Raw genomic sequence first — 57,671 nt, forward strand, 5'->3', positions numbered from 1 at the left:
GGAAGCATACGGCAGGTGTTGGAAAAGATTCATTACCGTATATTCTGCCAATTCCGGATAATGAATGTCTTCAATCCATATTTCAGCGATGTCCTGATAAAAGGAGTCAACCGGCTGGAGCAGTCCCGCCATGATTTTACATTCGCGAATATTTTCTTTCCAAAGAGCCTGTGCCAAATCATGATTCGGTTCGTATTCCGCCGCAATTTCCTTGATACGGGGATATTCGATTCCGAAATTCAATTTATAGTCCATCCCTTTGTCTCGCATACTTTGCGAAATCATGCCGTTCATATAAAGCCGGAGCTTTGATTTTATTTCTTTAAGAGTTTCATGCATAAGTAAATCCGATTTACATAATAAAGATACTTGCTTCGGCGGCTACAGATTTGAGTAGTCCCGACTATACCGCAACATCTGCTCGGCATAGCCCTCTGCATAACTAATCTTTACGTCTATGATATTTCCCTCGCCGTCGGTTTCCGGCGTATATACCGGATTGACAAAGCCCTTATAAGGAGCAAGATGTAAAGCGCGATAGCGTTCCAACACTTCGGTATGGAGTTTCGCGTCTACTTTTACGGCATAGGTTTCAACCAAGCGGCGAGCTGCCTCATAATCTCCTTCGCTCTTAATCCGTTGGATTTCTGCCAACAGTTGTCCGAACAGTCCGCGGAGTTTTACATAATCATTGATACGTACGTAAGTTTTCCCGTCGCGTTTCACCCACTCCACTACCCGGTCGGCAAGTCCGTGCTCCAAGCTCCAGCGTGCTATCAACTGCCGATTACGCATGTGGGCTTCCTCCACCGTACATCCCGGCTCGATACGTACCAGTTGAGTCATCAGACCATTCATCATATACGCATAATATTCCGCTTTATAGGCTTCCGAGTCAGGGGTCAGTCCGAGTTCCACCATTTTTTCATCAGGCAGGTAATAAAGTCCGAACAAATCGGCACGAGCTTCTTCGATTGTTGCCCCGTATGCCTTCAGCGCATCGGGGTCGACACCGGGTAATAATTTTCCGGAGCCGTGTCCCAAACATTCATGAAGGTCGGTATGCAAATCATCGGTCAGGTCGGCATACTTATTCAATAATGCTCTTTCCACATCACTGTACACGAATTCTTCGCGGAAGCCATTGCCTCGTGCCGCCTGATTATAGGCAGCAGTCAGATTACCAATGGTTACAGACTTTGAGCCGTGTACGCTTCGAATCCAGTTCGAGTTCGGCAGATTAATGCCGATAGCGGTACTCGGATACAAATCGCCCGCCAGTATGGCAGCAGTTATCACCTTTGCCGAAACACCTTTCACCGTTTCTTTTTTAAAGCGAGAATCTACTGGCGAATGGTCTTCAAACCACTGGGCGTTGTTACTGATGGTTTCAGTACGCCGGGTAGCCTCCATGTCTTTGAAGTTCACGATTGACTCCCAACTGGCTTTCATGCCCAACGGGTCGCCATAACTTTCGATAAAGCCATTCACGAAGTCTACCATCGAGTCTGTATCCTTCAGCCACGCGATGGAATAAGCATCAAAAATTTTCAGGTCTCCGGTGTGATAGAAATCGATCAACAGGCGGATGACTTGCCGCTGTGCATCGTTTTCCGCTACATCTTCCGCCTTTTCCAGCCATCCTACTATCTTACGCAGAGCGGCATCATACATGCCCCCTATTTTCCAGACTTGCTCTTTCACCGTTCCGTTTTCTTTCACCAGCCGGCTGTTCATGCCGTACATTACGGGTTGCTCATCGTCAGGAGCTTTCAGAGCCGCATAAAAGTCTTCCGCCTCTTTTTGGGTTACTCCCTCATAATAGTTTGCAGCCGAGGTTAAAACCAAATCTTCTCCGTCGGCTTGATTTACCCGCTTTGGCATCACGGAAGGATTGAAAATAACGGGGAAAAGTTTATCACACATCGTTTGCACCGTTTCTCCTTCGCCCAGCGGCAGGTACGCCGCGGGCAAAGAGAGAATCACATCCGACAGGTAGTCGGCTGTAAATCCGGGTACAAACTTATCGCACGCATAATGATGGTGAATGCCGTTCGAAAACCATACTCGCTTCAGGTAAACCTCCAGTTCATGGAAAGCCGATGCTGTACGGTCTCCCTGATAATGCAAGTAAACAGCTTCAAACAAGCGACGAATTTGCAGGTTATATTTACCGTTTTGATCGAACAGAATATCTCTACCTTCCAAAGCCGCTTGCGACAAATAATATATCAACTGTTTACGCTGCAACGACAATGTTTCGAAACCGGGAACCCGGTAACGCAACAGTTGCAAATCGGCAAACTGCTCTACAATATAGTCGAACGACGAATCTTCTGTCAACTGTTCCATCAGTGTAAAACTTACTTTTTGGGTGTATGATTAATTCGATACTCGCGAGGTGTTCCCCCCACATGTTTAAAGAAAGCCGCATAAAACGACTGGCGATTGGCAAAACCTACCATCGCACTGATTTCCTCTATGGTTTTATCGGCGTATCGTTTATCTACCAACAAATGTTTGGCGTCGCGTATGCGATATTCATTTACCAGACACGTGTAGTTCATGCCAAAACGCGAATTGATAACTCCGGACAGGTAGCGGGTGTTGGTCTTCAGGTCTTTTGCCAAATCCCGCGCACAGTAATTGGGGTCTTTGTACTTCTTTCGCGCTACGATGATACTTAAAATATCGTCATACAACTTGTCTGCCAGTTCCGCACGTATCATCTCGCGATAGGCAGCCTTTACAATTTTCCGTTCTCGCAAGTTATAAGGCAATTTCTTCTCAGATGCCTGTACTTGCGTTTGCTTGTCTTCAGTCTCTCTCATCTCTTGTTCATTAAAAATTAAGTTTTACAAATTTGGGCAGAAGTTTTTTAATTCACAATAGAAACGGGTATATTTTTTCATTTCAATTACAATCTTCTTACTATTTTTTTACGCCTGACAACTTTCTTTTCTTCCCGGCAAATTGTCTATCTTTGCACACCACTTATATTTTTATATCGATTCATGATGCTAAAAACATTAAAAACTTACTTTGGATATACACAATTCCGCCCTTTGCAGCAAGAAATCATCTCTTGCATCCTCAATAAAAAAGATACGCTCGTACTGATGCCCACGGGAGGAGGAAAATCCATCTGTTACCAACTTCCCGCCCTGATGATGGAAGGAACTGCCATTGTGGTTTCACCGCTTATCTCGCTGATGAAAGACCAAGTGGAGTCTCTTCAGGCAAACGGAATAGCGGCAAGAGCACTGAACAGCAGCAACAATGAAACGGAAAATGCGAATTTGAGGCTTGAGTGTGCGCAGGGGAAAATAAAACTGCTGTATATATCGCCCGAACGTCTGCTGTCGGAGGTAGGTTTTCTTTTACGGGACATCAAAATTTCACTCTTTGCCATCGACGAGGCACATTGCATCTCACAGTGGGGGCATGATTTCCGTCCGGAATACACGCAGCTGAAGGTGCTCCGCCAACAGTTTCCACAAGTCCCCATCGTAGCACTTACGGCTACTGCCGATAAAATTACTCGTCAGGATATTCTTCGGCAGCTCGCCATGCGCGACCCGCAGATTTTTATTTCTTCGTTCGACCGCCCCAACCTAAGCCTCGAAGTGAAACGCGGATACCAGCAAAAAGAGAAGATACGCGCCATCGTAAAGTTCATCGAACGTCATCCCGGCGAAAGCGGCATCATCTACTGCATGAGCCGGAACGGAACGGAGAAGGTGGCGGAGCTGCTTGAAGAGAAAGGATTCAAAGTGGCAGTTTATCACGCGGGGTTAGACAACTTGGAGCGCGAAAAAGCACAAGACGACTTCATCAATGACCGCGTACAGATAGTTTGTGCCACCATCGCTTTCGGAATGGGAATAGACAAATCGAACGTACGGTGGGTTATCCATTACAACTTGCCCAAAAGCATTGAAAGTTTTTATCAAGAGATAGGAAGAGCCGGACGCGACGGATTGCCCAGCGACACGTTGTTGTTTTACTCGTTCGGCGACATCGTTCTGCTTTCTAAATTTGCTGCCGAAAGCAAACAGCAGGATATTAATTTGGAAAAGCTGAACCGTATGCAGCAGTATGCCGAATCGGATATTTGCCGACGGCGTATCTTGTTGAACTATTTCGGCGAGACGGCAGACCACGACTGCGGGAATTGCGACGTTTGCCGCAACCCTCCCGAACGTTTCGACGGCACTATCATCGTACAGAAAGCCTTGAGTGCCATCGCCCGCACCGACCAGCAGGTAGGAACGCGCACGCTGACGGATATTCTGAAAGGAGCCGTTACGCAGGAAATCATTGACAAGGGATACGACAAACTGAAGACTTACGGAGCAGGACGTGACATCCCGGCCCGCGACTGGCAGGATTACCTTTTGCAGATGTTGAACTTGGGATATTTTGAGGTGGCTTACAACGAAAACAACCATCTGAAAATTACGGAAGCCGGCAGGAAAGTCTTGTTCGGACACGCCACGGCACAATTGGTTGTAATCAAGCGAGAGGAACGTACCGTCAAGCCATCGCGCAAGAGTACGCGGAAAGATGTTTCGTTGCAACCGGTCATCCCCACCCTTATTCCTGCAATCTTCGAAGATGAAGATGAACAACTGTTTGAGACGCTGCGCCAACTGCGCAAACAGCTTGCCGACCAACAGGCTATTCCTTCCTACATCGTACTATCCGACAAGACATTACACTTACTCGCTTCACGTCAGCCCCGCACGCTCGATGCTTTCGGCGAGATAAGCGGAATAGGTGAATACAAAAAGAAGAAATACGGTAAAGATTTTATTGAAGCAATAGAAGCGTATAAAGCGGAAAACAAGCGGTAATCCGTCTTAAAACAGTTCTTAAAATTTCTATGGGTAAAGTGTTCGATTCTTACCCATAGAAAGTGATTACCTTCCGAATAGAAAGTGGTCGTCTTCCGAATAGAATTTCCCTTCGCTATGGGATAAAAAAAACGGCAGCCCGCCACACTGAAAAATCGCTGTCACAGCTCGGAATAAAAAGTTTCCCAAGCCTCGTTAAACGCTGGCATAGAAGGGAATAACAAATCTGCTCCTTCGTCTAACAAAGTCTTATCGGGCAGAGGCCCCGTATTGACTGCCACGGTAAAAATACCTGCCGCCACTCCGGCACGCACGCCCAGCGGAGCATTCTCTACAACAATCGCTTCATTAGGTTGAATCCCTGCTTTCCGAAGCGCCATCAGGTAAGGTTCGGGATTGGGTTTGCCATATTTCACATCGAACGCCGTTACCATCAGTTCGGGCTTGAATATATCAGGGAAATGATGGTTCAACTTATCCAGCAGCGATTTCTGTCCCGACCCGGTCACTACCATCGGAATAAGTCCCTCTTGTTTGATTTTAAGCAACACTTCGTAAGCCCCCGGCATCCGTTCAGGCTTCGCCAGCCGAGAAAAAATATCGCTTTTGGTTTGATAGATTTCCTTAATCTCAGCCTCGGTAGCTTCATGTCCGCGCTCACGCAGACTGACGATATTAATGGTCGAAGCTCCGGTACGCCCTTCGTGCAGATAAGCCTCTTCAGGACTTAGCGTCATACCGTAAAGTTGCATAGCCTCATGCCAAGCAGCAGCATGATTCTTCATCGAATCAAACAGAACACCGTCCATATCGAAAAGAACGGCTTTTAATGAAATAGAAGGATACTTATGAGTTTGAAGATATTGGGTAATAGCTTGTTCGTACACTGTTTGTAGTTTAAAATGGAAAATGATATATTTAAAACAAAAAGAAAATGGAGAATTAAAGGCTTAATTCTCCATTTCCAACGCTTTCGGCTTATTTCAACCGTGCCTGAATAGCTTCTGATTCTTTTTCATAACCCGGCTTGTTCAAAAGAGCAAACATGTTTTTCTTATATGCCTCTACGCCCGGCTGGTTAAACGGATTGACACCCAGCAGGTAACCGCTGATACCGCAAGCCTTTTCGAAGAAATAAATCAACTGTCCCAAATAATATTCGTTAAGTACAGGGACACTTACACGCAGGTTAGGAACTCCACCGTCAACGTGTGCCAGCTGCGTACCCAGTTCTGCCATCTTGTTTACTTCGTCTACACGCTTGCCTGCAAGGAAGTTCAAACCGTCGAGGTTTTCTTCATCTGTCGGTACACGGAGTTCGTGGTTCGGAGTTTCGACAGACACCACGGTTTCGAAAATCGTACGTTCACCTTGCTGAATCCATTGTCCCATAGAGTGAAGGTCGGTAGAAAAATCTACTGAGCTGGGATAAATACCTTTGTTATCCTTTCCTTCCGACTCACCGTAAAGTTGTTTCCACCACTCCATGAAGTAATGAAGTTTAGGCTGGAAGTTTACAAGGATTTCAATTTTCTTGCCTTCCTTGTAAAGTTCGTTACGGGTAGCTGCATAAAGAGCAGCAGGATTTTCCATCATATTTTCGTTCGCACATACTTTTTCCATTTCGCAGGCTCCGGCTACCAACTGTTCGATGTCGATACCGGCAACGGCTATCGGAAGCAAACCTACCGGAGTAAGTACAGAGAAACGACCTCCTACGTTATCAGGGATGATGAATGACTTATACCCCTCTTTGTCAGCCGTTACACGGGCTGCCCCTTTCTTGGCATCGGTTACAGCTACAATGACCTTACGCGCCATTTCTTTGCCGCGCTGGTCTTCGCATTGCTTTTTCAGCAGGCGGAACGCAAGAGCAGTTTCGGTAGTTGTACCCGACTTTGAAATATTGATAACACCAAATTTTTTATTTTTCAAGAATTCAGTAAGTTCAGCCAAATAATCCTCGCCAATGTTATGTCCGGCAAAAACGATAATCGGTTGTCCGGCTTTCTTTTCTTCCAGCCACAGGAAACTGTTCGACATGGCTTCGATAACGGCGCGTGCACCTAAATAGCTACCTCCGATACCGGCTACCACCACAACTTCGCAATTCTGGCGGAGTGTTTCAGCAGTCGCTTTCAGGTCGGCCAAATGTTCTTTAGTTATCGAAGAAGGCAAATGTAACCAGCCCAGAAAATCATTTCCCAGTCCCGTGCCTTTCTCTAAAGTTTCCATACATTCTTTCACTTTCGGCTCATAAGCAGCCAAACTTTCTTTCGTGATAAACCCTAAAGTTTTTTCGACGTTAAGTGTAATGTTTCCCATAACTATCTGTATTTTATCTGAATGAATCAGTTAATAATTTAATCTCGATCATCGGAGCAATGCGTTCGTAAAGGATATTATAAACCGCATCCACTATCGGCATATTGACATGCAGATGCTTGTTCAACTCTTTAATGCACTTTGTTCCGTAATATCCTTCGGCTATCATCTCCATTTCAATCTGAGCGCTCTTTACGGAATATCCCTTACCTATCATCGTTCCGAATACACGGTTTCGGCTGAAATTGGAATAAGCCGTTACAAGCAAATCGCCCAAATAGGCTGAATCATTCGTACAACGATTCACCGGATGAACCGTATCAAGGAAACGGTTCATTTCCTGTAAGGCGTTAGAAACCAATACCGCTTGGAAATTATCGCCATACTTCAGCCCACTGCAAATACCGGCTGCTATCGCATATACATTCTTTAATACGGAAGCATATTCGATGCCTGCCACATCGGTATTGACCGATGTTTTAACGTAGTGTCCTGAAAGCTGACGTGCAAAGAGCCGCGCTTTCTCTATGTCCTTACACCCCACGGTGAGATAAGAAAGCCGCTCCAATGCGATTTCTTCGGCATGGCATGGTCCAGCCAAAACTGCAATATTTTCTTCGGGAACGTCGTATACCTTATGGAAATAATCGGAAATTATCATATTTTCATCGGGGACGATTCCCTTAATGGCGGTAACGATGAACTTATCCTTTAACTTGGTTTTTAGCTTCTTCAGGTGGCTTTTCAGATATGGCGAGGGAGTGACGAATATCAGCGTGTCTGATTCGCGCACTACCTTGTTTATGTCTGAAGAAAAGCTGATACGCTTCACGTCGAAACGTACGCTCGTCAGATAAGCCGGATTATGCCCCAGCCGCTTGAAGTCTTCTATCCTATCGTCACGGCGCATATACCAGTTTATCGTGTCTGCTTGGGCTAATATAATCTTAGCGATAGCAGTAGCCCAGCTTCCTCCACCCATGATTGCTATTTTACCGGGTAATTTCATATCAATTTAATTGAAAATCAAAAATGGGGAATTGTGAATCGAATCGTTATCAAATCCCCATTTCCAATTTATTTCGTCCAGTTAGCAACTTCTTCAACAGACGGATTAGTCAGTCCTAATTTATATTTCTTATTTATACCACAAATATCTTGGTGCAACTTCTGAGGATTAACCTCTTTCATGTCTGCCACCATGTTATATCCTGCTTTCTGGATTACGGGAACCCATTCTTCGGGGATACCCAATTCCATAAACTTGGCAGGAGCATCCTTCGGGACTACTTTTTCAGGACGCATTTGCGGGAAGAATAATACTTCCTGAATGGTGCTCTGACCGGTCATCAGCATTGTAAGACGGTCCATACCGATACCCATACCCGAAGTAGGAGGCATACCGTATTCCAATGCACGGACAAAGTCTTTGTCAATAACCATTGCTTCATCGTCTCCTTTCTCGCTCAGACGCATCTGTTCTTCAAAGCGTTCCAACTGGTCTATCGGGTCGTTCAGTTCCGAATAAGCGTTACACAACTCTTTTCCGTTCACCATCAGTTCGAAGCGTTCGGTCAGTTCGGGGTTTGTGCGATGACGTTTCGTAAGCGGAGACATCTCCTTCGGATAGTCGGTGATAAACGTAGGCTGGATGTAGTGACCTTCACAGAACTCGCCGAAGATTTCGTCAATCAGCTTGCCCTTGCCCATCGTGTCGTCTATCTCCATATTCAGTTTCCGGCACACTTCGCGAATCTGGTCTTCATCCATGCCCGTAAGGTCATAGCCCGTAAATTCTTTGATGGAATCAAGCATCGTTACGCGCTTATACGGAGCCTTGAAGTTTATCAGGTTTTCGCCTACCTGCACTTCGGTAGTACCGTTTACGTCCAGACAGATTTTTTCAATCATCTGTTCGGTAAACTTCATCATCCAGTTATAATCCTTGTAAGCTACATAGATTTCCATGCAGGTAAACTCCGGATTGTGCGTACGGTCCATACCTTCGTTACGGAAGTTTTTACCGATTTCGTAAACGCCCTCGAAACCGCCTACTATCAGACGTTTCAAGTAAAGTTCGCTGGCGATACGCATATAAAGCGGAATATCCAGTGCGTTATGGTGAGTGATGAACGGACGTGCCGCCGCTCCTCCGGGGATAGCCTGAAGAATAGGAGTTTCTACTTCTACATATCCTTTTGCGTCGAAATACTCGCGCATGGACTTATATACTCTTGAGCGTTTCAGGAAGATGTCTTTCACGCCGTCGTTTACCACGAGGTCGACGTAACGCTGACGATAACGCAGTTCGGGGTCTTCAAACTTGTCGTACGCCACGCCGTCTTTGTACTTCACGATAGGAAGCGGACGGATGGATTTCGAGAGGACTGTCAATTTCTGTGCATGAATAGAAATTTCCCCCATCTGCGTACGGAACACAAATCCTTCGATGCCTATAAAGTCGCCCAAATCGAGCAATCGTTTAAACACTACATTATATAAATCTTTATTTTCACCCGGACAGATATCATCGCGGGTAATATAGACTTGGATACGACCTTTAGAGTCTTGAAGTTCGATGAAAGAAGCCTTTCCCATTACGCGGCGCGACATGATTCGTCCTGCCACTGATACCTTACGCGGTTCTGCCTCGTCATCTTTAAATTCGGCTTTTATATCTGTCGAAAAAGCGTTTGTTACATACTCGGCTGCGGGATAAGGTTCAATGCCCATCGCTCTCAACTCGTTCAGACTGTTTCGTCTGATAATCTCCTGTTCACTTAACTCTAATACGTTCATCTGTTAATGCATTAACTCAAATTCGCTACAAAAATAAAAAACATTTTGCAAAACTCGCCTATAATCAAGCGAGTTTTTATACATACCGACACAAAACGGGGGAAAAGCCTCTGATGTTTCTCCCCTCTTGCCGCCCCTCAGACACCTGTTTGCAGAAGGCTCATACCACCGCCTTACAGCGGTAAAAAAACGCTACCCGAAGCGTAAGCAAGTTCTATGGGTAGAACAGGTCAACGCTACCGCATAAGATTAGTAACATTTCCCATAGCGTTTCAAGCGGGACAAAAGATAATAATTTTTTAATTTATCCCATTCAGAATTTATTTTATCCTGAATATTTCTTACCTTTGACCTCTACCAAATTATGAAAAACATGAAAATTGTCATTTTACAAACCGATATTCACTGGACGAATCCTGCGGCTAACATCCGACACGCAGATGAGATTATATCGCGTTACGCCGACGGAGATTTATTCGTCCTCCCTGAAATGTTTTCTACCGGATTCTGCACGCAGCCGAAAGGAGTGGCAGAAACAGACGGGGGCGAGGCCCTGCAATGGATGAAGCGCAAAGCTGCGGAACGCGGGTGTGCGATAGCCGGAAGCATCGCAGTGGAAGAAGACGGAAAGTATTACAACCGTTTTTACTTCGTACACCCCGACGGCAAAGTGCAGCATTACGATAAGAAACATTTATTTACTTACGGCGGCGAGCACAAACAATACACGCACGGAACGAAACGGGTTATTGTTTCTTACCGGGGCATACGTTTTTTGCTTCAAGTGTGTTACGATTTGCGTTTCCCTGTATGGTCGCGCAACCGGAAAGATTACGATGCCATCCTTTACGTTGCCAGTTGGCCGACTCCGCGCATCGGAGCATGGAAAACGTTGTTACGCGCACGGGCTATTGAGAACCAATGTTACGTAATAGCCGTGAACCGTGTGGGCGAAGACCCTGCCTGCCAATACTGCGGCGGAAGCGCCATCATCAATCCTTACGGCGAAACATTGGCAGCCTGCGAAGACGATACGGCGTGTGAGGCCGAGGCTGTTATCGACATGAACGAGTTGGAGGGCTTCCGCAAAAAATTCCCCGTACTGGACGATGCCGACGGATTCAGCCTTTTATAAAACCGGCTTTTTGAACGAAAAAAAATAAAAACAAATACCTAAATATGGAAAACAACAAACTCTTACTATTGGGCGACCAAGCGATAGCACTTGGCGCCATCCATGCAGGAATATCCGGTGTATATGCTTATCCCGGTACTCCTTCGACCGAAATCACCGAATACATCCAAGAATCGCCGCTGGCTAAAGAGCGAGGCGTACACAGCCGCTGGTGTACCAACGAAAAGACTGCAATGGAAGCGGCGTTGGGCGTATCGTACGTGGGCAAGCGCGCATTGGTATGCATGAAGCATGTAGGCATGAATGTATGTGCCGATGCTTTTGTAAATTCTGCCATCACGGGCGTCAACGGCGGGATTGTAGTGGTAGCTGCCGATGACCCGTCGATGCACTCTTCACAAAACGAACAAGATTCACGCTTTTACGGCAAGTTTGCCATGATTCCCATACTCGAACCGTCTTCCCAACAAGAGGCTTACGACATGATGGGATATGCTTTCGAACTGTCTGAAAGCAAAAAGCTCCCCGTATTGATGCGTATCGTAACCCGTCTGGCACATTCGCGCGCGGCTGTCGCTGTAAGAAATGCGGCAAACGAAACCGCTTGTACGGGCAGAGCTTCCGTCCCCACCGACTGGATATTGCTCCCTGCCAACGCTCGCCAGCGTTACAAAGAAGTTATTAAAGTTCAACCCGAACTTATAAAGCTCGCCGAAGAAACTTCATACAATGCCTTGTCGGTAACAGCCGGAGGCACAGCAGAAAAAGGTATCATAGCTTGCGGCATCGGATATAATTATGTAATGGAGAATTATCCCGACGGTTGTCCTTATCCGCTTCTGAAGATAGCTCAATATCCCTTGCCCGCCGAAAAAATAACCCGGCTGGCTCATACCTGCAAGGAAATCTTGGTAGTAGAAGACGGTCAGCCTTTCGTAGAAGAACAGCTTAAAGGAGTATTGCCATCGACATACATCGTGAAAGGAAGATTGAGCGGTGAACTGCCCCGCACGGGAGAATTAAATCCCGACAATGTGAAAGCAGCTTTGGGCATAGCCGGCGCACAGGTATATGCTGCGGCACAAAACGTAGTTCCTCGTCCACCCGCACTTTGTAATGGATGCGGGCACCGCGACGTGTACGACGCACTGAACCGTGTAGCTGCCGGATATCCCGATGCCAAAATATTCGGCGACATCGGATGTTATACGCTGGGCGCACTTCCTCCGTTCCGTGCGTTAGACAGCTGTGTCGACATGGGAGCTTCCATCACAATGGCAAAGGGAGCAGCCGATGCCGGACTGTTTCCTGCCATAGCCGTTATCGGCGATTCTACCTTTACCCATTCGGGAATGACAGGCTTGCTGGATGCCGTAAACGACCAATCCAATATCACCGTAATCATCTCCGATAACCTGACTACTGCCATGACTGGCGGTCAGGATTCTGCCGGAACCAACAAATTCGAGGCCATTTGTCTGGGGTTAGGCGTAGAGCCTGAACACGTGCGCGTAGTGGTTCCTCTTCCGAAAAACATGGAAGAAATCACCCGCATCATCCGCGAAGAAATAGAATATAAAGGAGTATCTGTCATTATCCCGCGCCGCGAATGTATGCAGACTCTCAACCGTAAGTTAAAACAAAAAAGAGCAGAAAAGAAATGAAAACAGACATCATACTTTCAGGAGTGGGCGGACAAGGCATCTTGTCAATAGCCACCATTATCGGCGAAGCGGCCACCCGCATGGGATTGACCTTGAAACAAGCCGAAGTTCACGGAATGAGCCAGAGAGGAGGAGACGTTCAGTCGAATCTCCGCTTATCGGATACGTCCATCGCTTCTGACCTTATACCGCTCGGCACTGCCGATATGATTCTTTCGTTAGAGCCGATGGAAGCGCTACGCTATTTGCCGTATCTGGGAAAAGACGGGTGGATTATCACGTCTTCTACTCCGTTTAAAAATATACCGAATTATCCCGACGAAGAAAAGCTAATGGCTGAACTGAACGCCCAGCCTCACGTGGTGGCACTGGATGTGGAAGGATTGGCAAAAGAGCACCAGATGCCCAAATCGGCAAACGTGATTCTGCTTGGCGCAGCAGCTTCTTTTCTTCAGATACTTGACGTACAGACGCTGCGTGAAAGCGTGGGACGTATCTTTGCATCGAAAGGCGAAGCCGTAGTAGAGACCAATTACCGTGCCTTCGACATCGGGTATGAGTATGTGAAACGTCTTAACCAGCCTGCCTTATGAGTCGTGTATTCAGCGAGGAACAAGTATCCTCGGTAGCCAAAGAAATGAAAGTTGCCGACTTACAAAACGCCACCATCGGCGACGTATTGCTGGTAGCTTCCCGCTTGGAAGAGTTGACAGGCATCCCGTTTATCCGCATGGATCAAGGCTCGCCCGGATTACCCGCCAACCGCATAGGCATTGAAGCAGAAAAGGCTGCGCTCGACCGCGGAGTGGGTGCGCAATATCCTGCCGCAGCGGGAGTAGCAGAGCTGAAAGAGGCTGCTTCACGTTTTGTCAAGGCATTTATTGATATCGACATTTCTCCCCGCGCCTGCCTGCCTACCACCGGCTCAGTAGCCGCTTCGTTCGGAGCATTTATCGCCTGTACCCAACGCATTCCGGGTAAAGATAAAGTATTGTTTATCGATCCGGGATTCCCGATACAGAAATCCCAGCTTCGCATCCTCGGTATCGGATGGGAATGGTTCGACATCCACGATTTCCGCGGGCAGGCTTTACGCCCGAAGTTGGAAAGTTTCCTCGAAAAAGGCGACATCGCTGCCATTGTGTACTCTAACCCCAACAATCCGGCATGGATTTGCTTGGAAGAAGAAGAACTGCAAATCATCGGCGCACTGGCTACCCGGTACGATGCTGTGGTATTGGAAGACCAAGCCTACTTCTGCATGGATTTCCGCCACGCATTCGGTCGTCCGTACACAGCTCCTTTTGTGCCCACCGTCGCAAGATACACGGATAACTATATCCTGATGCTGTCTGCCTCAAAAATATTCAGCTATGCCGGACAGCGTATCGCGTTGGCTTGCGTTTCTGACAAGCTGTTCGACAAGCAATACCCTGCCCTCGCCCAAAGATACGAAGACTCCGGCGTGTTCGGTCCTACGTTTATTGCTTCCATCATGTATATGATTACGTCGGGCTGTACGGCTACTACGCAATATGCCATGGCTGAAATGCTGAACCGCTCGGTATCGGGAGAAATCAATTTCGTAGAAGATGTGCGCGAATACGAACGCCGTGCACGCCGCATGAAACAAATCTTTACGGACAACGGCTTTACCATCGTTTACGACCGCGACGTTACTCAGCGCGTGGGCGACGGATTCTTTTTCACCCTCGGCTATCCCGGCATGACGGGCGGTGAATTGCTTTGCGAACTGATGTATTACGGCGTAAGCAGCATTTCGCTGTCTACTACCGGCAGTGACCAGCAAGGAGTGCGTGCCTGCACATCGCGTATGCGCGAAGAGCTTTACCCGATACTGGAAGAAAGAATGAAAGCTTTCCGCGAAGACCACCCGATATAAATTAATAATGTATATAAAGGAGTGATAACAGAGTATGGTTACGCCGCTCGTTATTCACAGCCTATGTTAACGATTATCTGACATGATTTGGAACACTAACAAAGAATGTATGCCGCGCGAACAAATGCGCGAACTACAAGGCAAACGCTTGCAGAAGCTCGTTGTTTACGTTTATCATAACGTACCTTTCTATCGCAAGAAAATGCAGGAAATGGACCTTGCGCCCGATGACATACGCTGCATCGACGACATTGTGAAACTTCCGTTCACCACCAAGCAGGATTTACGGGACAATTATCCGTACGGGTTGATGGCGGCTCCGCTTTCAGAGGTGGTGCGTGTACATGCCTCATCGGGCACGACAGGAAACCCAACCATTGTAGGTTATACCCGCCGCGACCTTTCCATCTGGTCGGAGGTGATGGCACGGTGTCTGTCTGCTTATGGCGTTACGCGCGATGATACCTTTTCCGTTAGTTATGGATACGGACTGTTTACAGGAGGACTGGGGGCGCATTACGGTGTTGAGAACCTCGGTGCTACCGTTATACCGGCTTCTACGGGAAATACCGAGAAACACGTGCGCCTCATCCGCGACCTCCACATTACGGGTATCGCCTGTACGCCTTCGTACGCGCTTTATCTGGCTGAGGTGGCTGAACGCATGGGTATCCAAAAAGGAGAACTCGGACTACGTGTGGGGGCGTTCGGGGCAGAACCGTGGACGGAAAACATGCGCCGCGAAATTCAGGAACGCCTCGGACTGAAAGGATATAATATCTACGGATTAAGCGAAATCATAGGGCCGGGCGTGTCTTACGAATGTCAGGAGCAAAACGGCTCGCACATTAACGAAGACCATTTCTATCCCGAAATCATCGACCCTGAAACGCTTCAGCCGCTGCCCGCCGGCACAAGGGGAGAACTGGTGTTTACCACGCTCACCAAAGAAGGAATGCCTTTGCTCCGATACCGTACGAAAGACCTTACTTCGCTCATGCCGGGCACGTGTCCGTGCGGACGAACCAACGTACGGATGACTCCTATCATGGGACGCAGCGACGATATGCTCATCATCCGGGGTATCAATGTATTCCCGTCGCAGGTAGAAAGTGTTATCCTCGGCATGAAAGAATTTGAACCGCGTTACTTGCTGGTGGTCGACCGCAAGAAAAACCTCGACACACTGGAAGTGCAGGTAGAGGTGCGCCGCGACTTCTTTACCGACGACATCGGTGCCATGTTGGGACTGAAAAAAATGCTTTCCGACAAACTCAAGAGCGTACTGTCCATCAGTGCCGATGTGAAGTTGATGGAACCTAACAGCATAGCCCGCAGCGAAGGAAAATCGACACGGGTAATAGACAAACGTGTATTGGTATAACCTAAAAAGCAATTATCAAGCTATGACAATAAAACAATTATCGGTTTTTTTAGAGAATAAAACCGGACGAATCAACGACGTAGTGCGCACGTTGGGACAAAACGGAATCAACATGCACGCTTTCAGTATGGCAGAAACGGCAGATTTCGGTATCCTGCGTCTGATAGTTTCTGATGTAGACAAGGCCGTAGAGGTATTGCGCCAGCAAGACTTTGCCGTGATGTCTACCGATGTGGTTTGTTTGAGTTGTGAAAACGTACCCGGCTCATTGGCTGTGATTTTAGAGTATCTGGCGCAAGAGCAAATTTTCATCGACTACATGTATGCTTTTGCCCAAAACGACCGTGCGCACGTGGTCATCAAGCCCAACGACATGGCGCGCTGTCTCGATGTACTGAAGCAGCACGGGTGTGAAGTGCTTTTGGATAAAGACCTGTAAGCCAACTTATTTTTGTTATCTATTCCGCCTTGCTTCTGCCGAAATGTACTCGTGTTTTTCGCTGAAGCAAGGCGGATTTTTTATGTTTCTCCAAATCTTTTCGTAGCTTTGTAATGTTATCAAAAGAAAAAACTATGGCTACGATACTTTACATAAAAAACATGGTTTGTAACCGTTGCATCATGGTGGTAGAAAATATTCTGAAAGCAGAACATCTTACACCGGAACGGGTTGAACTGGGAATGGCTTCCATCAGCGAAACACTGACGGAGGAACAGAAAGAAAGCGTGCGCCGACAGTTGGAGGCTGTGGGCTTCGAACTGATGGATGATAAGCGCAGTCTTTTGATAGAACACATCAAGCAACTTATCATCGAGCTTATCCACCGACAGAACGGAGAATTGCGAACCAACCTGTCGGATTACCTCACGGAACATTGTGGACAGGATTACAGTGCGTTAAGCAAACTGTTTTCGGAAATCAACGGCATTACCATCGAAAAGTATTTCATTGCCCAAAAGATAGAGCGGGTAAAGGAGTTGCTCGCCTACGACGAACTTTCACTGAACGAAATAGCTGATTTGCTGAACTATTCGAGTACGGCACACCTCAGCGCACAGTTTAAAAGCGTAACCGGAATGCCGCCCAGCCAGTTTAAGAAGCAAGCCAGCCACAAGCGCTTGGCGTTAGACAAAATCGGGCAATAATATCCCCCAAAAACGCAAGCGGATGCGTTGATAAAAACATCCGCTTGCGTTCAACAAAACATGCGGATAAGTTACCTTACGCTATGGGAAGAAATTTTGCAGGCTTCAAACGATACAAAACTTGTAAATCCTATCCTTAATTATATAAATGGTTTTGCGGAAAAGCCGTTACTTTTGCATTCGCTAATAAGAACAGAATCAAATTTAAAAGTATATGGATAAACCCAAAACCATCAAACGGAATTTTCCTGTATTGGAAATGAGCTGTGCCGCGTGTGCAGCCCGTGTAGACAAGACATTAAACCGTCAGCCGGGCGTACAGACTGCAAGCGTAAACTACGCTTCGGCTATGGCAACCGTAGAGTATGACCCTGAAATATGTTCACCCGAATCGTTACGTACAGCCGTACAGACAGCCGGATACGACCTTGTTATCACTGCTGATAAAGAGGAAAGCAAGCAAGAGGCAGAAGATGCTCACGAACTGAAGTACCACGCTTTGAAGCATCGTACCATCTGGGCGGTTCTTCTCTCGCTCCCCATCGCCATAATCGGACTTTTCTTCATGGATATGCCTTACGCCAAGTACATTATGTGGCTATTATCTACTCCCGTTGTATTCTGGCTGGGCAGAGGATTCTACATCAATGCTTGGAAGCAACTGAAACATGGAAGTGCAAACATGGATACGCTGGTGGCAAACAGTACCGGAATTGCTTATATCTTCAGTCTGTTTAACCTTTTCTTCCCTCAGTTCTGGTTAAGCCGAGGCATCCAGCCTCATGTTTACTTTGAAGCGTCGAGCATGATTATCGCTTTTATTCTATTGGGCAGACTGCTGGAAGAACGGGCAAAAGGAAACACTTCTACCGCCATTCGGAAACTGATGGGGCTGCAACCCAAAACGGTGACGCTGCTTACTCCGCAAGGTGAATTGCGCGAAACTGCCATCGAAACGGTAAAGATTGGTGACACGCTGGTTGTAAAACCGGGAGAAAAAATAGCCGTAGACGGAACGGTTACGGAGGGAAGTTCATACGTCGATGAAAGCATGTTGAGCGGCGAACCTGTTCCGGTGGAAAAGTCTGTATCTGCAAAGGTCTTTGCCGGCACCATTAACCAAAAAGGAAGTTTCCGATTCAAGGCAGAAAAGGTGGGCAGCGAAACCATGCTGTCTCAGATTATCCGCATGGTGCAAGACGCGCAAGGCAGCAAAGCTCCCGTACAGAAACTGGTAGACCGTATCGCTGCGGTTTTCGTTCCTGCCATTATGGGTATCGCGTTGTTGGCGTTTGTCTTGTGGCTGATATTCGACCCCGTAAACGGATTTACCCGCGGACTGCTGGCGGCGGTAACGGTACTGATTATCGCTTGTCCGTGTGCGCTGGGACTCGCCACACCCACAGCCATCATGGTGGGTATCGGAAAAGGAGCCGAGACCGGCATATTGATTAAAGATGCCGAGAGCTTGGAAACAGCAAAGGGTATTGACACCATTGTACTCGATAAGACGGGAACGGTTACAGAAGGGAAGCCCGTGGTTACGGATTTTATCTGGACGGCAGAGACGCCGTTGCTGAAAAACATTTTTTACAGCTTGGAGGTCAGTTCCGAACACCCGTTAGCGGAAGCCGTGGCAAACCATCTGAAAGGCGAAGCTCTCCCGATAAATAACTTTGAGAGCCTGACCGGTGCAGGTATCAGCGGGATAGTTAACGGAAAGCGTTACTACGCCGGAAACCTGCGACTCATGAAGCAACAGCATATCCGTATCAGTGAATCGCTCGCCGCAACTGCCAAACGGCTGACGGAGGAAATGAAAACCGTGATATGGTTTGCCGACGAACAGGAAGCATTAGCCCTTGCCGCCATTACCGACCGCATCAAGGAAACATCCAAAGAAGCTGTAGAGAAGCTTCGCCGAATGGGTATAGACATCTACATGTTAACGGGAGACAACGAAGCGACAGCTGCATCCGTAGCCAAAGAAGCGGGCATACCGCACTATCGCGCCGAGGTTCTGCCTGCACAGAAAGCCGGATTCATAAAAGAGTTGCAACAACAGGGGAAACGGGTGGCAATGGTAGGCGACGGAATTAATGACAGTGCCGCCCTCGCCCAAGCCGATTTAAGTATCGCAATGGGTAAAGGAAGCGACATTGCCATCGACGTTGCCAAAATGACAATTATCTCGTCCGACCTCCGCAAGATAGCCGATGCCGTCCGCCTGTCTACACTCACTGTCCGCACCATCCGCGAAAACCTTTTTTGGGCGTTTATCTATAATCTCATTGGCGTACCGATAGCTGCCGGTGCACTCTACCCCATTTGCGGTTTCGTTCTGAGTCCTATCATAGCGGGAGCAGCAATGGCGATGAGCAGCGTAAGCGTAGTGACCAACAGTCTCCGCCTGAAAACGAAACGCTGACAAGCGCATACGCAAACTGCTGTCATTGTCCGTACAAAGCTTCGGAACAGTGACAGCAGTTGGTGTATGCGGCAAGTTACTCTGACAGATTAACAAGCCACCATCTCTTGCAATATACGCACGGCAGATTCTACATCGTAAACTTCTTTCATCACCATGCTTCGTTTGCCGTTTTGCTCCCGCAGGTTACAGTTGCGCGGGTATTTCGCCATGTAGTTTATTATCTTACCGAATGCCTTGCTTTGGTAATACGGACTGTCAAGGTTGCTTACGAAGTAGAGCGTCATGCGTCCGGCTTTCAAAACCACTTTCTCAATGCCCAACCGCTTGGCAATGCGGCGCAACGGAACGATACGGATCAGCTCTTCGCCTTCGGACGGTATCTTGCCAAAACGGTCGACCAGACGTGCCTTAAATGATTCCACATCCTTATCCAGTTCCAGCTTATCCAACTCGCGATACAGCAACATGCGTTCGCTACTGCTCGGTATGTATTCGTTCGGGAAAAGCAATTCGAGGTCGCTCTCTACGGTACATTCGTCAACAAACTCTTCGCCGCTGAATTTCTCTTCGCCCGCTTTCACCTCGTCGGCATACAGTTCGGCAAATTCGTCGGTCTTTAATTCTTTAACCGCTTCCGCAAGAATTTTCTGATATGTTTCATAACCCAAGTCGGCGATAAAGCCACTCTGTTCGGCTCCCAGCATATTCCCTGCCCCACGGATATCCAAATCCTGCATGGCTATATGGATTCCGCTGCCGAGGTCACTGAAATTCTCTATCGCCTGAAGCCTGCGTTTGGCTTCGGGGGTAAGGGATGACAACGGAGGTGCCAACAGATAACAGAATGCTTTCTTATTGCTGCGCCCTACACGCCCACGCATCTGGTGGAGGTCGCTAAGCCCGAAGTTCTGAGCTTGATTGATGATGATGGTATTGGCGTTAGGAATGTCGATTCCGCTCTCAATGATAGTGGTAGCCAGAAGCACATCGTAATCATAGTTCACGAAGTCGAAAATAATTTTCTCCAATTCATCAGGCTGCATCTGCCCATGCCCGATACAAACACGGCAGTCGGGGATGTTACGCTGAATCATCATCTTCAGTTCCATCAGGTTTTGGATTCGGTTATTGACGAAGAACACTTGCCCGTTACGGCTCATCTCGAAATTGATGGCATCGGCTATGATTTCCTCGTTAAACGTATGTACTTCGGTTTGGATAGGGTAACGGTTGGGCGGCGGAGTCTGTATCACCGAAAGGTCGCGCGCTCCCATCAGCGAGAACTGAAGCGTACGCGGAATGGGAGTTGCCGTCATGGTCAGCGTATCGACGTTCACTTTTATCTGCCGTAGCTTTTCCTTTACGCTGACACCGAACTTCTGTTCCTCGTCGATAATCAACAGTCCCAAATCTTTAAACTTAACACTCTTGCCGATGATTTTATGCGTACCTATCAGGATGTTTATCTTGCCATCCGCCAATTCTTTCAATATCCGGGAAGTATCTTTGGCTGTCCGGGCACGGCTCAAGTAGTCTACTTTGCAGGGCATGTCTTCCAAACGCTTCTTAAAGGTTTGGTAATGCTGGTATGCCAATACGGTAGTAGGCACCAACACCGCCACTTGCTTGTTGTCGGTCACGGCTTTGAACGCCGCCCGAATCGCCACTTCTGTCTTTCCGAACCCCACATCGCCACACACCAAACGGTCCATCGGGCGATCGCTTTCCATATCCGCTTTTACCTCCTGCGTTGCTTTTAGTTGGTCGGGCGTGTCTTCATAAATGAAGCTCGCTTCCAGCTCATGCTGTAAAAAGCTGTCGGGACTGTACTTGAATCCTTTCTCCTGCTTACGCTGCGAGTAAAGTTTTATCAAGTCGCGGGCTATGTCTTTTATCTTGGTTTTGGTGCGTTCTTTCATCTTCTCCCACGCACCTGTACCCAACTTGCTAAGGCGAGGCTGTTCTCCCTCTTTCCCTTTGTATTTGGATATTTTATGCAGCGAATGGATAGAGACAAACACCACGTCGTCATTCTGATAAACCAGCTTGATAACCTCTTGCGTGGTATTTCCGTTAGGGATGCGCACCAGTCCGGCAAACTTACCGATACCGTGGTCAATGTGTACCACGTAATCGCCCGGCTCAAACTGGTTCAGTTCTTTCAGCGAGAGGGCAACCTTCCCGCTGCGTGCTTTGTCGCTCCGAAGGTTATATTTATGAAAGCGGTCGAATATCTGATGGTCGGTAAAAAAGCAACATTTCAGCGTATGGTCGATAAATCCTTCATGCAACGTGCGGTCTACCGCCACAAAACGAATCTTATCTCCGCGTTCCGTAAATATATCATGCAGACGATCGGTTTGTTTCACGCTGTCGGAACAGATATATAACGTATATCCCCGTTGCAGATAATCGGTAAACGAACTCGCCACGAGGTCAAAATTCTTATGGAAAATGGGCTGGATGGAAGTTTCAAACTTCAGGGTTGCCTGCGGAGTTCCCAGCGCTTTATGACCGAAATCAATGCGGCGGAAATCCAGCGAGCGTACCGTAAATTCAGAACCGTCAATCAGTTTCTTTTCCAGATTCATCAGTTCTGTCTGCTCCCCTTCGTAAGCGATAAGCGCCTGCGGAGAAACAGCCTCATCGTGAACGGTTTGAATCCGCTCACGCACCCACACCAAATCTTTCGCCCAAATCACCGTGTCGCGGGGAATGAAATCCAAGAAACACACGTTGCTGTCCGACGTTCCCGACAGTTCGGGCACAATGCTTACCGAGTCTTTCTTTTCTTTCGAAAGCTGTGTTTCCACCTCAAACGTACGGATGCTGTCGATTTCTTCGCCGAAGAAGTCGATACGGTACGGATATTCCGAAGCAAAAGAAAACACATCGAGGATGCTTCCGCGCATGGCAAACTGCCCCGGCTCATACACGTAATCTACATGTTCAAACCCGTATTTCACCAGCGCTTCGGTTATTTTTTCGGTTTCAATCTCCTGCCCTACGCGCAGCGTGAGCGTATTCTCGTTCAGCGACTTGCGGGAAACCACTTTCTCAGCCAGCGCATCGGGAAATGTTACCACCGCAACCGCCTCGTTTCGCTCCAGACGGTTTAACACCTCGGTTCGCAATATCTCGTTCGCCGCATCCTTCTGCCCGTACTTGATGGCACGACGATACGACGACGGGTAAAACAATGTCTGCTCATCGCCATTCGCCTGAACGATATCGTGATAGAAATATCCAGCCTCTTCTTCATCGTTCAGGATAAAGACGTATACTCCCGGACGCACCTTGACAAAAGCGGAAGCATACAGAGAAGCACACGATGCGTGCATTCCGTCTAAATAAACTGTTTTTATATCTTTATTGTCCAACAAAGAAACCAGTCCCGCTAAATTGGGATGTTTCGCATAAATCTGCTGAAGTTCTATTATAGTCATTAGTTAATCGGATAGTTGGCGCAAAAATAAAGAATCTCACGGGAAAAATCGAATAAAATTTGATGATTCATACGCATCCGCTTGCGTTGGATGACACTACCCATAGAAATGGCTAACTCATGCGGTAGAAATCCTTAACGCTAACGGTAGTTTTTTGGAGCACTTCCGCAAATTTATTTATCGCTGTATATCAGCACTATAAGGATGCTCTGAAAATTATCAGTCCGATACCCATAAAGTAAGTGATTTTAAAGCATACGCTATGCTTAGAAACTGTTTTGAATTTCTACAAAAAATTATTCTTGGCTTGATGTATCCGTTTTCGTGTGTGCGTTGGTCGATAAATTCAAAACAGTTTCTTACTTTTTCAAATTATCATTATATTTGTACTCTCTATTATTATTTATAAATGTACAACGACATTATCAAATTACTAAAAGAGCGACGACTGAAAGAAGCCTTTGAATTACTGAACTTATCGGCTTCCGATGCCGGAAACTGGCTGGTCAAGTCGGAGGTGGAGAACCTCAAAACCACGTATGGATACATGCTTCAGTATGCCGCCAAAGGTATGCAAGACCCCGAACGGGACAAGATGTACAGCCAACTTGTATGTAAGGCGTACGAACTGGCAGACCGGGTGGAGTATATCCGCACTTATACCTCCGGACAAGGACACCGGGGGGAACTGTTCCGCACGTTCAAGCGTACTCCGCCCCCCTCTTACGGAGAACTGTGTCTGACGCTGGAAACCATTGCGGAAGATATGGGCGTGGTTCCGCTTATGGAAAACGATGAAGGCAAGCGGAAGGAAAAGATGAAAGCATTGTCCGTGCGACGCGAAAAAACGGTAGACACGCTGTTCGACAAGACGTGGGTGTCTGACGGATGGACGGAAGAAGAATTCAACGAAGCAACGGCGTTACTTCGGTCGGTATTGATTCCGGTCAACGACATTGCCGTGATGATAAGTGCCGTAACCATGAGTCTGCTCGATTTGTTCGACCCCCGGAAATATCAGTTCCTGCTTACGGCTTATAACGAACGGACCGAAACGTTGCTTACCCAACGGGCGCTTATCGGCATCGTGCTGGCTACCTTCCATCAGAAAGAGCGTCTGGCACTTTATCCGGAATTTATCGCCGCCTTGTCTCTCTTCATGGAAAATCCTGAAACGCTCAGACAGTTGCATGACATTCAGATATTGCTTCTGCTTTCGCGCGAAACGACGAAGATAGACAAGAAAATGCGCGAGGAAATCATTCCGCAGATGATGAAAAACCCACAGTTTAACAACTCCAATATAAATGTGGCAGACTTGGATGACATGGAAGACATGAATCCGGAATGGAAAGCCGGAATAGAAAAAATAAGCGAGCGCATCCGTGAAATGGGGGAATTACAAATGGAAGGAGCGGACACGTATATGACTACGTTCTGCCAACTGAAAAGTTATCCGTTCTTCAACCGGATGGCACATTGGTTTTATCCGTTCGACAAGCAAGTGCCGGAAGTGGCTGCTTTGTTCGATAACGAAAACATCAGTGACAAGTCGCTTATCAATCTGCTATTGGAATCGTCTACCTTCTGCAATTCCGACAAGTATTCGTTTTGCCTTACGGTAAACTCTATTCCCCTTGCCCAACGGCAGGCTTTGAGTATGCAGCTTGACGAGCAAAACGAATTTATGAGGCAAAACCTGAAAGAGGAGAAAAAGGCAAACGATGCAAGTCGCCAATACATCCACGATTTATACCGCTTTTTCAAAATCAGTTTGTTCCGCCAAGAGCATGACGATATTTTTGCCAACCGGATGTCGCTTTGGGAGAATCCGTTCTTACGCCCGCTGATCCTGACCGATGAATATCGCAAACCTATCGCTGACTATTTATTCGCAAAAGATTATGTAGACGAAGCTGCCCTACTGTATACCGAACTGACCCGAACAGGTTCTGAGGATGCTGAGGTTTGGCAAAAATTGGGCTTCTGCCTCCAAAAAGGGAAAAGATATGAAGAAGCCATCGAAGCCTACAAACAGGCAGACTTGTTCAAGCCCGACCACCGATGGACGCTCAAGCATTTGGCACAATGCTACAAACGGATGCAAAATTATGAAGAGGCTCTTTCATACTTCCTGCGGATAGAACAAATGCAACCGGAAGATTTGAACTTACTGATGCAAATCGGGCAGTGCTTAACGGCACAATGCAAATATAATGAAGCGCTGAATTACTTCTTCAAAGTGGAATACCTGACAAACAGTCCGGTTAACGCACAGCGTGCCATCGGGTGGTGTTACTTCATGGAGAAGAAATACGATGAGGCAATTCACATCTACGAAAAGATTCATGCTTCCAGTGAGGTGCGTCCTGCCGATTACCTGAACGCCGGACATGCTTGCCTGCTTCGCAACGATCTCACAAAGGCTCTGGATTACTACCGCCATACGCAAGAGCTTTGTAAGTCATACGATGAATTTATTGAAACTTATCATGCTGATAAAGAAATCATGCTGCAACATGGCATTACGGAAGAGTATTTCTATTTGATACCCGACTTGCTGTAAACACATCTATATCTATATTATTAAAACGATTATAATATAAGTGAAAAACAGCAGGTAACGACATCGGAGAAAACAAATTATCTGTATATTTGAAACCGTATCGGTAAAGGATTCGACCTTAGCCGATACGGTTCTTCGTTAAAACAGGCTGCCATGAAAAAGTTCATTCTATTTTTATTGATATGTTTGCTTTACCCGTTCATGGGCAAGGCACAAAACGAAACGTCCCCAGCGGTTACCGACTCGCTGAGCGTACCGCTTCCTTCTCCCGTCCCACAAAGCGGATTGCTTTACTCTCCTTTCAGCATGTATGGCATTACGCCATTCAGCTATGCCACATGGGAATTGCATGAAGGATTCAATGCGTCGTTAGGAATGAACATCACGTTCAGTCCGAGCCGTTACGCCCCGTCGGGAGTGGGATTCGGACAGGATGCCGCTTTTTTATATGCCGTACCGCTCACCAAACGATTCAGCGTGGCAGGAGGAATATATGCCAGCAACTTGGATTGGGGATTCATAGACTATCGGAACGTTGGAGTTGCCGCCATTGCTGCCTTTAAAGTAAACGAGCGTATCAGCCTGTATGCTTACGGCAACAAGTCGCTAATGCCCAAACGCTCACCCTTATATTATCCGCTCCCGCACTTCGCCCCCGACCGCTTCGGAGGCATGGTCAATTTCAAATTGGGCGAAAGCAGTTCCATCAGTTTCGGCGTAGAAGGAATACGGTATTAGTTGGCAATACGAACTTTACATGCCTCAAACATTTCTTCGCTGGCGAAATTCTTTGGGAGACATCCCTGTGCTTTTTTTAAAGAAACGGGTGAGATACGACTGGTCGGCGAAACTCAGTTGTTCGGCTATCTCGGTAACAGACAGTTCAGGCTTATTCAGCAAAACCTTTATCTCGGCTACCAACTGTTCGTCAATCAGTTGTTTAGGCGTTTTGCCTCCTAAATATTCTACGGTTATCTGGTGCAAATAGCGCGGAGTGATACAAAGCTCCCCGGCATAAAAGGCTACCTGATGCTGTTTCATGCTACATTCTCTTACCAACTGCATGAAGCGATGGCAGAGCACCTGCTTACGACTGTACTGATTAACGAGTGCCAGTTTTTCCTGAATCGTATTAAACAGCCACATCAACAGGCTTTGCAGGAAATTGTACTCCAGTTGTTCTCTGAACTGACGGGGCTGTCCGCCGAACAGCATCTGCGCCATTTCCATCCACAACTTCACTTCCCGCCAAGTTTTCTGGCTGCGTTCGTCTGCCGTATGCCGGTAGCAGGGATGCTCGTGGGTATAATTAAAATAAGGAGTATCGATGGGTAACATTGCTTTCAAGAAAACTTCGTTCGGAAACACCAGCATCGTAACCTTGAAATCGGCGGATGAAGAAAGCAACTCCATCAACGCACCGGTTAAAAATATCAATTCGGTCTGCTCATCCAACTCGTACTGCTGCACACCTGTCGAAACAACGCCTCTCCCCTGCGTACATATCAAATAAATACCACACCGAAAATGGAAAGGATTTCCTTTCAAGAAACTTAAATCAGACTCTTCACAGCGTATCGTGGATATTTCGGATAAAAATTGATTATACATAATCATTTCTCTTTTTGCGCAACAAATATACGCATATTCCAAAACAGTACACCTGTTTATTCTTAAAATGAAATGTTTTGTACTATTTAAGTCATATTCCATTTCCTACAAAGCTAATAATTTTGCACCCGAATAAAATAAAGAGTAAAACACGATGAACAAACAAAATAGTAAGACATTTTTATCGATCTTCTTGGGAACAATGAGCGCATTCGGTCCGTTTGTTATGGACATGTATTTGCCTACACTGCCTTCCATGACGAATTATTTTCACTCGTCTTCATCCATGGTTCAATTAGGACTTACCGCAGGAATGGTAGGTCTTGCCGCCGGACAACTGATATTCGGTCCGCTGAGCGACCGGTACGGACGCCGGCAATCGCTGATTGCTGCCATGATTTTATTTCTCCTTTCCACACTGGGCTGCTTATTTTCTCAAAACATCTTCCAATTCACTATCTTACGTGTGGCTCAAGGGATAGCCGGAGCCGGCGGAGTGGTATTGTCTCGCTCGATTGCCGCCGACCGTTATGCATCGCATGAGTTGGCTGCCATGCTTGCACTCATCGGCGCCATCAACGGAATAGCCACGGTAGCCGCTCCCATAGCCGGAGGTATATTGGCAGGGTTTGGCGGTTGGAAAGGTATCTTCTGGTTTCTTTGCCTGCTGGGAGTTGCGCTACTCGTCGGTACACTTTACTTTAAAGAAACCCTGCCCCAAGCGCGTCGGCAGTGTGGGCAGTGGATAAGCGTTTTACAAAATTTCGGCACCGTGTTCCGAAACCGTACGTATATGTCATACGTCTTTCAGTACGGATTTACCATGAGTGTACTGTTTGTCAACATAGCTTCCGCTCCTTTCATCATGCAGCAACATTACGGACTGTCACCTCTTTCGTTCAGTCTTTGTTTCGGTATCAATGCCATTGCGATGGTTATCTCATCCGGTGTGGCTGTCAAACTTCCCACTATGGAGCGCGCCCTGCAGACCGGAAGTTACGGTATGATACTGTTCGCCGCCATGATATGTACCGCTCTGTTCTTAGGATGCAGTTTTTGGATATACGAAGTATTAACTTTCTGCCTGCTGTCGATGGTAGGTATGAGCTTTACCGCTTCAAATGCGCTGGCGATGGACTGCGAACGCCGACATGCAGGCATTGCTTCGGCACTGTTGGGGGCAGTGGGATATGCCGCCGGAGGTATCGTATCGCCTCTGGTAGGTATCGGAGACATCTTTATGTCTACGGGAACTCTGTTTGTTACAGGAAGTATCTGTGCTTACATCTGCACGCGCTACGCGCTGACCCAGCGTTTCTTCCGCCTCCGCACATTTTAAAAATCCAACCCGTCAAAACAGCTTCAGAAGGCATTCAAACAAGCCTGAAAATTCATGCGGATAAGTAAGGCAACGCATCCGCATGTTTTGGTGAAAACATACGGATGCGTTGAGTAAAACTACCGCATAAAATTTACATGCCACCGAAAGCGGAAAATAACCCTCTCAAAAAGCCTATAGTTTTCCATCCCGACGGCTTGGGAAAGCGAAAAGAAAGCTCTAACTTTGTTTCTTGATTTAAACCGAAACTTTATGGATTATCAAGAAACACTTACTTATTTATATAACAGTGCGCCGCTTTTCCAACAGATAGGAAAAGACGCATACAAAGAAGGGTTGGAAAATACAATCCGGCTGGATGAATATTTCGGGCATCCACACCAATGCTTCCGTACCATCCACGTAGCAGGTACAAACGGAAAAGGCTCTTGCTCACACACACTTGCCGCTATCCTTCAATCGGCAGGTTACAAAACCGGACTTTATACTTCGCCCCACTTGGTAGATTTCCGCGAGCGCATCCGGGTTAACGGGATACCGGTATCGCAAGACTTCGTTATACGCTTTGTAGAACAGCACCGTGCGTTTTTCGAACCTCTCCACCCGTCTTTTTTTGAACTGACTACGGCTATGGCGTTTCTGTATTTTGCCGAACAGAAAGTAGATGTGGCGGTTATAGAAGTCGGGCTGGGCGGACGACTGGACTGCACCAACATCATCCACCCCGACCTGTGCCTCATCACCAACATCAGTTTCGACCATGTTCAGTTTTTAGGAAACACGTTAGAAAAAATAGCCACGGAAAAAGCCGGTATCATCAAGCCCCACGTGCCGGTGGTCATCGGCGAAACCACCCCCGAAACTTATCCGGTGTTTAAAGAAAAAGCCGATAGCGAACATGCACCCATCGTCTTTGCCGAAGAAGAACAACTGCTGAAACAGACTTCAAGAAACGCAGACGGAACATACCTCTATCAGACAGCCGACTATAAAGACCTGACAGGTGAACTGGGAGGACTCTGTCAGAAAAAGAACACCAATACATTGTTTTCCGCCATCCGGCAGCTCATAAAAGCAGGTTACCCTATCGGCGAAACCAACGTAAGAGAAGGATTTGCACACGTATGCGAACTGACTGGACTGATGGGACGCTGGCAGAAACTAAGCGATCGTCCCACGCTGGTATGTGATACGGGACACAACACGGGAGGGATGCAATACATAGCCGAACAACTTAGCTTGCAGACTTACCGGACGTTACGCATCGTTATCGGCATGGTAAACGATAAAGACATCAGCGGCGTGCTTTCGATGCTTCCGAAAGAAGCGTGTTACTATTTTACCCAAGCCAGCGTGAAGCGTGCACTACCCGCCGAAAAAGTAAAAGAAGCAGCAGCCGGCTTCGGATTGAAAGGAAATATTTACCCCAATGTGGGAGCAGCCGTAGAAGCTGCACGAAAAGATGCCGCAGCCGAAGACTTCATTTTTGTAGGAGGAAGTAGTTTTATTGTGGCTGATTTACTTTCTTTAAACAATTAACCCCGTTTCTTTTTACTCAAATGTTTGGGTATATTGAATAAAATCTTTTTATTTGCATAAAATTTGACACATGTAAATAAAAAGATTTTATTAATATATGAATAACACATTCTACAAAGAAAACAATCTGAGCGGCTTGAAGAGAGCCGATTTCCAGAAAACAATCGGCGGAAAAGAAACCGACCTATTTATCTTGTCGAACGAAAACGGAGCTGAAGTGGCTGTTACGAATTATGGAGGAGCCATTATTTCGATTATGGTCCCCGACCGTAACGGAAAACTGGCGAATGTAGTTCAAAGTCACGATACCATTGATGGGGTAATCAACAGTCCCGAACCTTTCTTGAGTACACTTATCGGGCGCTACGGAAACCGTATTGCCAAAGGAAAATTCAAATTAGACGGCGTAGAGTATCCGCTGACGGTAAATAATGGTCCCAATTCGCTTCACGGCGGTCCCACCGGCTATCATGCCCGCGTATGGGATGCAGAACAGACCAATGCTCAAAGCGTTACGCTACACTATCTTTCAGCAGACGGTGAAGAAGGTTTTCCGGGAAATCTGGACATTACGGTGGTTTATACCTTTACCAACGAAAATGAAATCATCATTACTTACACAGCCATCTGCGACAAGAAAACCATTGTCAACCTTACCAACCACGCATTTTTCAGCCTGTCGGGAGTAAACAATCCTACTCCTACGATAGAAAACAATATTGTAACCATCAATGCCGATTACTATGTGCCGATAGATGAAGTGTCTATCCCAACAGGCGAAATTCTGAAAGTAGAAGGCACTCCGATGGATTTCCGTACGCCACATACCGTGGGAAGCCGTATCGACGAACCATTCCAACAATTAATCAACGGCGCCGGATATGACCATTGCTATGTATTAAATAAAGAAGAAGCCGGAACTCTGACATTTGCAGCAAAATGTGTAGAACCGGAAAGCGGACGTACACTGGAGGTTTACACTACCGAACCGGGCGTACAAGTTTATACCGACAACTGGGCAACCGGTTATCCCGGATATCACGGAGCCACTTTCCCAAGAAGAAGTGCAATCTGCTTTGAAGCCCAACACTTCCCCGATACTCCGAACAAAGGTCATTTCCCCTCTGCCGTATTAAATGCAGGAGACACCTACCACCAAGTAACCATATACAAGTTCGGAGTAGAAAAATAATAGATAACACTAACCTAATTTATAAACTTTATTACAATTACTAACAACCATGAATCAACAAAAACAGAACGGTAACGTCATCGCAATCGTTACCATGTTCTTCCTCTTTGCGATGATTTCTTTCGTAACCAATCTGGCTGCTCCGTTCGGTACTATCTGGAAAAACCAATATGCAGGAGCCAACACGTTAGGTATGATGGGAAACATGATGAACTTCCTTGCATATCTGTTTATGGGTATACCGGCAGGAAACATGTTGGTTAAAATCGGTTACAAGAAAACGGCGTTAACCGCCATTGCAGTAGGTTTTATCGGCCTGCTCATACAATATTTGTCCAGCTTATTCGGTGCAGATACCGATGTTTTTGCTTTGGGAGAATATGCCATTAAGCTGAATTTCATCATCTATCTGTTAGGAGCGTTTGTCTGCGGCTTCAGTGTATGTATGCTTAACACGGTGGTTAACCCCATGCTGAACTTGCTGGGTGGCGGCGGAAACAAAGGAAACCAGCTTATCCAAACAGGAGGTGCGCTTAACTCTTTGTCGGGAACATTGACTCCGCTGTTTGTAGGTGTGCTAATCGGTACAGTTACACCCAACACAGCCATGTCAGACGTTGCTCCGCTGCTGTTCATTGCGATGGGCGTATTTGCTTTCACTTTCATCGTGATTTCATTCGTCAGCATCCCCGAACCTCACATGCGTAAGAAAGGAGAGACTGTAAAAGAAGAAAAATTCTCTCACTCTCCGTGGAACTTCCGCCATACGGTATTGGGCGTTTTCTGTATCTTCGTATATGTAGGTATTGAAATCGGTATTCCGGGTACATTGAACTTCTACTTGGCAGACCCGACCGAAAGAGGAGCCGGCCTGCTTACAGATGGTGCAGCCATCGGTGGTGCCATTGCAGCTATCTATTGGCTGTTAATGCTTGTAGGACGTTTGACCAGTAGTATTATCAGCGGTAAAGTATCAAGCCGCACTCAGTTAATCGTAGCTTCTGCAACGGCTATCATTTTTATTCTGATTGCTATTTTCACTCCGAAAGAAGTAACCATCTCTATGCCGGGATATAGCGCTGACAATGGTTTCCAAATGGCATCAGTACCTTTGAGCGCATTGTTCCTTGTGTTATGTGGTTTATGCACTTCGGTAATGTGGGGAGGAATCTTTAACTTGGCTGTAGAAGGATTAGGTAAATATACCGCTCAGGCTTCGGGTATCTTTATGATGATGGTTGTGGGCGGAGGTATCTTCCCGCTTCTCCAACAATTCATCTCCGATTCATTAGGATACATGCCAAGCTACTGGTTAATCATCGCCATGCTTGCTTACTTGCTGTATTACGGACTGATTGGATGCAAGAACGTTAACAAAGACATACCAGTTGATTAAGAATCATAAAAAAATGAAGGATGGAGAATCAAAAACAGGCTCTTCATTCTTCATTTTTGTTTTCACTCATTTGAAATATTAACCTTTAAACTTTTATCATTATGGACATAGAATTTGTAAGAAGCCGCTTTATTAAACATTTTGACGGTACAACAGGCTCAGTATATGCTTCACCGGGACGTATCAACTTGATTGGCGAACACACGGATTATAATGGTGGATTCGTATTTCCCGGCGCGGTTGACAAAGGTATGATGGCTGAAATCAAGCCCAACGGTAAAGATAAGGTTTGCGCTTATTCTATTGATTTAAAAGATTACGTTGAATTCGGATTAAACGAAGAAGATGCACCCAAAGCAAGCTGGGCACGCTATATATTCGGTGTATGCCGCGAAATGATTAAAAGAGGAGTTGACGTTAAGGGATTCAATACCGCATTTGCCGGCGATGTTCCATTGGGAGCAGGTATGTCGTCGTCTGCTGCATTAGAGTCTACTTTCGCCTATGCCTTGAACGATTTGTTTGGCGACAACAAAATTGATAAATTCGAATTAGCTAAAGTAGGACAAGCTACCGAACATAACTATTGTGGTGTAAACTGCGGTATCATGGACCAATTTGCTTCTGTATTCGGTAAAGCCGGCAAATTAATCCGCTTAGACTGCCGTTCTTTGGAATATCAATACTATCCGTTCAAACCGGACGGCTACCGCTTGGTTCTTGTCGACTCGGTTGTAAAACACGAATTGGCTTCTTCTGCTTACAATAAACGCCGCCAAAGTTGCGAAGCCGTAGTAGCAGCCATACAGAAAAACCATCCGCACGTAGAATTTTTACGAGACTGCACAATGGAAATGCTTAACGAAGTAAAAGAAAATGTGTCTGAAGAAGATTACAAACGTGCTGAATATGTTATCGAGGAAATCCAACGAGTGCTTGACGTTTGCGATGCGCTGGAAAAAGGTGACTATGAAACCGTAGGTCAGAAGATGTATGAAACTCATCACGGCATGAGCAAACTGTATGAAGTTAGCTGCGAAGAACTTGATTTCTTAAACGATATTGCTTTCGACTGTGGCGTAACAGGTTCACGAGTAATGGGAGGCGGCTTCGGTGGTTGTACCATCAACTTGGTGAAAAACGAACTCTATGAAACTTTCATTACAACGGCTAAAGAACGCTTCAAAGAAAAATTCGGCCGCAGCCCGAAAGTTTACGATGTAGTTATCGGAGACGGTTCACGGAAAATCTGCTAAACCGTTTTGGAAGAACGTTTAAAGAATAACCATATAGAATCTGTAAAGCCAACCTTCAACCGAGGTTGGCTTTATTTTTTCCGGCAAGGGACAAAAGCCGATAATATTTGTTACAACCTGATAATCAAGCATAAAGAAAAGGATAACCCGACAGCAGTTTATCCCGTAAAACGCAACCGTTAGTGTTGCCCATTTCATGCGGATGAGTTGCCCATTCCTACCCATAGAACTTGCCCGTCCTATGGGTAGAATTTTCAAGCCGTTGCAGGGAGCGTTTAAAGCTGGAAGAAACGCTTCATCATTTCTTTCCGGTACTTTCTTGATACGATTAAATCTTCGGATGGAGCATCGAACGGCGGATACATAACACAACGGTTATCTTGAACCATAAGCAGGTAGCTCAGGTTTATGATGAATGACTGGTGTATCTGAACGAATTGTTCATCGTAAGCGCACAGTTGTTCGGCAGACGTATTACGCCGAAGCGAAATAAATGTACCGTTTGTCAATGCCACCTCCCATGATTTCCGTGCAGACTGGTAACGGAAATAGCCAATGTCAGAAGCACGCAGCACGCGCAAGTCGCCCGTCGGCGTAACCAGCATAAAAGGTTTCTCACTATCCACCGAAAAAACTCCGATACGGTTAGGAAACATATCTTCTTTCTTTTGTGTTTTCACGCGCGACAATACCACTTCCAGTTCTTTTCTATCAACCGGTTTCAACAAAAAATCGAAAGCATAATTGCGCAGAGCGTCAATCATATACTTGCTATAAGCCGTATAAAACACGATTCTCATGCTCCATGACAGCCCTTCACGCAATTTCATAATCACATCCATACCTAACATGTCGGGCAGTTCTACATCAAGAAAAACCAAATCGGGTTTTATTTTCTCTATCAGCTTGATTCCGGCAATCCCTGTGTGAGCTATCCCCTCCACAGATATCGAATCATAATGTTTCAACTCAAAACACAAGCTGTCAACAGAGCTCTCATCATCGTCAACAATAACAGTTTTCAGATTTTCCATATTAATCATCTTTTGTTTAACTGATAAGAATAATCAAGGGGAACGACAAAGCGCACTTCACACCCCGTTTCTCCATCGTCCATTGGTACATTACCGATACACATAGTTATCGGAGTACGGTTATAGTAATTGAGCAACTGGATGGTCCGCGTAATAACTTTCATTCCCGTTCCGGTTCCTCGATTCAGACTTTTCTCGCGGTAACCTCCCCCATTATCGCGAATAATAATCTCAACCGCCTCACCGCCACACCTAATCTGCACATTCAGCAATCGTTTCCCCTGCTTCGTCCGAAGTCCATGCTTGATAGCATTCTCTACGGGAATCTGAATTAACATAGAAGGCACATGAACCGTTGCCAAATCAATATCCTTATCTATATCTTGAACATACGTAAACTGCTCGCCCAAAACCTCTTTTTCCAACTGGATGTATGTAGAAACAAAATCAAGTTCATCGGCAAGCGAAACCGACACACTGTCGGTCATTTCCAGATTGCGGCGAAGCAGTTTTATCAGCCCCATCAGGTTTCCATCGTCTTTTTCCGCTTTAGAGTGAAGGTTTACTTCGCGGCTCAAGACATTAAATATAAAATGCGGAGAAATACGGCTACGCACATTTGCCAAACGCAACGAAGTCATAACGGTTTGCATCCGCCAACGCTCGCGGTCACGTTTCCGCCTGATAACAAGAATCAAAATGGCAAGCAATAGAACTCCTGAAATGGCAGCGTACAGCCATTGATGTAACCGGAGCACTTGGTTTTCTTTCTCCCGGATGGATATTTCTTTCTTCATCAGCGTGCTGTCTCTGCTATACTGCAAGGCTATCTCCATAACCCTCATCTTAATCCATTCGTTTCGTGTGGAGTCATCGATACGCTGGTTTTCCGACTGATAATGGTAAGCCTGCTTAAAGTCTCCCTTCTCAGCATAATAATGTTGCAAATAGCGGTTCCGGATATGCACCATGTTCGGGTCAATATGCTCAGGCTTAACCGCCTCTTTCAGTCTCCGGGACGCCAGCTCAAGGTTGCCCTGCTTCAGAGCAAGCTCTATCAGTTGGGTATCAATGTAATAAAGCGCACTGATGTTTCCGATAGAATGAAAGAAATCATAACAGCGACTCAAATAATATTCTGCCGAATCGGTACGATTCAACAACAAATACACCTCACCCAGATTAATCATCGTCAGATTCCGTTCGAACTCCATTCCGGGATATTGGTTAGAAAGTTCCAAAGAACGGCGGAAATATTTCAAAGCCGTTTCATAGTCTTCGCGGAAATAATACGAGTTGCCCCTGTTATTCAAATAAATATGTTTCTCGAACGGCTGCATACGGTCATAAAAACGATAAGCCAAATCGTAATAATAATCGCATTTAGAAAAATAGCGAAGCTCCATATTAACTTGGGCCAACCCATAATAAACAGGAAAACGCTTTTCTTCAGGGATTCTCAAAGAATCGAAAACCGATAAGGCATACCGATACCAATAAGAACCTTCATCGTAACGCGCCAAGCGGACATAAGCATCTCCCAAATTCAAGCAAATATCGGGAACGAACGTCTTGTCTTTTATTTGCATCGCATATCCGTAGGCTTTCCGGTATGCCCAGACAGCAGAATCGGCAGAGGCCTTGATACGTGAATATACATTTCCCCTGACATTCCATGCTTCTGCACATAACTGTATCACTTCTGGAGTCCGGTTCGCTTTTTCACAATAAGTTTCTATCTTATCCAGATAACACATCGTAGAATCGGAAACGGATAAAAACATCAGTGCCTTTGCTTTCAGCATCAACAGTTGATAATAATCAAAGCTGTCGGTTTCAGAAGCCAACAAACTGTCTGCCTGCTTACAAACCCACGCGGGATTTTTCGACACGGAATCGCCTATCAACGTCATAAAAGCCTGACTCTTTCCTTCTCGAAAGTCTTTTTCGGAACGCGCACAACCTACTATCAAAAACTGGACAACCAAATATCCTATTAACACAAAGAGTATTGTATGCAGTTTCATATCGGCATTGATTTGTCAACAAATTTAAATAAAATGAACAAAGAAGCAAAAAAGTGTCCTGTTTTATTTAGTCCGGCTTCTCGCAAATATCTGAAAAATAGACTTACCTTTGCAAAAAACAATCAATCTTATGGCTGGTATTTATCTTCATATCCCTTTCTGCAAACGGCGCTGTATTTATTGCGACTTTTTTTCGACCACTCAGAGTAACCTAATGCCCCAATACATTGACACGCTCTGCCGGGAACTGGAAATCCGAAAAGATTACTTGGAAGGAGAACAGATAGAAACCATTTATTGGGGTGGCGGAACTCCGTCGCAGCTTAACGAAGAACTGTTTGAGCAGGTTTTTCATACAATAGATGCAAACTATCAGGTATCAGACGAGGCCGAGGTGACGCTCGAAGCCAATCCGGACGATTTGACTCCGGCGTATATTAACATGTTACGCAAGTTGCCTTTCAACCGGCTGAGCATGGGAATACAAACGTTCGATGACCGGACATTGAAGCTGTTAAACAGGCGGCATACGGCACAACAGGCTATCGAAGCCTTTGAAAACTGTAGGAAAGCCGGATTTAAGAACATCAGTATCGACTTGATGTATGGGCTTCCGGGAGAAACAACCGAAAGTTGGGAAAGAGATTTACAGCAGGCTGTCCGCTTGAATCCGGAACATATATCGGCTTACCATCTCATCTACGAAGAAGGAACTCCGCTATGGACGCTGCGCGAGCAACACCGTGTGGCAGAAGCAGATGAAGATTTAAGTCTGAATCTTTTCACCCAACTGATTCATCGGCTGAAAGAAAACGGTTATGTACACTATGAAATATCAAATTTCTGCTTGCCGGGATTCCATTCCAAACATAATTCAAGTTATTGGACGGGGAAAAAGTATTTGGGATGTGGAGCATCTGCACATTCTTACAACGGCTCGTCGCGTCAATGGAATGTTGCTTCGCTAAACAAATACATAGAAGGCATATCGGAAAACAACAATAGCGTGAGCGAAAAAGAGGTTTTAGACCGTTATACGCGCTACAATGACTTCGTGATTACCACGCTCCGAACATGTTGGGGAATGTCGCTCGTCCGGCTTAAAGACGATTTTGGCAATGAGTTATATGACTATTGCCTGCGCATGGCAAAGCCTTATTTGAAACAGGGTACATTATCATTATCTGACAATATCTTACGGCTTACGGATAAAGGCATATTTATTTCCGACGGCATCATGAGTGATTTGCTGTGGGTATGAACCGACAACAAAAAAGGCGTACGGCAGTTTGTTTTGCCATACGCCTCATATCGTTTTTCCGTTTATCCTATTTTCATGTCAGGCTGTAAACCACATCCATAATCTGTTTACCCAGTTCATCTGCCGCTTCCATTGTAGAAGCCTCTGAATAAACGCGGATAATCGGCTCTGTATTGCTCTTGCGCAAATGAACCCACTTATCGGGGAAGTCGATCTTCACTCCGTCGATGTCATTTATCTCTTCATCCTTATAAAGTTCTTTCACTTTCGCCAAAATAGCATCCACATCGGTTTCGGGGGTTAAATCGATACGGTTTTTAGCAATAAAGTAGTTCGGATAAGAAGCACGCAACTCGCTCACTTTTTTACCTTCGTGTGCCAAGTGACTCAAGAAAAGTGCAATGCCTACCAGCGCATCGCGTCCGTAATGCGATTCAGGGTAAATTACACCGCCGTTTCCTTCACCACCTATTACGGCATGTGTTTCTTTCATCTTCGTTACCACATTAACCTCGCCTACTGCCGAAGCGTTGTACTCCATACCGTATTTACGGGTAACATCGCGCAAGGCACGGGTAGAACTGAGGTTGGAAACCGTATTTCCGGGGGTATGTTTCAACACATAGTCGGCAACGGTTACCAGCGTATATTCTTCGCCATACATGGTTCCGTCTTCACAAATCATAGCCAAACGGTCTACATCAGGATCGACTACGAAAGCGACATCGGCATTACCGCCTTTCATCAGGCTCATGATATCTCCCAAATTCTTCTCCAAAGGTTCGGGGTTATGCTGAAAATCGCCCGTAGGTTCACAGTAAAGTTTTTCTATATGCTGTACTCCCAACTGCTCCAACAACTGAGGCAAAACAATGCCGCCCACCGAATTGACACAGTCGATAGCGACACGGAAATTAGCCTTGCGGATAGCTTCCACGTCGACCAGCTTCAATGCCAAAACGCTGTCGATATGTTTCTGGTTATACGTATTGTCTTCTGTATATTTACCGATGTGGTCAACGTCGGCATATTCAAACGCTTCTGCTTCGGCAATACGAAGCACCTCATTGCCTTCGGCTGCATTCAGAAACTCTCCGCGTTCGTTAAGCAACTTCAAAGCATTCCATTGTTTGGGATTATGGCTGGCAGTCAGAATAATTCCGCCACATGCTCCTTCCATCGTTACGGCCAACTCGGTAGTGGGTGTAGAAGCCAATCCGATGTTTACGACATCAAATCCCATCCCCATCAACGTACCGCATACCACGTTTTTCACCATCTCACCCGAAATACGGGCATCACGGCCTACTACAATTTTATTGCTCTTCACACTACTGGTCTTACGGATAAGTGTAGCGTAAGCCGAAGTAAATTTCACAATATCCAAAGGATTCAGTCCTTCGCCTGCATGTCCGCCAATCGTTCCGCGGATGCCGGAAATAGATTTAATCAGTGTCATATTTATTAGATTCCTATTGGTTTACTTTACCAAATCATAAGTTATTTCGTAGTAACACGGATACACCGCCGAGATAGCCGTACTTGTTCCTTCGCTGTGGGGAACAATCAGACGGACACGGGATATCTTTTCTGAATCGGTGGTACGTACCAGTTTCAAATAACGCAGCGGGAGCAACCAGCCTGAAGGTACGGCTACCGAATTGTGAGTGTCATAGATTACCGAATTGCCCACAAACGAACCGGAATAAGAACTTCCGCTAATCATCACGCGAATCTCATCCGGCTGAGAATAGGAGGAATAAACTCCCCAATTTATAGCCAGCGTATCGCCCACCGAACATCCTACCTGATCGTTGTTGCTTAACGCTATCTCGACAAAGCGTGTCAATATATTGTGTGTTCCCTCTCCTAACACCTCGCCGTCGCCGCGTGTTACGATGTTCATATACACTCCGGTTTCGTCGAACAAAACAAATTCATTTGCTCCGGTGGTAGAGTCTTGTGCCAAGAACTGGTCTTCGCTGATAAATGTAGCGCCGATTGAATCGGTAAGTTCATCCTTAAAACGGTTGATGGCGTCACGTTCTTCCTCTTCCATCTCGGCATAAGTCTTGCTGTTATCGCAACTCTGAAAAACGAAAAAACCTGCACAAACGGCAAACAATATCAGTAAATGTATTTTCTTCATGCTTCTTTTTATTTTATGGCGACAAAAGTAATAAATTGCCTCATATAGTACATATACGATAAAAAATAAATAACGAATTTTATTATTAATTCTTCAACAAGAGGCTTTCATACTTAACCAGTGCCTGCTTAAAGAGCGCAATGGCTTCGTCCATTGTTCCGTAAAGCTCTCCGCCGGAAGCATTCAAGTGTCCGCCTCCGTTGAAAAACTCCGCAGCCACCTTGTTACACGGGAAAGCCCCTACCGAACGGAGCGACACTTTTATCATTTGTTTTTCAGTATCTTCGCGCAAGAAAACCGAAAAGCAAATGCCTTTCATCTGCAAAGGCATGTTGACAAAACCTTCGGTATCGCCTTTTACGTAATGGAACTTGCCCTGCTCTTCTTTGGTAAGCCAGATGAGCGCGGCGCGGAACTGCGGGAATACTTGCATTTTTTCGTATAACACATACCCCATCAAGCGCAAACGTCCCTCGGAATACGTATTGAAAACATTACGGTAAATCTCGTCTTTGTCAATCCCTTTCGACAGCAGTTCACCGATGATGAAATAAATCTGACGGTCGTTCGAATTATATGTAAAGCCTCCGGTGTCGGTCATCATCCCCGTATAGATACATTCGGCTCCTTCACGGGTAATGTCGTCAAAACATCCCATGCGGCAAATCAGCCGGAATATCAGTTCGGAAGTAGAAGAGATTTCGGGGTGCGAAATCGTTACCCGACAGAACGGTTCGGGATTTAAATGATGGTCTATCATCACTTTCCGCCCTTCGGCTGCCTTTACAGACTCTGCCATGGCGTCGATGCGTGACAAAGCATTGAAGTCGAGGCAGCAAATCACGTCTGCTTCGGCTATCAGCTTATCGGCAAAATCGGAATATTTATCGTAGCGCACAATGTCTTTTGCACCGGGCATCCAGCGCAAAAAATCAGGAAAAGCGTTCGGAACAATCACGCGCACGTCTTTCCCCTGCCCGCTCAAGAAGTGGTATAACCCCAACGATGAGCCTAAAGCATCGCCGTCCGGCGAAACGTGGGTAACGATAACTATTTTATCGGCGCGGTTAAAATAGGTTTCAACCTTATCAATATTGGCTTGTAATATAACTTTTGACAACATATTTTTCTCTTATTCTATAATGAAGAAGCAAAATTACGAATTATTTCTTGAGCCGACTGCATTTTTCGCCGAAAAGAATTTTAGAAACTGTTCTGAATTTCTCCAAAAAGTTTTCTGGGCTTGATGTATTCATTTTCGTGTGTGCTTTAGGCAAGTTTTTGGTCCTTTCCGCTTCTGTTCTTCGTCAGATAGCCCGCTATCTTCCTCATCACACAAGTGAAAATGACTCAAAAACTCATCTCAAATCATCGCACGATAAATTCAAAACAATTTCTAAGAAACTGAGACAGAGCAAAATTGAAACGACAGGCTCTGAAGCCGAACAAAATTAAAAACAAGCTCTTAAACCCGGACATGAAACGGCGAAAAAAACATCCGCATACGTTCTTATACGCTATGGGATGAACCAATGAACATTAGCGGATGAACGGAGCAAAACATCCCATAGCGTAAAACGGGTATCAAACCACCCGCTCAGGCGAACACATTTCCTGCCGCAAAAGCATTCAGGGCAACCAGTGCTCCGACAAGGCAAGAGGCTTTCCGGTTATACCAATAGGCATAGAAGAAAGCCATACACGCGCATAAGGCTAACGACTGGAAAGCGGAGATATAAAAAGAAGTAATTTGAGAACCGGCGAGTTGCTGAATCCAAGCCATCGAATCGTTCAGGGCTACGGTAGAAAACTGTAACGCCTTTACTGCCCACATTCCCCCAAAAGGAAAAACAACCGACAGGAGAATTGCCCCCAATGCACAGCCCAAAATACAGACCGACAAGGGAGATACAAGCAAGTTGGCCAGCAAGAAATAAGTAGGAAATGTTCCAAAATAATGAAGCACGAAAGGCAGTGTCCCTAATTGGGCAGCCAAAGAAAGTGACAACAGATTCCATACATAGCGAAAGGGCTTTGAACAAAGCGGACACCAACCGGAAAATACCGGATAAAAACAAAGTATGGCAAGCACTGCCACAAACGAAAGTTGAAAGCTGACATCAAACAGATAAAACGGCTGGTAAAGCAGCATCAGAAATGCCGTCAGCGTAAGCGTAAGAAAACCCGAAAAACGCTCTGACGTAACCAACGAAGCGAAAATGAACAGCGAGAACATGGCTACGGCACGTACTACCGACGGACTTAACCCCGACATGACTGCGAATCCCCACAGAGCAACAACGATCAGGCAGGAAACGAATTTTTTCCCCACCGGAAACCGGCTGAAGGGATAGAACAAGCACATCAACATACCTGCCAAAATGCCCACATGCAGTCCGGAAAGAGACAACACATGACTTGCTCCGGTAGCATTATAAACAGCCTTGATCTCAGGAGTCAAACCATCGGTCTCGCCCACCGTCAGCGCAGATACCACTGCCAATGTTTCATCTTTAAGCCCCCACCTGCGATACATATCCGTTATCTGACGTTGTACTCCGGCAGCCTTTTGCCGGAAAGTCAGCCCGCTGCGGTTAGGCAAACGCTGCCAGTCTCCCGCAAAAGCCATCGCAGTACCACTGATACCTTTACGCATGAGGTATTCTGCATAATCAAAACGTGCTTCTTTGAAATCGGGACGCGAAATACGGGCATAAAAACAAACACTATCGCCACAGCGCAATGCGGGGGCAAGACTGTCGGGCATCCAGTAGAGCAGCACAGAGCGATTTACAACTCTCCCGCCAAGTGTGTCGGCCGGATTAAACACAGAAGCTACACGTACTTCCGCCCGTAACGTTTTACCTTTGGGGCTGGGCACCGTTTCTACCACTCCGTAATAAACTTGTTTTCTTCCGTCCCACGGATAGTAAACAGCCTCCCGCTCTTTCAGAACCAAAGTTCCGCCAAGCAGTACGAATGACAGGCAGCCACACACACCAAACAAAGCGCGATATTTATATTTGAAAGTGCGATAAAAACAGCAAAGAATCAATACGGAAACTCCGAAAGCCATCGCCACCGAAGTCCACGGCAGGCAGTCGGACGCTATCGAATCGAACAAAAAAATTCCGGTTGCCAACCAAACAGTCAACCGGAACAACGGATAAGCGACAAACGGAGGTATCGTTCTCACTTACCTTTAATTATTTTAAGTTGGTGAATAGCCTCTTTCATATCTGGAGCTTTAAAGACTGCGCTTCCCGCCACAAGGACATCTACGCCCGCTTCTATCAACTCCGGAGCAGTATTGTTATTGACTCCTCCGTCTACTTCAATCAGCGCATGGGCATTTTTGCGTGCTATAAGTTCGCGCAAGCTGCGTACTTTCTGCAAGGTATGCGGAATAAATTTCTGTCCTCCAAAGCCCGGATTTACGCTCATCAGCAGCACCATATCGACATCTTCTATTATATCTTCAAGCAAAGAAACCGGCGTGGAAGGATTTAGAGTTACCCCGGCTTTCATTCCTGCCTCCTTAATTTGCTGAACTACCCGATGTAAATGCGGACACGCCTCGTAATGCACATTCATCATCATGGCATTCAATGCACGAACTTCACGAATAAACTTCTCCGGTTGTACAATCATCAGATGTACATCGAGCGGTTTCTTGCAAAGTTCTGCAACATATTTCAAAACCGGGAAACCAAATGAAATATTCGGAACGAACACTCCGTCCATTATATCCAAATGTAACCAATCAGCCTCGCTGGAATTAATTTTATCCATTTCTCCACGCAAGTCAGCAAAATCAGCAGCTAATAATGAAGGAGAGACTTTTATTTCTTTCGCCATATCTTTCTTTTGACCTTTATCATCTAATATGATTCAAAGATAAAGATATTTTATCACAATGCAAAGAATTCAGTCTTAATTCGATAATTTCGTCTGTTTCTATTTACTTGGAAAAACTAAAACGCAGTCCTAATTGCAAGTTAAAATTCAGAGGATGCTCTTTACGGAAAGTCTCTATATCACTGCCATCGTCGAAATAATACGCTATACCCGGTTCGATGTACAGCCCGATCTGGCGTGTGAAATTAACTTGCGCACCAACGGCTCCTGTCACAGACCACTGCAACGGATCGACGTCCAAAGAAGAATTAATCTTCTCATGCTCGTTACTTCCTGTTACATATACAGTTTCCAAGCTGCCTGAAACGCATTTTTCAACAGCCCCCCCTGCAGAAACATAGAAATTAAAACGTTCGTTCTGCCAAAGTGAGCGATGTACTTTGAGTGGTATTCCGATGTAATGTAACTTCCATTCTTCTTCCATATAAGAATCAGAGCCGGAATGGGAATTTGATGACAGCAGGGTATAGAACAATCCGGTTTCGATAGCCCAATCTTTATTTAAAAGCCATTTAAAGGATGCACCGACACTTACCGGCATACGATGATGGACTTCCGTTTTCGAAGACTGTTCACGGTTATTGAATAATACTTGGTTATATGCCGTGGTTTCATTCGACAAAGGATTCATCAGCAGACCATCGGCACTACTCTTAACAGCATGTGAAACCATACGTCCGAATCCGCCGAACGAATTGGAAAAAGAATACGGCGTATTACCGGCAGCAAGTCCCATCTGCCATTTCTGTTCCTTGCGGTCAGTATTCTTTTCGGTCCAATAAGCATTACGTTTCACTTGTTCACGGTCCGCTTTACGGGTAGCACGAAGAAGCTGCATCCTTTTTTCTGTTTCATCATCTTTTTTCGTGTCGGCTTTATTCATTGACTGAGGCATTTCCGACGGCTGTTCTGCATAAATGTTTTCTACCTTTACTACTTCCGGAGCAGCTACAATTTTTTCTTCCAAAACCTTCTGTGATGCCAACGATACCGCTTCAATATCTTCCGCATCCTTATTTGTTTCGGCTTTCGCCAATATTAAGTTTTCAGATTCATTTACCGGAATAAAAGGTTTGTTATCTTCCAATACAGCCTGTTCCTCTTGCTGGGCTAACTTCCCTTTATCACTTAACGAATCAGCCATAGGTGAAGTCCAAAACCATACACCTACCGAAAAGACAACAGCTATCATCGCTGCCGCAGCCACAAATTGCCACCGCTTCCATAACGGTATTACCTTAGGGACATTTAAATCCTTCTCCAGCTTCCTCCACATATCGGGAGGCAGTGGTTCCGAATAATCGTCCATCCGATTACGTATGTTTTGTATCCACTTTTCGTCTTCCATCACTTATAGTTTCTTTCGATATTCATTAATTTTCTTGGCTAACAAAGTTTTGGCACGATAAAATTGCGAAGAAGAAGTATGTTCGGTTATACCTAACAATGCTGCTATTTCTTTATGACTTTTTTCTTCAAACACATAAAGGTTGAACACTGTACGATACCCGTCCGGCAATTCGCTAATCAGCTTCAATAATACCGAACGCGGAATCTTGTTCACATCTTCATCATCTGATATTTGTGTATCCGGTATTTCATCCATCAAAACTTCTTGTTTGGTCTGTATGCTCTTTTTACGCAAATATCCTAACGCTTCATTAACCATTACACGAGACAACCATGCTTTCAACGAGCCTACTCCTTGATAAGCAAATTGATTTTTTATAGATTGAAACACGCGGATAAATCCATCATGGAATACATCCTCGGCTTCTTCCCTATTACCTATGTAACGAAGACAAATGGCAAACAACACACCCCCGTACCTTTCGTACAGTTCTTTCTGTGCCTTTGTGTCTGCCTTTTGACACTGCAACGCCAGTTCCTCTTCTGTCATATTATTTGTCTCGTGCTTTTGGTTTATAAATGATGCAAATGCAAAAATACTGCACGTAACAGCATCTTTTTCTTCTGTTAATGTGTTTTAACACAAAAGAGTGCAGTAAATTCTGTCTCAGCTTATTTTAGAGACAAAAAAATAAAATACAATGAAAGTCTTTAAGCAAATATATCTTATTGCAAGTGTGTTATTATGCAGTTCAATCATTTCTTCTTGCGATTTAAATGAAGATGATTCGAAATCACTGTTTTATCTGACATTAGGAACAGTCATTAATGAAGATGAGCTAATGGTAGAATCGGATTCGCACGGTATATTAGTACCTTCCAATCCGGGCTATTTTACATCTGCCAAACTGGATACTACCGGACAACGGGTCTTAATGAGTGTGCCCGCCAGCGATTTGGAAGCTATGGTGCCTGACGGGGAGCAACGCATTGTAGACATTGTTGAACTATATAAGGTTTTGACAAAAGATGCCAACGACCTCCGTAACGATTCATTGATAAGCGAGAACGATACCGATTTCGGAAATGACCCGGTTCAGATTACAGGCATATCTATCAGTGCCAAACACCTGAACATTGAAGTTTACATAAAAGGAAATGACCGAGAAAAGCCGCATCGTCTCAGCTTGTTGCTGAATAAAGACTGCAAACTGGATGAAAACGGATGGTTGCCTGTTGAGCTGCGCCACAATGCAGAAGGTGATTCGCAGAAAGATGTGTTTTGGAGTGTTGTATCGTTCAATCTGTCCAGTATTCCTGAATATCAGAACTCAACCTTTAAAGGTTTCCGCGTTTATTATAATAATGGAACAAACCCACACGCTACTTGCGAAATCTCTAAAGGTCAAACTCTGAATCAAAAAGAAATCAATACGAGCCGCATACACAGCAACAACAAATAAGAGCCTGTCGTTTTAATTTTGCTCAAAATCGATTACTTTACCACAGCTCCATCTTCATGATGATAGCCTCGTAAGAAATCAGCCACGCCCATCCGTTTCTTCCCTGCGAGTTGCAAGGAACGGATGTTTATATAGCCATCTGTTACGGCTATGCGGAAATAGGTTTTCTTATCCGTTACAACCGCTCCGGGTTCAAACGAATGTTCGGCAAATATTTTATCGGTTTCATAAATCTTCAATACCTGAGGGGCAGTGCTGCCTTGACAGAGTTCAGTCCATGCTGCCGGGTAAGGCGACAGTCCGCGCACGAAATCATAAATTTGTTTCACGCCTTTACTCCAGTCTATGCGACAGGTTTCTTTGAAAATCTTAGGAGCCGGACGCAGGACTTCTCCTTCTGCCAATTTATCTTGCGGAACAGTCTTTACACTACCGTCAAGAATAGAGTCGACTGTTTTTACAACCAAATCGCCGCCTAAATTCATCAAGCGTTCATATACATCGCCTACATTGTCCGTATCGGCTATCGGAACACGTACTTGGTCAATGATTTCTCCCGTATCAATTTCATGCTTCAAGAAAAAAGTTGTAATGCCGGTTTCTGTTTCACCATTGATAACCGCCCAGTTGATAGGAGCAGCTCCGCGATATTGGGGCAACAATGAGGCATGAAGGTTAAACGTCCCCAAACGGGGCATGTTCCAAACCACTTCGGGCAGCATACGGAAAGCAACCACAATCTGAAGGTCGGCTTTCAGTTCGCGCAGCTCTGCCACGAAACTTTCGTCTTTCAGTTTTTCAGGCTGAAGCACTTTCAAGCCTTGCGATACGGCATACTGCTTCACCGGACTGGGTTGCAACACACTGCCATGACGTCCCATCGGTTTGTCGGGCATCGTGATCACCCCTACTATATTATATCCTCCCTCAACCAAACGCTTCAAACTCTCAACAGCAAATTCGGGAGTTCCCATGTATACGATTCTCAAATCTTTCTTTTCCATGATACAAAAATTTATTTATTCGGCTGATAAATCGACCAATACCTGACGATATGCTGTCAGCATCTTCGATTTAGATACAATTCCCTTATACCTTCCTTCTTCATCTACAACCGGTAAATTCCATGCCCCGGTTTCATCGAACTTCCGCATCACCTCTTCCATCGAATCTGTGATTTTGATACACGCTTTGGGCGTAACCATGAAATTTTCAACACGGTAACGGTGATACAACTCTTGCCGGAAGATGATGTTGCGAATGTCGTTCAAGGGTACGATGCCCAAAAGAACATTATTCACATCTACCACCGGAAACAGATTTCGTCCTGATTTGGATATAGCTTTTACCATCTCTCCCAAATCCATATCGGGGCGCACTACCTGAAAGTCTGTTTCAATCACACTCTCCATGTTCATCAGAGTCAGTACCGCCTTATCTTTATGATGTGTCACCAGTTCACCTTTCTTTGCCAGACGCATGGAATAAATACTATGCGGTTCGAAGATGATGATGGTAAGATACGCACACACCGAAACAATCATCAACGGCAGGAACAGGGCATATCCTCCGGTAAGCTCGGCGATAAGGAATACACCGGTAAGCGGAGCGTGCATCACGCCCGACATCAGACCAGCCATTCCCATCAGCGCAAAGTTTTTCTCAGGGATATAAGTGTTTCCGATATGGAATTCATTGCATACATACGAAAATACGAAACCGGCTATACATCCCAGAAACAAACTCGGAGCAAAAATACCACCGCAACCGCCTCCACCGTTCGTGGCACTGGAAGCGAATACTTTAAACAAGATTATCAGCAGCAAATAGATTACCAACAGATGCCCGTTGCCGTAAAACAGTGAATTGTTCATCACCGTGTCCCAGTCTGCCGAAGTGGTTCCGTTAAGCAACAGCGAAATCGTATCATAGCCTTCGCCGTAAAGCGGGGGAAAGAGGAAGATTAAAATACTCAGCATCGTACCTCCTATCACAAACTTCACGTACGGATTAGAGTAGCGGCGGAAAATATTTTCTATCCAGTTCATAGAACAGGTGAAATACCAAGCCACCAACCCGCAAAAAACACCCAGCGCGATGGCATAGGGAACGCGCTCCATCGCAAACGGATAGTCTAAGTGGAAATAAAACATCGACTCCGTACCCGTCAGCACGTATGAAAGCGATGCTGCCGTCACGCTGGTTATCAGCAGCGGAAGCAGCGATGCCATCGTCAGGTCAATCATCAGCACTTCGAGCGTAAACACCAAGCCGGCTATGGGGGCTTTAAAGATTCCCGATACAGCTCCTGCGGCACCGCATCCCACGAGCAACATCAGTGTCTTGTGATCCATACGGAAAATGCTGCCCAAGTTCGAACCGATGGCAGAGCCTGTCAACACAATAGGTGCTTCCGCTCCTACCGAACCACCGAAACCGATGGTTATAGCCGAAGCACAGATAGACGACCATACGTTATGACGCTTAATGCGGCTCTGACGGCGGGAGATAGCGTAAAGGATTTTCGTAACTCCGTGGCTGATGTCATCGCGCACTATTTTCCGGATAAAGAGACTTGTCAGAAAAATACCCACCACCGGATAAACCAAATACAGCCAGTTGGCTCCGGTTGAATCGAAATTATCGGTAAGAAATTCTTTAATATATTCTACTAAAAACTTCAACACATACGCCGCCAGTGCCGTACAGATTCCGACGATGAAACTTAAAATCAAAATAAATTGTTTGTCTTTGATATGTTTCTCGCGCCAGACCAACAGTCGTTGAAGTAAATTATTGTTTTCGTCAGCTATGTTCATTATTGTGTTATATATATATAATGTATAAAGGCAACCTCATGATGCCGCTGCTTGTTTCCTGAAGAAACAAGCCAAACATTTATTCTCTTATAATCTTCACTTCGCCTCCCTTGCCTAACTTGATAATGGAAGAAGGCTTCGGATGTCCGGTTTCTTCACGGCGGAAATCGACCACATAATCTACTGCCTGCTTGATTTCTTCGCTTATTTCGCTAAACACCGCCGGAGCAGGCTGTCCGCTGATGTTGGCAGAAGTTGAAACAATGGCTTTGCGGAAGCGGAAACACAGTTCTTTTGAAAACGCCTCGGAAGTAACCCGGATACCCACACTGCCGTCTGCCGCAATCAGGTTCGGAGCCAAATTACGCGCTCCATCGTAAATTATAGTCAAAGGTTTTGTTGTCAACTCTATCAAATCCCAAGCCACGCCCGGAACGTCTTTCACATAAAAGTCCACCTTAACAGGACTGTCCACCAGTACCAGCATAGCCTTGCTGTCTGCTCGCTGCTTTATCTGATAAACTCGTTTTACGGCTTCTTCGTTTGTTGCGTCACATCCGATACCCCACACTGTGTCAGTAGGATAAAGTATCACGCCACCCTTTTGCATGACTTCACATGCACGTTTAATTTCATCTTTCATCATAACTACTATACATTGGTACAGTTAATATAAACGCAAGCAAAAGTACAAAGGATTTTTAGGATAGCCCAAGAAAGTTTGATTAATTTTGCAGAAAGGATTTTGTTTTCATGAATACGAAACGCAAAATTATCCATATTGACATGGATGCTTTTTACGCATCGGTGGAGCAACGGGACAATCCGGAACTGAGAGGAAAACCCGTAGCCGTGGGTCATGCCGAAAAGCGAGGCGTAGTAGCTGCTGCAAGCTATGAGGCACGCAAGTTCGGTGTGCGTTCCGCCATGCCTTCACAAAAGGCCATCAAACTTTGTCCGCAACTGATTTTTATCGAAGGACGAATGGAGGTCTATAAAAGTGTATCGCGCCAAATACACGAGATTTTCCACGATTACACTGATCTTATCGAACCGATTTCGCTCGACGAGGCGTTTCTCGATGTGACAGATAACAAAAAAGGAATCGAACTGGCGGTAGACATTGCGCGCGAAATCAAACAGCGCATCCGGGAGGAGCTGCATTTGGTGGCATCGGCAGGGGTGTCATACAACAAGTTTCTGGCAAAGATTGCTTCCGATTACCGCAAGCCCGACGGACTCTGCACCATCCACCCCGACCAAGCACAGGCCTTCATCGACCACCTGCCCATCGAATCGTTTTGGGGCGTAGGTCCGGTCACGGCAAAGAAACTGCATCTGTTAGGGGTTTATAACGGGAAGACGTTGCGTGAATGTTCGCGCGAGATGCTGGTACGCCAGTTCGGAAAAGCCGGAAATATCTATTATGAGTTTGCCCGCGGCATAGACAACCGCCCGGTAGAATCTGTGCGCGTACGTAAATCTATCGGCTGCGAACATACGCTGGAGAAAGACATCAGCCTGAAAAGTTCGGTTATCATTGAGCTGTACCACGTGGCGTGCGAACTGACAGAACGCCTGAAAGCGAAAGACTTCAACGGCACGACACTTACCCTGAAAATAAAGTTCAACGATTTCGTGCAGATAACGCGCAGCCTCAGCACACGGAAAAGCCTCCGCACGTTAGATGAGATTTTACCGCTTGCCAAAACGCTGCTAAAAGAAGTGGATTACGAACATCACCCCGTGCGTCTGATAGGGCTTTCGGTATCGAATCCCAAAGAAGACACTGACGAACAGCATGTTAACACGCCCCAATGGGTACAACTGAAACTTCCGTTCAGCGATTAAAAACGCTATGGGATGAACCGGGGCACGCAAGCGGTAGAACTTGTCAACGCTATGGGATGGACCGAGGTACGCAAGCGGTAGCGTTTTCCGGCGCCGTCTAACGCTGTCAAAAGACTATTCCGACGCTATATATTTCGCCAATACCCGCTCCGCACAAGCATAGCCTTCTTCGTACAGCGCCGTCAGTTTTTTGGTGTCCCGTTCAATGCGGTTTACCGTTACCTTCTGCTCCGGACGAATAGCCAGAATACGCCCTTCGTCTTCCATGCGTTCCACCATCTCCAACTGTTTGTTATACGCTTCACACCGACGGCTTAACGCCAACCGCAAACGCGGGTAACGGCGGTAAACAAACCGTGGAACACGAATGTCTTTCTCTGTCTTGCGGTAACCCCGGTTGCGGGTGAGCACCACTACGTTAAACGCATACCCCTGCTCTATGGCACGTTCTACGGGAATCGAGTCGACGATGCCTCCGTCCAGCATCGGCCTACCGTCGACATACGTAATAGGACAAACGTAGGGCAGACTGCTCGATGCTTTGGCGATGGCAAGCAGACGCACTTTATCGTGTTTTTCTTCCAGATAACACGCCCGCCCTGTAACACAGTTGGTGGTAACCATCTCAAACCGTGTGGGGTTGTTGAAATAAGTATCGTAATCGTAAGGAAGAATTTCTTCGGGAAAAATCTCGTAAAGCAAACGCTGGTCAAGAATACTATGCTGATACCACAAATGCTTCAGCCCGATGTAATGATACTTGTCGAGCAGGTCGATGTTACTGTATTTCGCCCTTCCGCGCTGGCGCGACAGGTAAGACAAGCCGTTACACGCCCCCGCCGACACACCCACAGCATAAGGAAACTCAATGTTATAATCCAACATATAATCAAGTACCCCGCAGGTGAACACCCCGCGCATACCTCCGCCTTCAAGTACCAAGCCCATTTTCTGAAAATCGACTTCCATATCCCATGTCCTCCGTTTTAATCTGTTGAAAACACATACGTGTTTTCGCAAATATATATTTTTCCTTGCAAACTCGCCACATCTTTGATTTATTTATTACATTTGCATTTCAAAAAAAGAAAGAAATATCATACGATTGTAACATAAAAGAAAAGGAACCATGTTTGACGCATTAACTTATCAAAAACGCCGCAAGGCTTTACGCGAAAAAGTGGGCAGCGGCATTATCCTTATATTGGGAAACAACGAAGCTCCGGCAAATTATCCGGACAATACTTATAAATTCCGTCAAGACAGTTCGTTTGTTTATTTCTTCGGCCATTCTCATCCCGGTTATGCAGGCATTATCGATGCAGACAGCGGCGAAGAATATTTCTTCGGTAACGATGTAGACATGGACGACATCATCTGGATGGGTCCGCAACCCAGTGTGAAAGAACTTGCCGCACAGGTGGGAGTTGCGAAAAGTTTTCCGTTCGACAAACTGAAAGAAACGGTAAGCAAGGCTCTCTCGCTGCGACGGAAGGTTCACTTCTTGCCTCCATACAGATATGATAACATGTTGCTGTTGGAAGAACTGACCGGTATCCGTGCTTCGCTGACCAAAAAACACGCTTCGCTGCCGTTGATAAAAGCGGTGGTGGAACTGCGGTCAGTAAAAGAGCCGTGTGAAATAGCAGAAATCGACAAGGCTTGTAACGTGGGCTACGAAATGCACACCGCTGCCATGCGCCTGTGTAAGCCGGGCGTGTCAGAACAATACATAGCCGGCGTGTTAGACGGTATCGCTTCGTCGTACGGACGGATGGTTTCTTTTGCTACCATTCTTACACAAAACGGGCAAACACTTCATAACCATGACCACAGCCATACGCTGGAGGCAGGCAGACTGATGCTGACCGACGCCGGAGCGGAACTGATGAACTATTATTGTTCTGACCACACACGTACCGTGCCCGTGGGCGGAAAATTCACTCCCCGGCAGAAAGACATTTACAGCATCGTGCTGGCTTGTCATGACAAGGCGTTGGAGCTGGCTCGTCCGGGCGTGACTTACAAATCGGTTCACTTGGAAGTCTGCAAAGTTTTGACACAAGGACTGAAAGATTTGGGACTGATGAAAGGCGATGTAGACGAGGCGGTGGCAGCCGGAGCACATGCCTTGTTCCTCCCCCACGGACTGGGACACATGATGGGACTTGACGTTCACGACATGGAAGACCTCGGACAATGCTACGTGGGCTACGACGATGAAGTACAACCCTCTACGCAATTCGGACTCGCCTCACTGCGGATGGGACGCCGCCTGCAAGAAGGTTTCGTAATCACCGACGAACCGGGCTGTTATTTCATCCCCGCACTCATTGATAAGTGGAAGGCAGAAAAGCTGCACACTGAATTCCTGAACTTCGACCGCATTGAAACCTTTAAAGATTTCGGTGGAATCCGGTTGGAAGACGATATACTTATCACCGCCGATGGTTCACGCTTTACGGGCGAAAAGCATATCCCTATTACCATCGACGAAGTAGAAACCATTATGAATGAATAACTAATAAATAATACCTTAATAAACATTTATATCCAATGAATAAACTGATTGCACTCGCTGCGTTAGGTCTTTGTTTCAGCAATGTATATGCCGAAGCTCCTAAGAAAGACAAAACAACAGAAGAAGGTTTCGTGTTTACCACAGTAAAAGAAAACCCTATCACTTCTATTAAGAACCAAAACCAGTCAAGCACCTGCTGGTCGTTTTCTACATTAGGCTTCCTTGAATCAGAACTCTTGCGTTTAGGAAAAGGAGAGTTTGATTTGTCGGAAATGTTTGTAGTACATAAAACAATGGAAGAACGCGGAGCAAACTACGTGCGTTATCACGGTGATGCTTCTTTCTCGCCGGGAGGAAGTTTTGAAGACATCTTGGTTTGCTACGAAAAGTATGGTATGGTTCCGCAAGAAGCAATGCCGGGCATTATGTACGGCGACTCACTGCCTAACCACAATGAACTGGATGCCGTAGCCGGCGCTTATGTAGAAGCCATCGGAAAAGGCCGTCACAGCAAGTTGTCTCCGGTATGGAAGAACGGACTTTGCGCCATCTATGACACGTATTTGGGCGAATGTCCGAAAGAGTTTACCTATAAAGGCAAAACTTATACGCCGAGAACGTTTGCCGATAACGTTTTGGGATTGAACCCCGATGATTACGTATCGCTGACCTCATACTCACATCATCCGTTCTATACGCAGTTCTTCATCGAAGTGCAAGACAACTGGCGCAACGCCTTGTCATATAATCTTCCTATCGACGAACTGATGGAGGTTATGGATAACGCCGTAAACAATGGCTATACATTTGCTTGGGGAGCTGACGTAAGCGAAGACGGATTTACCCGCGACGGTATCGCCGTATGCCCGAACGTGGCAAAAGGTGCAGAGCTTACGGGTTCTGACATGGCGCACTGGTTGGGGCTGAGCAAAGCTGACAAACGCAAAGAGCTGACCAGCAAACCGCTTCCCGAAATCGAAGTAACACAGGAAATGCGTCAGGAAGCATTCGACAACTGGGAAACAACCGACGACCACGGTATGCTTATCTACGGCTTGGCTAAAGACCAGAACGGCAAAGAATACTACATGGTAAAGAACTCATGGGGTAAGGCAGGCAAATACAAAGGCATCTGGTATGCTTCGAAAACATTTGCCAAATACAAAACCATGAATATCTTGATTCACAAAGATGCTATTCCGGCTCACATCGCTAAGAAATTGGGCTTATAATTACCTTAAATAGACCCATTACAAATAATAAAACGGTTGATTCTGCAAAATAAATAGCAGAATCAACCGTTTTTTCTTTCTTTTTTTCTAACTTTACGGATTGAATGCACAAACGAATTACAAGGCTCTTTCTACGAGAGTTTGCTGATAACAACGAAAGATTTCTCGTAATCTAAACAGAAAGCCTCTGCAAGACAGCATTCACCTGATAAGAAAAAGAAAGAAAAAAACATATAAAATGAACTACAAATGGAACTATCAACCTCCTACACAAGAGCAAAGGGAAGCAGCTAAGGCTTTGGCTAAAGAGATAGGAATCAGTCCTATCCTGTGCAAGCTATTATTGGAAAGAGGAATAACTTCCGCTGCCAAAGCTAAACGTTTTTTCCGTCCCCAGCTCAACGAACTCCACGACCCGTTTCTCATGAAAGACATGAGCAAGGCCGTAGAACGTCTTAACAAAGCTATGGGGAAGAAGGAACGTATCCTTGTATACGGAGATTACGACGTAGACGGAACAACTGCGGTCGCATTGGTTTACAAATTCCTTCAACAATTCTATTCGAATATCGACTACTACATTCCCGACCGCTACAATGAAGGGTATGGCGTATCAAAGAAAGGAGTAGACTATGCCTACGAAACAGGAGTAAAATTAGTTATCGTATTAGACTGTGGAATCAAGGCGGTAGAGGAAATCATGTATGCCAAAGAAAAAGGCATCGACTTTATCATTTGCGACCATCATGTGCCCGATGAAGTGCTTCCCCCTGCCGTGGCTATCTTAAATGCCAAAAGAAAAGACTCAACGTATCCTTACGACCATTTGTCGGGGTGCGGCGTGGGGTTTAAGTTCATGCAGGCTTTTGCACTGAACAACGGTATCGAGTTTCATCAACTAACTCCGCTTTTGGACTTGGTAGCTGTCAGCATTGCTTCAGATATCGTTCCCATCATGGGAGAAAACCGCGTGTTGGCCTACCACGGCTTGCGCCAACTGAACTCCAATCCAAGTGTAGGACTGAAAGCTATCATCGATGTCTGTGGGCTTTCGGAAAAAGAAATCACAATGAGTGACATCGTTTTCAAAATAGGTCCTCGCATCAATGCTTCGGGACGAATCCAAAACGGCAAAGAGGCAGTCGACCTTTTGATTGAAAGAGATTTTCAGGTGGCTCTTGAAAAAAGTAACCAAATCAACCGGTATAACGAAACGCGGAAAGACTTGGACAAGAGTATGACCGAGGAAGCTAACAAAATCGTAGACAATCTTTCTGACCTGTCAGAACGCCGTTCTATTGTTATTTATAACGAAGATTGGCATAAAGGTGTTATCGGTATCGTTGCTTCCCGCCTAACGGAAATCTATTACCGCCCGGCAGTGGTACTGACACGAACCGATAACCTTGCTACCGGATCGGCACGTTCTGTTTCGGGATTCGATGTGTATAAGGCTATCGAGCACTGCCGTGACTTGTTGGAAAACTTCGGAGGACATACGTACGCGGCAGGACTTTCGATGAAAATCGAAAATGTTCCGGAATTTACCCAACGCTTCGAAGAGTATGTCACAAATCACATCCTTCCGGAGCAAACCAGCGCAACCATCGATATTGATGCGCAGTTGGATTTCCGAGACATAACGCCTAAGTTCTTTTTCGATTTGAAGAAGTTCAATCCTTTTGGACCGGATAATCATAAACCGATATTTGCTACGCTGAATGTGTATGATTACGGAACAAGTAAGGTAGTAGGACGAGACCAAGAACATATCAAACTGGAATTAGTGGATAACAAATCGAACAACGTAATGAACGGTATCGCTTTCGGACAAAGTTCGCAAGCGCGGTACATCAAAACAAAACAATCGTTCAATATCTGTTATACCATCGAAGAAAATACACATAAGCGTGGAGAAATACAGCTGCAAATAGAAGATATCAAACCTACTTTTAAATAAGAATCTTTTATCAACATGAAACAGTTAAAAGACCACGAATAAAGAGTTACGTCATGCGTTTTTCTTTCTTCGTGGTCTTTTGTTTTTCTATTCAGAAT

General features: G+C 45.8%; 44 protein-coding genes (1 of these 44 cut by a window edge). 22 read left to right on the top strand and 22 right to left on the bottom strand.

All coding sequences use genetic code 11. From position 1 onward, the window contains the following. The 3 genes in view from H9626_RS05040 to H9626_RS05050 are tightly spaced (at most 42 nt apart) and all read right to left on the bottom strand, a layout consistent with a single transcriptional unit that may run on beyond the window. Positions 1 to 339: the 5' portion of a DNA alkylation repair protein gene (locus H9626_RS05040; protein WP_191709759.1), read on the bottom strand. Its footprint begins 333 nt before the window's first position; the window shows 339 of its 672 coding nt (coding positions 1-339); it begins with the start codon at positions 337 to 339; the stop codon falls past the left edge of the window. Between the two features lie 42 nt (positions 340 to 381). Further along, the gene (locus H9626_RS05045; protein ID WP_191709760.1) at positions 382 to 2,352 is read right to left on the bottom strand and encodes a dipeptidyl-peptidase 3 family protein; all 1,971 of its coding nucleotides are present in this window, start codon (positions 2,350 to 2,352) and stop codon (positions 382 to 384) included. Between the two features lie 11 nt (positions 2,353 to 2,363). Beyond that, entirely contained in the window at positions 2,364 to 2,831 is a 468-nt protein-coding gene (locus H9626_RS05050) for a helix-turn-helix domain-containing protein (RefSeq protein WP_191709761.1), read from the bottom strand. Between the two features lie 186 nt (positions 2,832 to 3,017). On the opposite strand from H9626_RS05050, the gene recQ reads away from it, so the two are divergent. Further along, positions 3,018 to 4,856, top strand: a complete 1,839-nt coding sequence (gene recQ, locus H9626_RS05055; protein WP_191709872.1) for a DNA helicase RecQ — start codon at positions 3,018 to 3,020, stop codon at positions 4,854 to 4,856. 161 nt (positions 4,857 to 5,017) lie between these two features. Here the strand turns inward: recQ and H9626_RS05060 are convergent, their stop codons facing one another. From H9626_RS05060 to lysS, 4 genes are all read right to left on the bottom strand, one after another. Beyond that, entirely contained in the window at positions 5,018 to 5,743 is a 726-nt protein-coding gene (locus H9626_RS05060; protein ID WP_191709762.1) for an inorganic diphosphatase, read from the bottom strand. A gap of 91 nt (positions 5,744 to 5,834) precedes the next feature. Continuing rightward, the gene (locus H9626_RS05065; RefSeq protein WP_178257398.1) at positions 5,835 to 7,181 is read right to left on the bottom strand and encodes a glucose-6-phosphate isomerase; all 1,347 of its coding nucleotides are present in this window, start codon (positions 7,179 to 7,181) and stop codon (positions 5,835 to 5,837) included. 13 nt (positions 7,182 to 7,194) lie between these two features. After that, entirely contained in the window at positions 7,195 to 8,190 is a 996-nt protein-coding gene (locus H9626_RS05070) for an NAD(P)H-dependent glycerol-3-phosphate dehydrogenase (protein WP_178257399.1), read from the bottom strand. A 68-nt stretch (positions 8,191 to 8,258) separates the two neighbouring features. Continuing rightward, positions 8,259 to 9,980, bottom strand: a complete 1,722-nt coding sequence (lysS, locus tag H9626_RS05075; protein WP_191709763.1) for a lysine--tRNA ligase — start codon at positions 9,978 to 9,980, stop codon at positions 8,259 to 8,261. A gap of 373 nt (positions 9,981 to 10,353) precedes the next feature. Here lysS and H9626_RS05080 point away from each other — a divergent pair, with 373 nt between their 5' ends. The 8 genes from H9626_RS05080 (at position 10,354) to H9626_RS05115 (ending at position 19,640) form a co-directional block, all read left to right on the top strand. Then, complete coding sequence (locus H9626_RS05080) at positions 10,354 to 11,115, top strand: amidohydrolase (RefSeq protein WP_191709764.1); 762 nt, start codon at positions 10,354 to 10,356, stop codon at positions 11,113 to 11,115. Positions 11,116 to 11,159: 44 nt separating this feature from the next. Continuing rightward, positions 11,160 to 12,779 carry a thiamine pyrophosphate-dependent enzyme gene (locus H9626_RS05085; RefSeq protein WP_191709765.1) on the top strand — a complete coding sequence of 540 codons (1,620 nt, stop codon included), beginning with the start codon at positions 11,160 to 11,162 and terminating at the stop codon, positions 12,777 to 12,779. Continuing rightward, positions 12,776 to 13,372: an indolepyruvate oxidoreductase subunit beta gene (locus H9626_RS05090; RefSeq protein WP_191709766.1), complete on the top strand. Its 597-nt coding sequence runs from the start codon at positions 12,776 to 12,778 to the stop codon at positions 13,370 to 13,372. The genes H9626_RS05085 and H9626_RS05090 overlap by 4 nt, the downstream gene beginning before the upstream one ends. After that, on the top strand, positions 13,369 to 14,682 hold the full coding sequence (locus H9626_RS05095) for an aminotransferase class I/II-fold pyridoxal phosphate-dependent enzyme (RefSeq protein ID WP_178256030.1): 1,314 nt from the start codon (positions 13,369 to 13,371) through the stop codon (positions 14,680 to 14,682). Before H9626_RS05090 ends, H9626_RS05095 begins: the two co-directional genes overlap by 4 nt. An 82-nt stretch (positions 14,683 to 14,764) precedes the next feature. Further along, on the top strand, positions 14,765 to 16,066 hold the full coding sequence (locus H9626_RS05100; protein WP_191709767.1) for a phenylacetate--CoA ligase family protein: 1,302 nt from the start codon (positions 14,765 to 14,767) through the stop codon (positions 16,064 to 16,066). Positions 16,067 to 16,088: 22 nt separating this feature from the next. After that, positions 16,089 to 16,505 (top strand): ACT domain-containing protein, encoded by a 417-nt coding sequence (locus tag H9626_RS05105; RefSeq protein WP_178256028.1) that lies wholly within the window; start codon positions 16,089 to 16,091, stop codon positions 16,503 to 16,505. A 134-nt stretch (positions 16,506 to 16,639) separates the two neighbouring features. Beyond that, positions 16,640 to 17,212, top strand: a complete 573-nt coding sequence (locus H9626_RS05110) for a helix-turn-helix domain-containing protein (protein WP_178256027.1) — start codon at positions 16,640 to 16,642, stop codon at positions 17,210 to 17,212. Positions 17,213 to 17,426: 214 nt separating this feature from the next. Further along, entirely contained in the window at positions 17,427 to 19,640 is a 2,214-nt protein-coding gene (locus H9626_RS05115) for a heavy metal translocating P-type ATPase (RefSeq protein WP_191709768.1), read from the top strand. Positions 19,641 to 19,729: 89 nt separating this feature from the next. On the opposite strand, the gene mfd is transcribed toward H9626_RS05115, so the two are convergent. Continuing rightward, positions 19,730 to 23,089 (bottom strand): transcription-repair coupling factor, encoded by a 3,360-nt coding sequence (gene mfd, locus H9626_RS05120; protein ID WP_191709769.1) that lies wholly within the window; start codon positions 23,087 to 23,089, stop codon positions 19,730 to 19,732. Between the two features lie 409 nt (positions 23,090 to 23,498). Between mfd and H9626_RS05125 the strand changes: the two genes are divergently transcribed. Both H9626_RS05125 and H9626_RS05130 read left to right on the top strand, forming a co-directional pair. Beyond that, entirely contained in the window at positions 23,499 to 25,655 is a 2,157-nt protein-coding gene (locus tag H9626_RS05125; protein ID WP_191709770.1) for a tetratricopeptide repeat protein, read from the top strand. Positions 25,656 to 25,808: 153 nt separating this feature from the next. Beyond that, positions 25,809 to 26,393: a hypothetical protein gene (locus tag H9626_RS05130; RefSeq protein WP_178256023.1), complete on the top strand. Its 585-nt coding sequence runs from the start codon at positions 25,809 to 25,811 to the stop codon at positions 26,391 to 26,393. A 24-nt stretch (positions 26,394 to 26,417) separates the two neighbouring features. Here H9626_RS05130 and H9626_RS05135 read toward each other — a convergent pair whose 3' ends face one another. Beyond that, entirely contained in the window at positions 26,418 to 27,266 is an 849-nt protein-coding gene (locus H9626_RS05135) for a helix-turn-helix domain-containing protein (RefSeq protein ID WP_225230878.1), read from the bottom strand. A 154-nt stretch (positions 27,267 to 27,420) separates the two neighbouring features. Here H9626_RS05135 and H9626_RS05140 point away from each other — a divergent pair, with 154 nt between their 5' ends. The 5 genes from H9626_RS05140 to galK all read left to right on the top strand — a co-directional run bounded on the left by H9626_RS05140 (position 27,421) and on the right by galK (position 33,988). Further along, positions 27,421 to 28,605 (top strand): multidrug effflux MFS transporter, encoded by a 1,185-nt coding sequence (locus H9626_RS05140; RefSeq protein ID WP_178256022.1) that lies wholly within the window; start codon positions 27,421 to 27,423, stop codon positions 28,603 to 28,605. A gap of 252 nt (positions 28,606 to 28,857) precedes the next feature. Further along, positions 28,858 to 30,144, top strand: a complete 1,287-nt coding sequence (locus H9626_RS05145; RefSeq protein ID WP_191709771.1) for a bifunctional folylpolyglutamate synthase/dihydrofolate synthase — start codon at positions 28,858 to 28,860, stop codon at positions 30,142 to 30,144. Between the two features lie 97 nt (positions 30,145 to 30,241). After that, the gene (locus H9626_RS05150; RefSeq protein ID WP_191709772.1) at positions 30,242 to 31,336 is read left to right on the top strand and encodes an aldose epimerase family protein; all 1,095 of its coding nucleotides are present in this window, start codon (positions 30,242 to 30,244) and stop codon (positions 31,334 to 31,336) included. Between the two features lie 49 nt (positions 31,337 to 31,385). Beyond that, positions 31,386 to 32,732, top strand: a complete 1,347-nt coding sequence (locus tag H9626_RS05155) for an MFS transporter (RefSeq protein ID WP_191709773.1) — start codon at positions 31,386 to 31,388, stop codon at positions 32,730 to 32,732. A 101-nt stretch (positions 32,733 to 32,833) separates the two neighbouring features. Beyond that, positions 32,834 to 33,988, top strand: coding sequence for a galactokinase (gene galK, locus H9626_RS05160; protein ID WP_178256018.1), 1,155 nt, complete (start codon positions 32,834 to 32,836; stop codon positions 33,986 to 33,988). 275 nt (positions 33,989 to 34,263) lie between these two features. Here galK and H9626_RS05165 read toward each other — a convergent pair whose 3' ends face one another. After that, the gene (locus tag H9626_RS05165; protein ID WP_178256017.1) at positions 34,264 to 35,022 is read right to left on the bottom strand and encodes a LytR/AlgR family response regulator transcription factor; all 759 of its coding nucleotides are present in this window, start codon (positions 35,020 to 35,022) and stop codon (positions 34,264 to 34,266) included. A 5-nt stretch (positions 35,023 to 35,027) separates the two neighbouring features. Then, a complete protein-coding gene (locus tag H9626_RS05170) occupies positions 35,028 to 37,049 on the bottom strand; it encodes a tetratricopeptide repeat-containing sensor histidine kinase (RefSeq protein ID WP_225230879.1) in 2,022 nt (673 codons plus the stop codon). 130 nt (positions 37,050 to 37,179) lie between these two features. On the opposite strand from H9626_RS05170, the gene hemW reads away from it, so the two are divergent. After that, on the top strand, positions 37,180 to 38,310 hold the full coding sequence (hemW, locus tag H9626_RS05175) for a radical SAM family heme chaperone HemW (protein WP_191709774.1): 1,131 nt from the start codon (positions 37,180 to 37,182) through the stop codon (positions 38,308 to 38,310). A 73-nt stretch (positions 38,311 to 38,383) separates the two neighbouring features. On the opposite strand, the gene glmM is transcribed toward hemW, so the two are convergent. From glmM to H9626_RS05210, 7 genes are all read right to left on the bottom strand, one after another. Next, positions 38,384 to 39,769, bottom strand: coding sequence for a phosphoglucosamine mutase (glmM, locus tag H9626_RS05180; RefSeq protein ID WP_178256015.1), 1,386 nt, complete (start codon positions 39,767 to 39,769; stop codon positions 38,384 to 38,386). Positions 39,770 to 39,790: 21 nt separating this feature from the next. After that, positions 39,791 to 40,459 (bottom strand): BamK family beta-barrel-assembly machinery protein, encoded by a 669-nt coding sequence (gene bamK, locus H9626_RS05185; RefSeq protein ID WP_191709775.1) that lies wholly within the window; start codon positions 40,457 to 40,459, stop codon positions 39,791 to 39,793. Between the two features lie 85 nt (positions 40,460 to 40,544). After that, on the bottom strand, positions 40,545 to 41,582 hold the full coding sequence (locus tag H9626_RS05190; protein WP_191709776.1) for a DHH family phosphoesterase: 1,038 nt from the start codon (positions 41,580 to 41,582) through the stop codon (positions 40,545 to 40,547). A 474-nt stretch (positions 41,583 to 42,056) separates the two neighbouring features. Beyond that, positions 42,057 to 43,655: a ComEC/Rec2 family competence protein gene (locus tag H9626_RS05195; protein WP_191709777.1), complete on the bottom strand. Its 1,599-nt coding sequence runs from the start codon at positions 43,653 to 43,655 to the stop codon at positions 42,057 to 42,059. Further along, positions 43,652 to 44,317 (bottom strand): ribulose-phosphate 3-epimerase, encoded by a 666-nt coding sequence (rpe, locus tag H9626_RS05200; protein ID WP_178256011.1) that lies wholly within the window; start codon positions 44,315 to 44,317, stop codon positions 43,652 to 43,654. Before rpe ends, H9626_RS05195 begins: the two co-directional genes overlap by 4 nt. Positions 44,318 to 44,420: 103 nt before the next feature. Then, entirely contained in the window at positions 44,421 to 45,725 is a 1,305-nt protein-coding gene (locus H9626_RS05205) for an outer membrane beta-barrel protein (RefSeq protein ID WP_225230880.1), read from the bottom strand. Positions 45,726 to 45,728: 3 nt separating this feature from the next. Then, positions 45,729 to 46,277: an RNA polymerase sigma factor gene (locus H9626_RS05210; protein ID WP_178256009.1), complete on the bottom strand. Its 549-nt coding sequence runs from the start codon at positions 46,275 to 46,277 to the stop codon at positions 45,729 to 45,731. Positions 46,278 to 46,428: 151 nt separating this feature from the next. On the opposite strand from H9626_RS05210, the gene H9626_RS05215 reads away from it, so the two are divergent. Beyond that, the gene (locus H9626_RS05215) at positions 46,429 to 47,190 is read left to right on the top strand and encodes a NigD1/NigD2 family lipoprotein (RefSeq protein ID WP_178256008.1); all 762 of its coding nucleotides are present in this window, start codon (positions 46,429 to 46,431) and stop codon (positions 47,188 to 47,190) included. 32 nt (positions 47,191 to 47,222) lie between these two features. Here the strand turns inward: H9626_RS05215 and fmt are convergent, their stop codons facing one another. The 3 genes from fmt to H9626_RS05230 all read right to left on the bottom strand — a co-directional run bounded on the left by fmt (position 47,223) and on the right by H9626_RS05230 (position 50,652). Continuing rightward, complete coding sequence (gene fmt, locus H9626_RS05220; RefSeq protein WP_191709779.1) at positions 47,223 to 48,194, bottom strand: methionyl-tRNA formyltransferase; 972 nt, start codon at positions 48,192 to 48,194, stop codon at positions 47,223 to 47,225. A 15-nt stretch (positions 48,195 to 48,209) separates the two neighbouring features. Further along, positions 48,210 to 50,009 carry a chloride channel protein gene (locus tag H9626_RS05225; RefSeq protein ID WP_178256006.1) on the bottom strand — a complete coding sequence of 600 codons (1,800 nt, stop codon included), beginning with the start codon at positions 50,007 to 50,009 and terminating at the stop codon, positions 48,210 to 48,212. Positions 50,010 to 50,088: 79 nt separating this feature from the next. Then, a complete protein-coding gene (locus tag H9626_RS05230; RefSeq protein WP_178256035.1) occupies positions 50,089 to 50,652 on the bottom strand; it encodes an L-threonylcarbamoyladenylate synthase in 564 nt (187 codons plus the stop codon). Between the two features lie 110 nt (positions 50,653 to 50,762). Here H9626_RS05230 and dinB point away from each other — a divergent pair, with 110 nt between their 5' ends. Next, complete coding sequence (gene dinB / locus H9626_RS05235) at positions 50,763 to 51,860, top strand: DNA polymerase IV (protein ID WP_178256005.1); 1,098 nt, start codon at positions 50,763 to 50,765, stop codon at positions 51,858 to 51,860. Positions 51,861 to 51,974: 114 nt separating this feature from the next. On the opposite strand, the gene H9626_RS05240 is transcribed toward dinB, so the two are convergent. After that, positions 51,975 to 52,829 (bottom strand): patatin-like phospholipase family protein, encoded by an 855-nt coding sequence (locus H9626_RS05240; protein ID WP_191709780.1) that lies wholly within the window; start codon positions 52,827 to 52,829, stop codon positions 51,975 to 51,977. A 160-nt stretch (positions 52,830 to 52,989) separates the two neighbouring features. Here H9626_RS05240 and H9626_RS05245 point away from each other — a divergent pair, with 160 nt between their 5' ends. From H9626_RS05245 to recJ, 3 genes are all read left to right on the top strand, one after another. Further along, a complete protein-coding gene (locus H9626_RS05245) occupies positions 52,990 to 54,381 on the top strand; it encodes an aminopeptidase P family protein (protein ID WP_191709781.1) in 1,392 nt (463 codons plus the stop codon). Positions 54,382 to 54,416: 35 nt separating this feature from the next. Next, positions 54,417 to 55,613 (top strand): C1 family peptidase, encoded by a 1,197-nt coding sequence (locus tag H9626_RS05250; protein ID WP_178256002.1) that lies wholly within the window; start codon positions 54,417 to 54,419, stop codon positions 55,611 to 55,613. Positions 55,614 to 55,851: 238 nt separating this feature from the next. After that, entirely contained in the window at positions 55,852 to 57,573 is a 1,722-nt protein-coding gene (gene recJ / locus H9626_RS05255) for a single-stranded-DNA-specific exonuclease RecJ (protein WP_191709782.1), read from the top strand. Positions 57,574 to 57,671 lie beyond the last annotated feature (98 nt).

The organism is Phocaeicola faecium (genome assembly GCF_014837055.1).
Taxonomy (GTDB): Bacteria; Bacteroidota; Bacteroidia; order Bacteroidales; family Bacteroidaceae; genus Phocaeicola; species Phocaeicola gallinarum.

Bases quoted from the DNA above. Each gene is read 5' to 3' on its own strand.
- H9626_RS05045 (WP_191709760.1), bottom strand. From the start codon at position 2,352: ATGGAACAGTTGACAGAAGATTCGTCGTTCGACTATATTGTAGAGCAG.
- H9626_RS05050 (WP_191709761.1), bottom strand. From the start codon at position 2,831: ATGAGAGAGACTGAAGACAAGCAAACGCAAGTACAGGCATCTGAGAAG.
- recQ (WP_191709872.1), top strand. From the start codon at position 3,018: ATGCTAAAAACATTAAAAACTTACTTTGGATATACACAATTCCGCCCT.
- H9626_RS05065 (WP_178257398.1), bottom strand. From the start codon at position 7,181: ATGGGAAACATTACACTTAACGTCGAAAAAACTTTAGGGTTTATCACG.
- H9626_RS05070 (WP_178257399.1), bottom strand. From the start codon at position 8,190: ATGAAATTACCCGGTAAAATAGCAATCATGGGTGGAGGAAGCTGGGCT.
- lysS (WP_191709763.1), bottom strand. From the start codon at position 9,980: ATGAACGTATTAGAGTTAAGTGAACAGGAGATTATCAGACGAAACAGT.
- H9626_RS05080 (WP_191709764.1), top strand. From the start codon at position 10,354: ATGAAAATTGTCATTTTACAAACCGATATTCACTGGACGAATCCTGCG.
- H9626_RS05085 (WP_191709765.1), top strand. From the start codon at position 11,160: ATGGAAAACAACAAACTCTTACTATTGGGCGACCAAGCGATAGCACTT.
- H9626_RS05090 (WP_191709766.1), top strand. From the start codon at position 12,776: ATGAAAACAGACATCATACTTTCAGGAGTGGGCGGACAAGGCATCTTG.
- H9626_RS05095 (WP_178256030.1), top strand. From the start codon at position 13,369: ATGAGTCGTGTATTCAGCGAGGAACAAGTATCCTCGGTAGCCAAAGAA.
- H9626_RS05100 (WP_191709767.1), top strand. From the start codon at position 14,765: ATGATTTGGAACACTAACAAAGAATGTATGCCGCGCGAACAAATGCGC.
- H9626_RS05105 (WP_178256028.1), top strand. From the start codon at position 16,089: ATGACAATAAAACAATTATCGGTTTTTTTAGAGAATAAAACCGGACGA.
- H9626_RS05110 (WP_178256027.1), top strand. From the start codon at position 16,640: ATGGCTACGATACTTTACATAAAAAACATGGTTTGTAACCGTTGCATC.
- H9626_RS05115 (WP_191709768.1), top strand. From the start codon at position 17,427: ATGGATAAACCCAAAACCATCAAACGGAATTTTCCTGTATTGGAAATG.
- mfd (WP_191709769.1), bottom strand. From the start codon at position 23,089: ATGACTATAATAGAACTTCAGCAGATTTATGCGAAACATCCCAATTTA.
- H9626_RS05125 (WP_191709770.1), top strand. From the start codon at position 23,499: ATGTACAACGACATTATCAAATTACTAAAAGAGCGACGACTGAAAGAA.
- H9626_RS05130 (WP_178256023.1), top strand. From the start codon at position 25,809: ATGAAAAAGTTCATTCTATTTTTATTGATATGTTTGCTTTACCCGTTC.
- H9626_RS05135 (WP_225230878.1), bottom strand. From the start codon at position 27,266: ATGTATAATCAATTTTTATCCGAAATATCCACGATACGCTGTGAAGAG.
- H9626_RS05140 (WP_178256022.1), top strand. From the start codon at position 27,421: ATGAACAAACAAAATAGTAAGACATTTTTATCGATCTTCTTGGGAACA.
- H9626_RS05145 (WP_191709771.1), top strand. From the start codon at position 28,858: ATGGATTATCAAGAAACACTTACTTATTTATATAACAGTGCGCCGCTT.
- H9626_RS05150 (WP_191709772.1), top strand. From the start codon at position 30,242: ATGAATAACACATTCTACAAAGAAAACAATCTGAGCGGCTTGAAGAGA.
- H9626_RS05155 (WP_191709773.1), top strand. From the start codon at position 31,386: ATGAATCAACAAAAACAGAACGGTAACGTCATCGCAATCGTTACCATG.
- galK (WP_178256018.1), top strand. From the start codon at position 32,834: ATGGACATAGAATTTGTAAGAAGCCGCTTTATTAAACATTTTGACGGT.
- H9626_RS05165 (WP_178256017.1), bottom strand. From the start codon at position 35,022: ATGGAAAATCTGAAAACTGTTATTGTTGACGATGATGAGAGCTCTGTT.
- H9626_RS05170 (WP_225230879.1), bottom strand. From the start codon at position 37,049: ATGAAACTGCATACAATACTCTTTGTGTTAATAGGATATTTGGTTGTC.
- hemW (WP_191709774.1), top strand. From the start codon at position 37,180: ATGGCTGGTATTTATCTTCATATCCCTTTCTGCAAACGGCGCTGTATT.
- glmM (WP_178256015.1), bottom strand. From the start codon at position 39,769: ATGACACTGATTAAATCTATTTCCGGCATCCGCGGAACGATTGGCGGA.
- bamK (WP_191709775.1), bottom strand. From the start codon at position 40,459: ATGAAGAAAATACATTTACTGATATTGTTTGCCGTTTGTGCAGGTTTT.
- H9626_RS05190 (WP_191709776.1), bottom strand. From the start codon at position 41,582: ATGTTGTCAAAAGTTATATTACAAGCCAATATTGATAAGGTTGAAACC.
- rpe (WP_178256011.1), bottom strand. From the start codon at position 44,317: ATGGCGAAAGAAATAAAAGTCTCTCCTTCATTATTAGCTGCTGATTTT.
- H9626_RS05205 (WP_225230880.1), bottom strand. From the start codon at position 45,725: ATGGAAGACGAAAAGTGGATACAAAACATACGTAATCGGATGGACGAT.
- H9626_RS05210 (WP_178256009.1), bottom strand. From the start codon at position 46,277: ATGACAGAAGAGGAACTGGCGTTGCAGTGTCAAAAGGCAGACACAAAG.
- H9626_RS05215 (WP_178256008.1), top strand. From the start codon at position 46,429: ATGAAAGTCTTTAAGCAAATATATCTTATTGCAAGTGTGTTATTATGC.
- fmt (WP_191709779.1), bottom strand. From the start codon at position 48,194: ATGGAAAAGAAAGATTTGAGAATCGTATACATGGGAACTCCCGAATTT.
- H9626_RS05225 (WP_178256006.1), bottom strand. From the start codon at position 50,009: ATGAACATAGCTGACGAAAACAATAATTTACTTCAACGACTGTTGGTC.
- H9626_RS05230 (WP_178256035.1), bottom strand. From the start codon at position 50,652: ATGAAAGATGAAATTAAACGTGCATGTGAAGTCATGCAAAAGGGTGGC.
- dinB (WP_178256005.1), top strand. From the start codon at position 50,763: ATGAATACGAAACGCAAAATTATCCATATTGACATGGATGCTTTTTAC.
- H9626_RS05240 (WP_191709780.1), bottom strand. From the start codon at position 52,829: ATGGAAGTCGATTTTCAGAAAATGGGCTTGGTACTTGAAGGCGGAGGT.
- H9626_RS05245 (WP_191709781.1), top strand. From the start codon at position 52,990: ATGTTTGACGCATTAACTTATCAAAAACGCCGCAAGGCTTTACGCGAA.
- H9626_RS05250 (WP_178256002.1), top strand. From the start codon at position 54,417: ATGAATAAACTGATTGCACTCGCTGCGTTAGGTCTTTGTTTCAGCAAT.
- recJ (WP_191709782.1), top strand. From the start codon at position 55,852: ATGAACTACAAATGGAACTATCAACCTCCTACACAAGAGCAAAGGGAA.